This is a genomic window from Flavobacterium zubiriense (assembly GCF_041729725.1).
In the GTDB taxonomy this organism is placed as follows: Bacteria; Bacteroidota; Bacteroidia; order Flavobacteriales; family Flavobacteriaceae; genus Flavobacterium; species Flavobacterium zubiriense.
This window is the reverse complement of the sequence record NZ_JBCFQL010000016.1, coordinates 1-57,671: the sequence shown is the minus strand read 5'-3', so window position 1 is coordinate 57,671 and position 57,671 is coordinate 1. Positions and strand designations below refer to the sequence as shown.

59 protein-coding genes and 1 pseudogene (1 of these 60 running past the window's edge) are annotated in these 57,671 nt (G+C 34.2%); 40 read left to right on the top strand and 20 right to left on the bottom strand.

The features are described from left to right. A protein-coding gene (locus AAGV28_RS14120; protein WP_373407398.1) for a S8 family peptidase crosses the window boundary here: on the top strand, positions 1-1,187 show its 3' portion. 436 nt of this gene lie to the left of the window's left edge; the window shows 1,187 of its 1,623 coding nt (coding positions 437-1,623); its start codon lies off the left edge, out of view; the stop codon is at positions 1,185-1,187. Positions 1,188-1,247: 60 nt separating this feature from the next. Continuing rightward, positions 1,248-3,134, top strand: coding sequence for a M1 family metallopeptidase (locus AAGV28_RS14115; protein WP_373407397.1), 1,887 nt, complete (start codon positions 1,248-1,250; stop codon positions 3,132-3,134). A 518-nt stretch (positions 3,135-3,652) separates the two neighbouring features. Here AAGV28_RS14115 and AAGV28_RS14110 read toward each other — a convergent pair. From AAGV28_RS14110 to AAGV28_RS14095, 4 genes are all read right to left on the bottom strand, one after another. Then, positions 3,653-4,147, bottom strand: coding sequence for a hypothetical protein (locus AAGV28_RS14110; RefSeq protein ID WP_373407396.1), 495 nt, complete (start codon positions 4,145-4,147; stop codon positions 3,653-3,655). A gap of 2 nt (positions 4,148-4,149) precedes the next feature. After that, a complete protein-coding gene (locus tag AAGV28_RS14105) occupies positions 4,150-4,896 on the bottom strand; it encodes a hypothetical protein (protein ID WP_373407395.1) in 747 nt (248 codons plus the stop codon). 349 nt (positions 4,897-5,245) lie between these two features. Then, the gene (locus AAGV28_RS14100; RefSeq protein ID WP_373407394.1) at positions 5,246-5,713 is read right to left on the bottom strand and encodes a hypothetical protein; all 468 of its coding nucleotides are present in this window, start codon (positions 5,711-5,713) and stop codon (positions 5,246-5,248) included. Between the two features lie 3 nt (positions 5,714-5,716). Continuing rightward, complete coding sequence (locus tag AAGV28_RS14095; protein WP_373407393.1) at positions 5,717-6,940, bottom strand: RHS repeat domain-containing protein; 1,224 nt, start codon at positions 6,938-6,940, stop codon at positions 5,717-5,719. A gap of 208 nt (positions 6,941-7,148) precedes the next feature. Here AAGV28_RS14095 and AAGV28_RS14090 point away from each other — a divergent pair, with 208 nt between their 5' ends. Further along, positions 7,149-7,799: a hypothetical protein gene (locus AAGV28_RS14090; protein ID WP_373407392.1), complete on the top strand. Its 651-nt coding sequence runs from the start codon at positions 7,149-7,151 to the stop codon at positions 7,797-7,799. Further along, on the top strand, positions 7,792-11,166 hold the full coding sequence (mfd, locus tag AAGV28_RS14085; protein ID WP_373407391.1) for a transcription-repair coupling factor: 3,375 nt from the start codon (positions 7,792-7,794) through the stop codon (positions 11,164-11,166). The genes AAGV28_RS14090 and mfd overlap by 8 nt, the downstream gene beginning before the upstream one ends. Positions 11,167-11,276: 110 nt before the next feature. Here the strand turns inward: mfd and AAGV28_RS14080 are convergent, their stop codons facing one another. Continuing rightward, positions 11,277-11,678 carry a lipocalin-like domain-containing protein gene (locus AAGV28_RS14080; protein ID WP_373407390.1) on the bottom strand — a complete coding sequence of 134 codons (402 nt, stop codon included), beginning with the start codon at positions 11,676-11,678 and terminating at the stop codon, positions 11,277-11,279. 405 nt (positions 11,679-12,083) lie between these two features. On the opposite strand from AAGV28_RS14080, the gene AAGV28_RS14075 reads away from it, so the two are divergent. Further along, positions 12,084-12,308, top strand: a complete 225-nt coding sequence (locus tag AAGV28_RS14075; protein WP_373407389.1) for a hypothetical protein — start codon at positions 12,084-12,086, stop codon at positions 12,306-12,308. Between the two features lie 68 nt (positions 12,309-12,376). On the opposite strand, the gene AAGV28_RS14070 is transcribed toward AAGV28_RS14075, so the two are convergent. The 4 genes from AAGV28_RS14070 to AAGV28_RS14055 form a co-directional block, all read right to left on the bottom strand. Next, positions 12,377-13,903 carry a DUF4394 domain-containing protein gene (locus AAGV28_RS14070; RefSeq protein WP_373407388.1) on the bottom strand — a complete coding sequence of 509 codons (1,527 nt, stop codon included), beginning with the start codon at positions 13,901-13,903 and terminating at the stop codon, positions 12,377-12,379. Positions 13,904-14,007: 104 nt separating this feature from the next. Beyond that, positions 14,008-14,664, bottom strand: coding sequence for an aspartate kinase (locus tag AAGV28_RS14065; protein WP_373391330.1), 657 nt, complete (start codon positions 14,662-14,664; stop codon positions 14,008-14,010). Positions 14,665-14,781: 117 nt separating this feature from the next. After that, a complete protein-coding gene (locus tag AAGV28_RS14060) occupies positions 14,782-15,141 on the bottom strand; it encodes a YraN family protein (protein WP_373407387.1) in 360 nt (119 codons plus the stop codon). Between the two features lie 96 nt (positions 15,142-15,237). Then, positions 15,238-16,137: a S66 peptidase family protein gene (locus AAGV28_RS14055; RefSeq protein ID WP_373407433.1), complete on the bottom strand. Its 900-nt coding sequence runs from the start codon at positions 16,135-16,137 to the stop codon at positions 15,238-15,240. A gap of 235 nt (positions 16,138-16,372) precedes the next feature. Between AAGV28_RS14055 and AAGV28_RS14050 the strand changes: the two genes are divergently transcribed. The 3 genes from AAGV28_RS14050 to amaB all read left to right on the top strand — a co-directional run bounded on the left by AAGV28_RS14050 (position 16,373) and on the right by amaB (position 19,879). Continuing rightward, complete coding sequence (locus tag AAGV28_RS14050; RefSeq protein WP_373407386.1) at positions 16,373-17,473, top strand: endonuclease/exonuclease/phosphatase family protein; 1,101 nt, start codon at positions 16,373-16,375, stop codon at positions 17,471-17,473. 203 nt (positions 17,474-17,676) lie between these two features. Then, positions 17,677-18,216 carry a 3-hydroxyanthranilate 3,4-dioxygenase gene (locus AAGV28_RS14045; RefSeq protein WP_373407385.1) on the top strand — a complete coding sequence of 180 codons (540 nt, stop codon included), beginning with the start codon at positions 17,677-17,679 and terminating at the stop codon, positions 18,214-18,216. A gap of 109 nt (positions 18,217-18,325) precedes the next feature. Then, entirely contained in the window at positions 18,326-19,879 is a 1,554-nt protein-coding gene (gene amaB, locus AAGV28_RS14040) for an L-piperidine-6-carboxylate dehydrogenase (protein ID WP_373407384.1), read from the top strand. Positions 19,880-19,945: 66 nt separating this feature from the next. On the opposite strand, the gene AAGV28_RS14035 is transcribed toward amaB, so the two are convergent. The 3 genes from AAGV28_RS14035 to AAGV28_RS14025 all read right to left on the bottom strand — a co-directional run bounded on the left by AAGV28_RS14035 (position 19,946) and on the right by AAGV28_RS14025 (position 22,457). Then, positions 19,946-20,443, bottom strand: coding sequence for a DUF6646 family protein (locus tag AAGV28_RS14035; protein ID WP_373407383.1), 498 nt, complete (start codon positions 20,441-20,443; stop codon positions 19,946-19,948). Positions 20,444-20,467: 24 nt separating this feature from the next. Next, positions 20,468-21,193, bottom strand: a complete 726-nt coding sequence (locus tag AAGV28_RS14030) for a metallophosphoesterase family protein (RefSeq protein ID WP_373407382.1) — start codon at positions 21,191-21,193, stop codon at positions 20,468-20,470. 124 nt (positions 21,194-21,317) lie between these two features. Then, positions 21,318-22,457, bottom strand: a complete 1,140-nt coding sequence (locus AAGV28_RS14025; protein ID WP_373407381.1) for an ATP-binding protein — start codon at positions 22,455-22,457, stop codon at positions 21,318-21,320. Positions 22,458-22,736: 279 nt separating this feature from the next. Here AAGV28_RS14025 and AAGV28_RS14020 point away from each other — a divergent pair, with 279 nt between their 5' ends. The 9 genes from AAGV28_RS14020 to AAGV28_RS13980 all read left to right on the top strand — a co-directional run bounded on the left by AAGV28_RS14020 (position 22,737) and on the right by AAGV28_RS13980 (position 32,540). Next, positions 22,737-23,741, top strand: a complete 1,005-nt coding sequence (locus tag AAGV28_RS14020) for an AAA family ATPase (protein WP_373391316.1) — start codon at positions 22,737-22,739, stop codon at positions 23,739-23,741. A 99-nt stretch (positions 23,742-23,840) separates the two neighbouring features. Further along, positions 23,841-24,704, top strand: a complete 864-nt coding sequence (locus tag AAGV28_RS14015; protein ID WP_373407380.1) for a DUF58 domain-containing protein — start codon at positions 23,841-23,843, stop codon at positions 24,702-24,704. An 87-nt stretch (positions 24,705-24,791) separates the two neighbouring features. Next, positions 24,792-25,151: a four helix bundle protein gene (locus AAGV28_RS14010; RefSeq protein WP_373407379.1), complete on the top strand. Its 360-nt coding sequence runs from the start codon at positions 24,792-24,794 to the stop codon at positions 25,149-25,151. A 93-nt stretch (positions 25,152-25,244) separates the two neighbouring features. After that, positions 25,245-26,870, top strand: a complete 1,626-nt coding sequence (locus tag AAGV28_RS14005) for a hypothetical protein (protein WP_373407378.1) — start codon at positions 25,245-25,247, stop codon at positions 26,868-26,870. Beyond that, positions 26,870-27,871, top strand: a complete 1,002-nt coding sequence (locus tag AAGV28_RS14000) for a vWA domain-containing protein (protein ID WP_373407377.1) — start codon at positions 26,870-26,872, stop codon at positions 27,869-27,871. Before AAGV28_RS14005 ends, AAGV28_RS14000 begins: the two co-directional genes overlap by 1 nt. Before the next feature lie 165 nt (positions 27,872-28,036). Beyond that, on the top strand, positions 28,037-29,071 hold the full coding sequence (locus tag AAGV28_RS13995; RefSeq protein WP_373407376.1) for a VWA domain-containing protein: 1,035 nt from the start codon (positions 28,037-28,039) through the stop codon (positions 29,069-29,071). A 52-nt stretch (positions 29,072-29,123) separates the two neighbouring features. Continuing rightward, positions 29,124-29,885 (top strand): tetratricopeptide repeat protein, encoded by a 762-nt coding sequence (locus tag AAGV28_RS13990; protein WP_373407375.1) that lies wholly within the window; start codon positions 29,124-29,126, stop codon positions 29,883-29,885. Positions 29,886-30,010: 125 nt separating this feature from the next. Then, a complete protein-coding gene (locus AAGV28_RS13985) occupies positions 30,011-31,762 on the top strand; it encodes a BatD family protein (RefSeq protein ID WP_373407374.1) in 1,752 nt (583 codons plus the stop codon). Between the two features lie 34 nt (positions 31,763-31,796). Further along, positions 31,797-32,540 carry a tetratricopeptide repeat protein gene (locus AAGV28_RS13980; protein ID WP_373407373.1) on the top strand — a complete coding sequence of 248 codons (744 nt, stop codon included), beginning with the start codon at positions 31,797-31,799 and terminating at the stop codon, positions 32,538-32,540. A gap of 48 nt (positions 32,541-32,588) precedes the next feature. Here AAGV28_RS13980 and AAGV28_RS13975 read toward each other — a convergent pair. From AAGV28_RS13975 to gdhA, 3 genes and pseudogenes are all read right to left on the bottom strand, one after another. Beyond that, positions 32,589-33,554: pseudogene (locus tag AAGV28_RS13975) on the bottom strand (IS3 family transposase); the annotation flags it as partial. Then, the gene (locus AAGV28_RS13970) at positions 33,464-33,763 is read right to left on the bottom strand and encodes a transposase (RefSeq protein ID WP_373407372.1); all 300 of its coding nucleotides are present in this window, start codon (positions 33,761-33,763) and stop codon (positions 33,464-33,466) included. The gene AAGV28_RS13970 and the pseudogene AAGV28_RS13975, both read right to left, overlap by 91 nt. Before the next feature lie 81 nt (positions 33,764-33,844). Further along, complete coding sequence (gene gdhA, locus AAGV28_RS13965) at positions 33,845-35,188, bottom strand: NADP-specific glutamate dehydrogenase (RefSeq protein ID WP_373407371.1); 1,344 nt, start codon at positions 35,186-35,188, stop codon at positions 33,845-33,847. Positions 35,189-35,436: 248 nt separating this feature from the next. Between gdhA and AAGV28_RS13960 the strand changes: the two genes are divergently transcribed. Together AAGV28_RS13960 and AAGV28_RS13955 are read left to right on the top strand one after the other, a co-directional pair. Next, complete coding sequence (locus tag AAGV28_RS13960; protein ID WP_373407370.1) at positions 35,437-36,249, top strand: THC0290_0291 family protein; 813 nt, start codon at positions 35,437-35,439, stop codon at positions 36,247-36,249. 133 nt (positions 36,250-36,382) lie between these two features. After that, the gene (locus AAGV28_RS13955) at positions 36,383-37,123 is read left to right on the top strand and encodes a DUF3298 and DUF4163 domain-containing protein (protein ID WP_373407369.1); all 741 of its coding nucleotides are present in this window, start codon (positions 36,383-36,385) and stop codon (positions 37,121-37,123) included. Between the two features lie 199 nt (positions 37,124-37,322). On the opposite strand, the gene AAGV28_RS13950 is transcribed toward AAGV28_RS13955, so the two are convergent. Beyond that, positions 37,323-37,778 carry a DinB family protein gene (locus AAGV28_RS13950; protein WP_373407368.1) on the bottom strand — a complete coding sequence of 152 codons (456 nt, stop codon included), beginning with the start codon at positions 37,776-37,778 and terminating at the stop codon, positions 37,323-37,325. Between the two features lie 83 nt (positions 37,779-37,861). On the opposite strand from AAGV28_RS13950, the gene AAGV28_RS13945 reads away from it, so the two are divergent. The 4 genes from AAGV28_RS13945 (at position 37,862) to nadD (ending at position 40,474) form a co-directional block, all read left to right on the top strand. After that, on the top strand, positions 37,862-38,218 hold the full coding sequence (locus tag AAGV28_RS13945) for an arsenate reductase family protein (protein WP_373407367.1): 357 nt from the start codon (positions 37,862-37,864) through the stop codon (positions 38,216-38,218). Between the two features lie 94 nt (positions 38,219-38,312). Next, positions 38,313-39,173 carry a YicC/YloC family endoribonuclease gene (locus AAGV28_RS13940; RefSeq protein WP_373407366.1) on the top strand — a complete coding sequence of 287 codons (861 nt, stop codon included), beginning with the start codon at positions 38,313-38,315 and terminating at the stop codon, positions 39,171-39,173. Positions 39,174-39,252: 79 nt separating this feature from the next. After that, on the top strand, positions 39,253-39,822 hold the full coding sequence (gmk, locus tag AAGV28_RS13935) for a guanylate kinase (protein ID WP_373407432.1): 570 nt from the start codon (positions 39,253-39,255) through the stop codon (positions 39,820-39,822). Positions 39,823-39,892: 70 nt separating this feature from the next. Continuing rightward, positions 39,893-40,474: a nicotinate (nicotinamide) nucleotide adenylyltransferase gene (gene nadD / locus AAGV28_RS13930; RefSeq protein ID WP_373407365.1), complete on the top strand. Its 582-nt coding sequence runs from the start codon at positions 39,893-39,895 to the stop codon at positions 40,472-40,474. A gap of 90 nt (positions 40,475-40,564) precedes the next feature. Here nadD and AAGV28_RS13925 read toward each other — a convergent pair whose 3' ends face one another. Continuing rightward, on the bottom strand, positions 40,565-41,461 hold the full coding sequence (locus AAGV28_RS13925; protein WP_373407364.1) for a LysR family transcriptional regulator: 897 nt from the start codon (positions 41,459-41,461) through the stop codon (positions 40,565-40,567). Positions 41,462-41,551: 90 nt separating this feature from the next. On the opposite strand from AAGV28_RS13925, the gene AAGV28_RS13920 reads away from it, so the two are divergent. From AAGV28_RS13920 to AAGV28_RS13910, 3 genes are all read left to right on the top strand, one after another. Beyond that, positions 41,552-42,307, top strand: coding sequence for a type 1 glutamine amidotransferase domain-containing protein (locus AAGV28_RS13920; RefSeq protein WP_373407363.1), 756 nt, complete (start codon positions 41,552-41,554; stop codon positions 42,305-42,307). 85 nt (positions 42,308-42,392) lie between these two features. After that, the gene (locus AAGV28_RS13915) at positions 42,393-43,550 is read left to right on the top strand and encodes an iron-containing alcohol dehydrogenase (protein WP_373407362.1); all 1,158 of its coding nucleotides are present in this window, start codon (positions 42,393-42,395) and stop codon (positions 43,548-43,550) included. A 275-nt stretch (positions 43,551-43,825) separates the two neighbouring features. Beyond that, complete coding sequence (locus tag AAGV28_RS13910) at positions 43,826-44,821, top strand: NAD(P)H-dependent glycerol-3-phosphate dehydrogenase (protein ID WP_373407361.1); 996 nt, start codon at positions 43,826-43,828, stop codon at positions 44,819-44,821. Between the two features lie 87 nt (positions 44,822-44,908). Here AAGV28_RS13910 and AAGV28_RS13905 read toward each other — a convergent pair whose 3' ends face one another. From AAGV28_RS13905 to AAGV28_RS13895, 3 genes are all read right to left on the bottom strand, one after another. Next, the gene (locus AAGV28_RS13905; protein WP_373407360.1) at positions 44,909-45,316 is read right to left on the bottom strand and encodes a hypothetical protein; all 408 of its coding nucleotides are present in this window, start codon (positions 45,314-45,316) and stop codon (positions 44,909-44,911) included. Positions 45,317-45,390: 74 nt separating this feature from the next. Beyond that, on the bottom strand, positions 45,391-46,410 hold the full coding sequence (gene pheS, locus AAGV28_RS13900) for a phenylalanine--tRNA ligase subunit alpha (protein ID WP_373407359.1): 1,020 nt from the start codon (positions 46,408-46,410) through the stop codon (positions 45,391-45,393). An 89-nt stretch (positions 46,411-46,499) separates the two neighbouring features. Continuing rightward, entirely contained in the window at positions 46,500-46,856 is a 357-nt protein-coding gene (locus AAGV28_RS13895; RefSeq protein WP_373407358.1) for a hypothetical protein, read from the bottom strand. Positions 46,857-46,994: 138 nt separating this feature from the next. On the opposite strand from AAGV28_RS13895, the gene AAGV28_RS13890 reads away from it, so the two are divergent. The 14 genes from AAGV28_RS13890 (at position 46,995) to AAGV28_RS13825 (ending at position 57,649) form a co-directional block, all read left to right on the top strand. Continuing rightward, positions 46,995-47,498 carry a CvpA family protein gene (locus AAGV28_RS13890; protein ID WP_373407357.1) on the top strand — a complete coding sequence of 168 codons (504 nt, stop codon included), beginning with the start codon at positions 46,995-46,997 and terminating at the stop codon, positions 47,496-47,498. Between the two features lie 90 nt (positions 47,499-47,588). After that, entirely contained in the window at positions 47,589-48,314 is a 726-nt protein-coding gene (recO, locus tag AAGV28_RS13885) for a DNA repair protein RecO (RefSeq protein WP_373407356.1), read from the top strand. Between the two features lie 348 nt (positions 48,315-48,662). Further along, on the top strand, positions 48,663-49,154 hold the full coding sequence (locus AAGV28_RS13880; RefSeq protein ID WP_373407355.1) for a hypothetical protein: 492 nt from the start codon (positions 48,663-48,665) through the stop codon (positions 49,152-49,154). A gap of 464 nt (positions 49,155-49,618) precedes the next feature. Continuing rightward, positions 49,619-49,981 (top strand): transcriptional regulator, encoded by a 363-nt coding sequence (locus AAGV28_RS13875; RefSeq protein WP_373407354.1) that lies wholly within the window; start codon positions 49,619-49,621, stop codon positions 49,979-49,981. A 237-nt stretch (positions 49,982-50,218) separates the two neighbouring features. Further along, the gene (locus AAGV28_RS13870; RefSeq protein WP_373407353.1) at positions 50,219-51,145 is read left to right on the top strand and encodes a DNA adenine methylase; all 927 of its coding nucleotides are present in this window, start codon (positions 50,219-50,221) and stop codon (positions 51,143-51,145) included. Next, entirely contained in the window at positions 51,129-51,968 is an 840-nt protein-coding gene (locus AAGV28_RS13865; RefSeq protein ID WP_373407352.1) for a type II restriction endonuclease, read from the top strand. Before AAGV28_RS13870 ends, AAGV28_RS13865 begins: the two co-directional genes overlap by 17 nt. 10 nt (positions 51,969-51,978) lie before the next feature. Next, positions 51,979-52,239, top strand: coding sequence for a hypothetical protein (locus AAGV28_RS13860; protein WP_373407351.1), 261 nt, complete (start codon positions 51,979-51,981; stop codon positions 52,237-52,239). After that, positions 52,240-53,139, top strand: coding sequence for a DNA-methyltransferase (locus tag AAGV28_RS13855; RefSeq protein ID WP_373407350.1), 900 nt, complete (start codon positions 52,240-52,242; stop codon positions 53,137-53,139). It begins immediately after the preceding gene. Positions 53,140-53,619: 480 nt separating this feature from the next. Beyond that, entirely contained in the window at positions 53,620-54,057 is a 438-nt protein-coding gene (locus AAGV28_RS13850) for a phosphoribosyl-AMP cyclohydrolase (RefSeq protein ID WP_373407349.1), read from the top strand. A gap of 88 nt (positions 54,058-54,145) precedes the next feature. After that, positions 54,146-54,889 carry a DUF2490 domain-containing protein gene (locus AAGV28_RS13845; RefSeq protein WP_373407348.1) on the top strand — a complete coding sequence of 248 codons (744 nt, stop codon included), beginning with the start codon at positions 54,146-54,148 and terminating at the stop codon, positions 54,887-54,889. A gap of 13 nt (positions 54,890-54,902) precedes the next feature. Beyond that, on the top strand, positions 54,903-55,613 hold the full coding sequence (locus AAGV28_RS13840) for a TerC family protein (protein ID WP_373407347.1): 711 nt from the start codon (positions 54,903-54,905) through the stop codon (positions 55,611-55,613). Then, positions 55,610-56,407, top strand: a complete 798-nt coding sequence (locus AAGV28_RS13835) for a Fic family protein (RefSeq protein WP_373407346.1) — start codon at positions 55,610-55,612, stop codon at positions 56,405-56,407. The genes AAGV28_RS13840 and AAGV28_RS13835 overlap by 4 nt, the downstream gene beginning before the upstream one ends. A 2-nt stretch (positions 56,408-56,409) precedes the next feature. Next, the gene (locus tag AAGV28_RS13830; RefSeq protein WP_099715220.1) at positions 56,410-56,928 is read left to right on the top strand and encodes a mechanosensitive ion channel domain-containing protein; all 519 of its coding nucleotides are present in this window, start codon (positions 56,410-56,412) and stop codon (positions 56,926-56,928) included. After that, on the top strand, positions 56,912-57,649 hold the full coding sequence (locus AAGV28_RS13825) for a DUF2490 domain-containing protein (protein WP_373407345.1): 738 nt from the start codon (positions 56,912-56,914) through the stop codon (positions 57,647-57,649). The genes AAGV28_RS13830 and AAGV28_RS13825 overlap by 17 nt, the downstream gene beginning before the upstream one ends. Positions 57,650-57,671: the final 22 nt, after the last annotated feature.

Sequence of the window (57,671 nt, the reverse complement as noted above, 5' to 3'; positions counted from 1 at the left end):
GAATCATTAAAGACAAAACTTTAGTGGATGGAGCTACATATCAAGAAGCAAAAAAACTCTACGATAAAAAAATAGCCGATGCACAGACCGAAAAGAATTATTATGCCACTCTGATTACTCAATTGACGAATGCAGATGAGAGTCTTCAGAAACAATTAGGTAAAGAAATTTATACAGCCAATGATTTAGAAGCGATTGAATCTAAAGACACTTTGATTCAAAAAAGCAAAAATGTTATGCAAAGAATGCTTTCTTATGGTATGCCTATTGCTGATTTGAAAAAAGAAATTCAAACTCAAATAGAAACGAAAGACGAACTCTTAAAACAAGAAAATTTAGCTGTAGATTACAGAAAAGTACTTGGAGATAATCCAAATGATATAACGGATGTTGTTTATGGTAATAACAACGTTATAGGGCCAGATAAAAAAGAAGCGCTTCATGGAACTCACGTAGCTGGAATTGTTGCTCAAGTAAGAAACAATACTATTGGTGGAGACGGAATTGCAAATAATGTAGAAATCCTTACGGTTCGCGCCGTTCCAGATGGAGATGAATATGACAAAGATATTGCTTTAGCCATTCGTTATGCCGTTGATAATGGAGCAAAAGTGATCAATGGAAGTTTTGGAAAAGCTTTTTCGCCACATAAAAATTGGGTTTTTGACGCTATTAAATACGCTGCTAAAAAAGATGTTTTGATTATTCATGCCGCAGGAAATGACGCGAAGAATATTGATTTTTATGATAATTTTCCTAATGATTCTGAAGACAGAAAAACAGAGATTTCAGATAATTTAATCACTGTTGGAGCTTTGAATTTTGAATACGGAGAAAATATTGTGGCACGTTTTTCTAATATTGGAAAAATCAATGTAGATGTTTTTGCTCCAGGTGTAAAAATCTATGCTTCGACTCCTGAAAACACCTATAAATTTTTGCAAGGAACATCGATGGCTGCGCCAAATGTAGCTGGAGTTGCGGCATTAATTCGCTCTTATTACCCAAAATTATCTGCCTCGCAAGTCAAACATATCTTGATGGAATCTGGGGTAGTAATTGATAAAGATGTAGTTGTGGGTGGTAAATTGAATGATGTACGCCCTTTTAATGAATTGTCCAAAACAGGAAAAATGGTAAACGCATACAATGCTATTTTAATGGCTAATAAAATGGCTAAAAAATAATTTAGAAAGGCATTAATCTAATGGAAGGACAAATGTTCTTCCATTTTTTATTATATAGCAATGAAAAAAATCTTCTTACTGACGTTAATTTTATCCAATGTCTTTCCTGTAATCGCTCAGGATGCTTCTTATTGGCAACAAGAAGTTGATTATAAAATGGAAGTATTCATGGATGTGAAAAACTTTCAATACAAAGGAACACAAGAATTGATTTATACCAATAATTCTTCGGATACTTTGAAGAAAGTGTATTATCATTTGTACAACAATGCTTTTCAACCGGGAAGTGAAATGTCCGTTAGAGCACAAAATGTTAGTGATGCCGATGCTAGAATGGTGAAAAAAACGAAAGTTAATGGCGTAGAGCTAAGAGAAAACCGTATTGAGAATTTGAAACCTGACGAAATAGGATATTTAAAAATTAGCAATTTTAAACAAGACGGTGTTGCCGCTACAACTAAAACCATTGGGACTATTTTAGAAGTTATTTTGGCAAAGCCAATTCTGCCCCATTCTAAAACTACTTTTACATTGAATTTTGACGGACAAGTTCCGGTTCAAATTCGTCGTTCGGGAAGAAATAATTCAGAAGGAGTGGCATTGTCTATGGCGCAATGGTATCCAAAAATAGCCGAATTTGATTTCGAAGGTTGGCATGCTGATCCCTATATCGCCAGAGAATTTCACGGAGTTTGGGGCAATTTTGATGTAAAAATCACCATTGATAAAGAGTACGTTCTAGGAGGTTCCGGCTATTTACAAAATCCTAATACTATAGGTCATGGTTATCAGGAAAAAGGAGTTGAGGTAAAATACCCAAAGAAAACTAAAAATCTAACTTGGCATTTTGTTGCACCCATGGTTCACGATTTTACCTGGGCTGCCGATCCTGATTATGTACATGATGTAGTCAAAGGGCCGAATGATATAGACTTGCATTTTCTATACAAGAACAATCCAAAAATAATAGAGAACTGGAAAAATTTACAACCTTTAATGGTTAAAGCAATGGATTTGTTTAATCAGAAAATTGGCAATTATCCGTACAAACAATATTCTTTTATTCAGGGTGGCGATGGCGGAATGGAATATGCCATGTGTACTTTGATTTTAGGAAACGGAACGCTTCAGGGAATTTTTGGCACTGCCACGCATGAATTGGGACATTCCTGGTTTCAGCATATTTTAGCTTCTAATGAGTCAAAACACGCCTGGATGGACGAAGGTTTCACGACCTATGTAGAGAATGTAGTGACCAATGAAATGGCGGTTAAAAAAGTAGAAAATCCGTTTAAACAAAACTATGTGGCTTATCTCAATTTAGTGAATTCTGGCAAAGAGCAGCCGCAAACCACGCATGCTGACCGTTATGATGAAAACAGACCGTATAGTATTTCATCCTACATTAAAGGCAGTATTTTCTTGTCGCAGTTGGGCTATTTAATTGGGGAGGATAATTTAGCTAAGACGATTAAAAGGTATTATCAGGAATTTAAATTCAAGCATCCTACGCCAAATGACATCAAACGAACTGCCGAACGTGTTTCGGGAGCTGAATTGGATTGGTATTTGACCGATTGGACTGAAACCACTAATACCATCGATTATGGAATTACCGCGGTTAAAGAAAATGGCCAAAATACGATAGTCAGTTTAGAAAGAATCGGTAGAATGCCGATGCCTATTGATTTACAAGTGGAATATCTAGATGGAACAGTAGAAAGTTTCTATATTCCGTTACGAATGCTATTTTTTGAAAAAGAAAATCCATCCCGAAGCGTCGGGACTGAAATTAAAAGAACGGTTTTAACTGATTGGGCTTGGGCAAATCCGAAATATGAATTCAGTATCGGGAAACCTAAAAGCACAATTAAAAAAGTAACCATTGACCCAAGTGGCTTAATGGCTGATGTGAAATTGGATAATAATGTTTTTGAGGTGAAGTAAGTTTTTGCGTTAGTGGTTGAAGTGAAAATCCTTTTGTTTTTTTCTTTAAAAAACAAAAGATTGAAACGAAAAACCCCGATCGCGCAGTTTTACCACACAATCGTTAGCGCAGGCATTTGCCTGTGCCCGAAAAGATTGTCAAAACAAGTTTAATACTATTACTTCTAGTTCATTATCCAAACTTGCATAATTTCTGGCAGAACTAAAATGATAATCTTCTGATAAATTAAACAAAAAAGTTATAGCTTTTTAGGCTACAACTTTTTTGCTGTTTTTGCTCCTCTTTGTGGGCACAGGTAAATGCCTGCGCTAACGTTTGCCTACATGCGACAAGTTCGAGCGATCGGGGTGTAGTGTAAAATAGTAATAAAATAAAAATTTTATTATTCATTAAGTCTATTAAATAAAAGTAAAATTGATTTAATAACTAACAGGTATCATTGAAACGTTTTTAAGTAATTATAGTCAATATCACTTAATTTAAATTTGATCAACACTTTACAAGATGAGCCATTTTTTTAAAAACTTAAAATCCAAATAGCAATAATAATAACCGTAATACACAATGCGCTAAAATTATATTTTCTTTTTTCCCCTTTATTCCATTTTTCAAACTTATCGAAATACTTTATGTATTTATCTTTTTTAAAAACAAACGCATAGCATACCACTGTCGATAAAACCCCAAAAACTACAAAATGACTCGTTTTCAAATATTCCGCTGTGAAAGACTTATAAATTAAACTGAAAACGCCAAAGAAAAAGAAAAATAATAATACAAATAAAAAACCACCTGCAACAGTTATACTCAAACCATTCTTTTTGTTTCCGAAAGCAGTGTCTATTTCTTTTTGAATATTTTTTACACCCTTTTTTTCAAGCCTTTTTTTTACAACAGGAATTTCGGCTAATAAACGAAAAGGATTTACTTTATTGGTCAGTAAATGCAATTTGTAATGTGCTTTATAATAACAAAAATGAACTATGTTTAAATAAAATTCTATTATTTTCATAACTATCTGTTGTGATAAAAATTAACCGATCTTCCACCTATGAATCCTCCAAAGTAACCTCCACCAAAACCACCTATAAATCCTCCTGCAATTGCTCCTACTGCCGCACCAGGTGGACCTCCTATCATTCCCCCAATTATACCGAAACTATATGCTCCAGCTTCTGCACCAGCCCATCCACCAATTATACCTCCTGTGGCACTTACAGCTGCACGTTGTGCATTATAACCAAAACGTTTTCCATCTAATTGATAGGCATTGTATGTGTCTATACCGCTAAGTAAAACACCCGCTCCTAATGCTGCTCCTCCAGCCCATTTGTAATTACTTGCTGCTACATAAGCTCCTGCACGGCTACCTGTATATTGATTTCCTCCCCAAGAGTTATTATAATACTTACCATTCTTACCGAGCCATTGATTACCTGGTGTTGCAGTAGTTTCTAAAGCTCCAAATATACCACCCCCTATATCTAAGATAGTACTTGTATTACCTTCTTTATCTTTCCCTCCACCACTAGTATCACTTTTAGGTTTAATCACAGGCTCATTTTGATTAACACCGTTTTTCTTATCATTATCATAACCCCAATCAGTGTCAATCTTATAACCAAACATTATCGATGAGTTCTTTGAAGCGGTTCCCCAATCTCCTGTTACTTTGTATTGATCGTAAGTTGATTTAAAATAACTCAACCCATTAAGCAATAAAGCACCCCCTATTATCTGCGTTCCAGGAATAAACAACATAATTGTTCCTGCAACTACTTGTAATCCTGCAACTAAATCTTTCCATCCAAGTTTTATCTTTTCCCCGATCGCGCAGTTTTACCATACTACAATCGTTAGCGCAGGTATTTACCTGTGCCCGAAAAGATTGTCAAAACAAGTTTAATACTATTACTTCTAGTTCATTATCCAAACTTGCATAATTTCTGGCAGAACTAAAATAATAATCTTCTGATAAATTAAACAAAAAAGTTGTAGCTGTTTTAAGGCTACAACTCTTTTACTGTATAAGCTCATTTTTATAGGCGCAGATAAAATAAGCTGCAACTAACGTTTGTCGACATGATATAAATCTGAGTAATCTACTTTTCTAATCCTCTTTGAACTCAATCTGCCAGTTCATTCTATTTAAATCATCGATGGTTAAATAATACTTTTTATCATAGATATTATTCTTAAATATTTCCTTCCAACCGTATTTATCCACACTATGTTTATAAATAAAAAATAATCTTATTTTCTTGTCACTACTGGATTCAAAGTATAAATCCCAATTATTAGGTTTATCATTACTAGGTGTTTTAACATTTGGGGCTATGTCTAAAAACACAAATGCTTTAATCCTTCCTTCTTTTGTATATATATAATTTTCTTTATATTCAAAATCATCATAGTTTCCTAAAAAATTCACACTATCATTTGATGAAATAACGGTATAAATCGTCTTATTAGAATTATTATATATAATTAAATTTCTCTTATCCAATCTATCCATACAACTTACTAATATAAAGAAAGCCAAAAAAGCAAGAAATATACTTAATCTATTGTTAGTCATAATTTAATTTTTGAGATATTGTCTAAATATAGAATTTCTTATTGTTAAACTAAGGTAATTTGAATTCACTTCGTTTTCTTTGTCGAAACCTTTCGGAAATCCAAAATAATAGTAAGCATATGTACTTGCTTGTATCTCTGCCCAATGTTTTGCATGCTCAGTTTGATTATTGAATATGGCATTAAAGAAACTTGAAGGAGCAGCATATACATTATACCATATAGGATTATACTTTTCTTGGAGAAAATGTCCGTATTCGTGCATTAAAAATCGCCCTGACCATGAATTTAATCCTTCATTTTTATAGCCTTCCCATATAGAGCGAGGCACATTAATTGACCCTGCAAAATATGACCCTCCTCCAAAAAACTCAGGTATAATTTTAACAGGTACTCCATAAAAATTATGGACATTATTACTGACTGGACCATATGTGTTTTGTACCAAATTATCTAAAAAATTACCTCCTTTACCTTTCCCACCACCATTACTATCACTTTTAGGTTTTACAACTGGTACAGTACCAATATTTTGATTAAATGTTTGTCCATATGGATTTGTAAATTCAGTTCCAAAGTAATCTCCAGCTTTACTAATTCCAAATACCCCCACACTTGGAATAGCTATACCTGTTTTTAAAGTAACGGTAAACAATCCAAAAGCTTGGCCACCAGCTAAACCTGCACCTACCACTTCGCCACCTATGGCTCCTATGAGTGCACCTGTTCCTATACCTGCCCATGTTTTTCCACTAGACCAATCCCATTTGGTTGGATTCCAGTTTTTATTAGCTTTAGAGCCTCCAATGTATCCTCCTATTACCGCACCAACAATTATCGCTGCAATAAAGAATTCTCCGTCTTTATCCGTATATTTAAAGGGATTGTTGACACAATATGCATATCTGTTAAAACTCTGAGTGTTATCAGGTTCTTGCACATGATTATCAGGCTGTAAAAAACGATGCAACTTAGCATCATACAAACGTCCATTCATGTGTATGAGTCCCACGCTTTGCAAATGCTCGTGACCTGTGTAGCCTCTATCCAGTATAGTAAGACCACTCAATGTATTACCTGCTCCATCTTGTGCCAATACATTTCCCCAAGCATCAAACAATCGTTTTTCCAGTACTTGTCCAGAAGCATCGCTAATGGCAACAATACTGCCTTGGTAATCCCGTTGTAAATATAAATAATTTTGAGTTGTACCATCACTTTTTAACACTATAGGCGCAGTGTAGCCATCACCACCTATGTAAGTGATAAACTCTGTTACTCCAGATTTCAGCTTTTTTGCATTGCATAGCAGCGCTACGGAATAAAAAAACAGATGAAATATGGGTCAAAAAGACCATTTTGTAGCCAATTGGAAAAAGTTTAAATCACTTCAATATCAATTTACTTTGTAACTTTGCGGTTTAATGAAAATACCGATGAAATATAAACTATCCTACTTTCTTTGTTTGCTTGTCTTAATGATTTCTTGTAAGGGAGAAGACAATCAAAAAAGAATTGCCGAAAATGCCAAAGATGCTCAAAAGAAGAAAATCATTTTTGAGAACATAAAAAAAGGCTGGGATTTTTACGATGAACCTATTAATGAAGCTACCGAAGAAGGCGTAAAAACCTGGAACGAATTGCGTTTGTTTATTCAGGAATTAGCACAAAAACCTAAGAAAACAATAAGTGCTTACCAGCAAAAATCGACAGCCATTTCTAAGAAAGCTATGGCTTTGAACAATAATCTTCCGGAATTATTCAATAAACCACAAATAAAAAGCCGTATATCGGTTTTGATAACCAAGGTTCGTTTGCTCGATATGTTTATTCATTTAGACGATATTCCAGATAAAAAAGTGGTGCAATTAGTGGGCGAAATCAACAAAGAATTAGCCACTTTGCAACGTCAAATGGATATTATTACCGAGAAAAGTAAAATTCCAGTGGAGGAAGGTGAAGACGAAATGAGAAGAATGTTATTGGATTCAGCACGTGCCATCCCTAATTCAATGATGCCCAATCCATCCGTTATTCCAGCAAGTACAAGAGCAATAATTAACCCAAACACCCCAAGAGTTGAGTAAATCTGCCTTATATACCCTCTACGAAACTTCGCCTAAAACACAACAAATTGTTGCTTCGTTACAGGAAAAGAATACAGCAAAACTGCATTTTAGCGGTTTGCTGGGTTCGGCAGTTTCTTTTGTTATTCGTTCGGCGTTTAAAAAATCAGAACTTCCTTTTTTAGTTGTTTTAAATAATAAAGAAGAAGCAGCGTATTATTTGAATGATTTGGAACAAATGATAGGTGAGCAGGATGTGTTGTTTTATCCGGGTTCGTTTCGTCGTCCGTATCAGATTGAGGAGGTTGATAATGCCAATGTTTTGCTTCGTGCCGAAGTATTAAACCGCATTAATTCCCGTAAAAAACCGGCTGTAATTGTTAGTTATCCCGAAGCCTTGTTTGAAAAAGTAGTGACACGTCGCGATTTAGATAAAAACACCTTAAAAGTAAGCGTTGGCGATAAAATTTCGATTGATTTTATCAATGAAGTTTTATTCGAATATGAATTTAAAAGAGTCGATTTTATTACCGAGCCTGGAGAGTTTTCGGTTCGTGGAGGAATTGTCGATGTATTTTCTTTTTCGAATGATAATCCGTACCGAATTGAATTTTTTGGTGATGAGGTCGAAAGTATCCGAACTTTTGATGTGGCAACGCAATTGTCATTGGCACAACAAAAGAAAATCACGATTATTCCCAATGTAGAAAACAAGATTTTTCAGGAAAATAGAGAAAGTTTCCTGGATTATATTTCGGAACAAACGGTTATTTTTATTCAGGATACTGAAGATTTGTTATCGCAATTAGACCGACAATTTGCGAGAGCCGAAGAAGCTTTCGAGAAATTATCTAAGGATATCAAACACGCTACTCCGGAGCAATTATTCCTGGATCAAAAAGCATTTGTAAAACGGGCGCTGGATTTTTCGGTTGTAGAATTTGCTTCAAAAGCCATTTTTAGAACCACTAAGAAATTCGAATTTCACATTCAGCCGCAGCCATCGTTCAACAAGCAGTTTGATTTGTTGTTGAATAATTTGAGCGAGAATCATTTTAACGGTTATAAAAATTATTTATTCTGTTCAAATGATGCGCAGGCAAAACGTTTTCATGATATTTTCGAAACGCTTGACGAGGCAAATTCTGAGAATATTCGCAAGCAATACAACACCATAGTTTTGCCGATGTATCAGGGTTTTATTGACGAAGAAAACCAAATTTCATGCTATACCGATCATCAAATTTTTGAGCGTTATCATAAATTCAGCATCAAAAACGGCTATTCGAAAAAACAAAATATTACGCTTAAAGAATTAACCACACTTTCGGTGGGCGATTATGTGACGCATATTGACCACGGAATTGGAAAATTTGGCGGATTGCAAAAAATCCAGGTCGAAGGGAAAACGCAGGAAACGATTAAGCTCGTTTATGCCGATAATGATATTGTGTATGTGAGTATTCATTCGCTACACAAAATTTCGAAATACAACGGAAAAGACGGAACACCCCCAAAAATATACAAATTAGGCTCGAATGCCTGGAAAGTTTTAAAACAAAAAACCAAGGCCAGAGTCAAACATATTGCCTTCAATTTGATTCAATTGTATGCCAAAAGGCGATTGGATAAAGGCTTCCAATTTGCACCCGATAGTTATTTGCAAAACGAATTAGAAAGTTCATTTATCTATGAAGACACGCCAGACCAAACCAAATCAACTCAGGAAGTAAAAGCCGATATGGAAAGCGATCGCCCAATGGATCGTTTGGTGTGCGGAGATGTAGGTTTTGGAAAAACCGAAGTCGCTATTCGTGCGGCTTTTAAAGCGGTGGACAATAGCAAGCAAGTAGCGGTTTTGGTTCCCACAACCATTTTAGCGTACCAACATTTTAGAACTTTTTCGGAACGATTAAAGGATATGCCGGTTACAATTGGCTATTTGAATCGTTTTAGAACCGCCAAACAAAAGGCTGAAACCTTAAAGCAATTAGCCGAAGGGAAATTAGATATTGTGATTGGAACGCATCAATTGGTGAACAAAAATGTGGTTTTTAAAGATTTAGGTTTGCTGATTGTGGATGAAGAGCAAAAGTTTGGAGTAAACGTAAAAGACAAACTCAAAACTATTGCTGCCAATGTGGATACCTTGACTTTGACGGCAACGCCAATTCCGAGAACCTTGCAGTTTTCGTTAATGGCAGCGCGTGATTTATCGGTAATTACAACGCCTCCGCCCAACAGATATCCTATTGAAACCAATGTAGTCGGTTTTAGTGAAGAAATTATTCGTGATGCCATTTCGTATGAAATTCAGCGAAACGGACAGGTTTATTTTATCAATAACCGAATCGAAAATATTAAGGAAGTGGCTGGAATGATTCAGCGTTTGGTTCCAAATGCCAGAGTTGGAATTGGTCACGGACAAATGGATGGCAAGAAACTCGAAGAACTGATGTTGGCTTTCATGAACGGAGAATTTGATGTTCTGGTAGCTACAACCATTATCGAAAGTGGATTGGATGTGCCGAATGCGAACACGATTTTCATTAATAATGCCAATAATTTTGGACTTTCTGATTTGCATCAAATGCGTGGTCGTGTAGGTCGAAGCAATAAAAAAGCGTTTTGTTATTTTATTTGTCCGCCTTATTCGGCAATGACCGAAGAAGCCAGAAAACGTATTCAGGCTTTGGAACAATTTAGCGAACTCGGTAGCGGATTTAATATTGCGATGAAAGATTTGGAGATTCGTGGTGCCGGAGATTTATTGGGTGGAGAGCAATCTGGTTTTATCAATGAAATAGGTTTCGATACGTATCAAAAAATCATGAATGAAGCCATCGATGAATTGAAAGAAAACGAATTCAAAGATTTGTATCCAGTAGAAAACGATATTGAAACCAAGGAATACGTAAAAGATTTACAAATTGACACTGATTTTGAATTGTTATTCTCAGATGAATACATTAACAATATTTCGGAACGTTTGAATTTGTATAACGAACTGAGCGCTATTAAAAACGAAGAAGAATTGGTTGTTTTTCAAAATAAACTGATTGACCGTTTTGGTCCTTTGCCTCCGCGAGCGAATGCTTTAATGAACAGTATCCGCATAAAATGGGTAGCCACCCGAGTGGGAATCGAAAAATTAGTCATGAAACAAGGAAAGATGATTGGCTATTTTGTTTCCGATCAACAATCTGATTTTTACCAGTCGAATCGTTTTCATAAAGTATTACAGTTTGTTCAAAAGCATTCCTCAATTTGTAAAATGAAAGAAAAACAAACTGCTAACGGTTTACGTTTGTTGCTGACTTTTGATAACGTAAAATCGACAAGGAGAGCATTGGAGTTGATGGAGCTATTGGGTGGGAAAGAGGTTTAAGAATTTGAATTAAGAAACATTTTATTATAAAGGGTACTGTCTGAAAAAAATAATCTTCCAGTCTTGAAAAAAGCTGGAAGATTATCGTTTTTTTGAAAAATTGTTTTAGATTATTCGGCTTTTACATAATAGTCTACAAAAACTTTGTCATCTTCTTCGTACGTCAATTCTAAATCGTCACCTACGAACTTATAGGAGATAACTTCAACATCATCAGTCTCTTCGTTATCAATAGTGATTTTCCCGTTTTTGATAGTGTAAGTATATGTTGTTTCTCCGTCAAAAGAAATACATTCATCGCCATCTGTCTCAAAATATTCAGATACTAATGTACCGTCTGATTTTATATCAACATAGGTTTCTTTTCCACAATCATCAACTTCAACATCATCTGTAGAAAATAAATAGTATTTTCCAATTATTTTTTGTCTGTCTACATTGTCATTGTTATCATCATCACTACAAGAGAATAATAATACACATACACTAAAAAGTAAGTAAATTTTTTTCATGATTATTTTGTTTTAAAATTTAAGATAAATTTAACGAATGAAAATGTATTAAACAATCACTAAAAGTGGGTATATTTAATTATTTTTCATGTGTAAAAACTTATTAAAAATAGCTTTTTTTAAAGTATGGGTTTAATGAATCTGTAAACTAGTTTTTAACTGTTTTTTCTAAAGTAATTTGTAATGCAAAAGAATAACAAACCGCTAACGGCTTACGTTTGTTATTGACTTTTGAAAACCTAAGATCAACCTTCAGAGCTTTAGAATTGATGGAAATATTTCGGGAAGTAATCGTAATTAGTTTTTAGTATATTATTTTGAAAATGAAACACTTAGTTAAATTTGACGATTTATTTTTTTACCACTATCAAAAAAGATAACTTTGTTAAACTAAAATTTTAAGTTATGAATTTAGCCACCAGAAAATATAATTTCATTCAAGAGTTGACAACTATTGACGAAAGTTTATTGGAAAAACTTGAAATGGTTTTAAAAGCCAGCAAAAAGGATTGGTTTGATGATTTGAGCGCTGAAGAGAAAGCGGAAATTAAAATCGGTTTAAAACAAGCAGAAAAAGATGAATTTATTAGTCACGACATCGTAATGAATCGATTTGCTAAATATCATTAAAAAACCCAGTCAAGATTTTCGAAATCCTGACTGGGTTTTTAGTTAAAACAAAATGAAATTTTATATTTTTAGAATCCTAAACCAACCGCCATTGCAGTTGCTGTGATATTAAAATCTTTAATTTTTGTAGCTGCACCGGTTGTCAAATTCACAGAATATACGGCCGTTGTTCCTGCTACTTTAAATAATCCGTAAGCTTTGTTAGAACTACCTCCAATGTCAAAGTCATTATCTGATTCAACATCAATTCCTAAGGCACCAACTGAAACTAAAACTCCATTGTTTGGAGGTGTTTGATTGTAAAGCATATTCGTAGTATGATCGATAACAAATAAATTAGTGCTTGCAGTAGTAGCGAAATTATTGGTGTAAGCAGCTCCACTTACAGCAGGTGTTCCAGGGTTCAAGCTAACATCTGTTGCTGCTACAGTGCCTAGATCTGGGTGTAATCTTAAATTTTGACCTGTGTTGGTTACCAGTCTTATTCTGTCCACCATCGGATTAAAGTCAAATCCAATAAAAGTTCCTGACACTGCTGGTGTTAATGGGCTACCAACCGCAGAAACTTGTCCATTGGCAGTGTTTACGGTTAATAATCTGCTTTGGTTAGTGATAGCAAATAGTGCACCATTTGCAGGTCTGAAATCCAAACCAACTACCATTTCGTCGTTCAAAAGACCAACAAAATTTACTGGATTCATTGTTGGGTTTGTTGGATCGAATCGGTATAATTTGTTGTCTGAAGATGCTGCGAAGGCTACAGGATTAGTTTTAAAAGCAATACCAATCACTGCTAATCCAAAAGTACCAACATTATCAGCTTTTCCGGTAGTTAAATTAATTTTATATAATGTAGAAGCATTATTGTCGAAAGTAACCGCTAGTGCGCAACCGTTATCAGGGGTAATGTCAAAATTTCCAACTCCAGAAAAATCAACACCTAAAGATCCAACTTCTTCTAAAGTTCCGTTGTTTGGTGGATTTTGAAGATATAATTTATCCTGTGCAAAATCAATATCGTAAAGTTGTGTTGAAGAAGTCCCTGCAACACTATTAGTATAAGCGACTGCTCCAATATTCGGATTTGTGCCACCATTTATTGAACCATCAGTGGCCACAACTGTTCCTATCTCAGGATGCAAACGTAAATTTTGTCCCGTTGGAGTAACTAATCGAATTCTATCTACGGTTGGATTGAAGTCTATGCTGGCAATTGTTCCGTTTAGTGCTGGTGTAAAAGGAGCACTTCCTAGGGCGGTAGCCAAACCAGATTCTTCATTTATAAAATAAAGACGGCTAGAAGTCCCTAATCCATACAACTGTCCTGTTGCTGGTCTGTAATCAATACTTATAATTTTTTCTCCATTTGGCAAGCCACTAATGGGAGTTGTTGCAGTAGGTGTAGTTAAATTTTTAGCATTGTATTTTACAATACTATTATTATTTGTTATTGCTGTAAAATTAACATCAGGTGCAGTTGGCCCCATTTCCATATCTGATGAATTATTGTCATCATTACAAGAAAATGCAGTAAAAGCTATTGTCCCTAATAGCAACAATGAAGCAAGTCGATTAATTAAATTTGTTTTATTCATAATACAAAAATTTTAAGTTTTTGTTATTTACGAATAAAACAGATTTATGGTTTTGAAAAAGGTCGAAAACCTGGTTTATTTTGTGATTTTGATAACTGCTGTCTTTAGTTTTTCAAATCTTTAATCACTTTGAAAGCCACATCTACCTGGTCTTCGCCTACTAAAATAGTAAATTCATTTGAAGTTGAAATTACTTCGTTGATGATAATTCCTTCCCAGGCTAGACGCTGAAAAATGAAGTAGTAAATGCCTGGAACTACAATGTTTTCTTTTGGTAATTTCACCGTTATAGAAGCCAGATTGTCTAATTTCTGGATTAATTTTTCGCTAGAAAAATGCTTGTCTACTAATTTATTTACCGTATTACTTACCACAATGTTGATTTCATTTACGCCTCTTGAAGAAGTGTAAAAAACATCGGGAAAGGCATTGATGTCTGAAATTAATTCGGCTTGTTTGTTTAAAACCGTTTCAGAAACCGCAAAAGTATAATCAGTCAAAGCAGATCGAACTGTGATTTCACCTATATTTTTAATGACTTTATTGATCTTATGATTCAGTCTAAAGTCTAATTCTTCTGTCAATCGTTTTAACGACATTACAACAGCGCCTTGTTTTACTTCTTTTCCAAATTCACTCTCTAATTCCGACATGATGTTTCGGGATAAAGAGGTTAAATTGATAATTCCAAGAGACAAAGCATTCAATAAAAATGGTTTTGTTTTGATGTAATTCTCGACAATTGATGAAACAGTTTTCATAATAAAATAGGTATATTTACTTAGTTTTTTGTAGATTTACTTAGTTAAATCGTTAAAAATTTCAGCAAATATAATAAAAAAAACAATTTGTTACAAAAATAACATCAAAAAGTATAGTTAAAAGTGATAAAAAGCGTCTGTAATATGTTCAATTACAAAAGATTTATGGTCTTTTTGGATGGCAATAATATCAAATCGGACATTAATATCCAGATTTTTTTCAACTACGTAGTTGTCGATGGCTTTCGTAAGTAGTTTGATTTTTTTCGAATTGACAAAGTCCTGAGGAAGACCAAATTCAATTGAAGAACGGGTTTTTACCTCTACAATAGCCAGTGTATCTGCTATTTGAGCAATAATGTCCACTTCGGCTTTCTGAAAAGTCCAATTGGTCTCTAAAATCGTATAGCCATTGTTTTGTAAAAATTCAACAGCTAATTCTTCGCCAAGTTTTCCTAATTCGTTGTGCTCTGCCATTAGAAATAGTGTTCAGTAGTGAGTTTTAGTGTTCGGTGATTATACAGCAATTCTATTGAAATTGCTATTGATTTTTTTCATTACCATTGCAATCGATTAGTCCTCAAATAGTAATATGCTTTTTACTGGAGTAACTTCCATAGACACAGTACTTCCTAAAATTAAAGCTCTATTGTCTTGAATGTGTCCTGCTGGAAAATTATAAATAACAGGAATATTGTATTTTTTAGTTACATCTTCTATAATCTGAACCGCATTTTTCCCCCAGGGAATGTCGTTGTCTTTCATTTTTGTCATCGAACCTACCACAATTCCTTTGATGCTTTCCAGGCAACCATTGCGTTTTAAGTTCATCATCATACGGTCAATATGATATAAATATTCGTCTAAATCTTCAAGGAATAAAATTTTATCTTGACAATCAATTGCAGAGGGAGAGCCAAACAAACTATATAAAATTGACAGGTTTCCGCCGACTAATTCGCCTTTGGCTTTGCCAATTCTATTCATTGGATCCGAAGGAATTTCGTAACTCAAATTTTCGTTAAACAACGCTTTTTTTAATGTTACTTTGGCTTCAAGTGTTGCTCTTGGAGCAGTAACCGGCATAATCCCGTGAATGGTTTTATAACCTAAAGTATTCAAATGATTGTGCAAAACAGTAATATCGCTAAAACCCACAATCCATTTTGGGTTTTGTTTGAATTTAGTAAAATCCAATGTATCAATGATTCTCACCGTTCCATAACCGCCTTTTACACACCAAATGGCTTTGATGTTTGGATTATCGAGCTGTGTTTGAAAATCGGCAGCTCTTTGTTCGTCAGTGCCGGCCAGTTGATGGTTGTCAAGTCCAATGCTTTTGCCAATAACCACTTCAAGTCCCCAACTATGTAGTAAATCTATAGCGGGTTTTAGATTGTTATCAGTATATTTTCTGGCGGTAGCTACAATGGCAACTGTGTCTCCTTTTTGTAAAGCGGCTGGTGTAATCATGTGTTGGGCTTGACTGTTGAAAGATTGAAAAATTAAAATCAGGAAAGAAAATGCGCTAAAGAGTTGTTTTAAAAATTGCAATCGAGAAATAAGCATAATTAAGGTTTCCTGTGTAAATAAAAAAAATAAATGCTTTTGCGAAGCATTCAAACAAAGATAGCTAAATTCAAAATAATTTGTTGATAGTTATCTAAAATGGATTAAATTTACTAAAGTGCTTTAAATTGAGATGGTTATGCGTATTTTAAGATTGATTCTATCTATTGTTTGTTTGTTTTTAGTTCAAATTGGATTTTCACAGCAAAAAAGTTACCGAATCCATACAGTAGCTTTTTATAATTTCGAAAATCTTTTTGACACCATAAACGACCCAAGTACTAATGATGATGAGTGGACTCCACAAGGTGCACAACGCTGGACTGCTGAAAAATACCAGCAAAAACTGCAGAATCTAACTCGTGTTTTAACCGAAATAGGTAAACCAGCAAACACTAATTCGCCCACGTTTATTGCAGGTTCCGAAATTGAGAATCGGGGTGTACTGGAAGATTTAGTGCGACAGCCTCAAATGGCATTGCAGGATTATGGAATCATTCATTTTGATTCGCCAGATAAAAGAGGTATTGATGTGGCTCTGTTGTTTCAGAATAAATATTTTTCACCTACTTCTTATACAAATATTCCGCTTTACATCTACAAAAAAGAAGTTCAGCATCAGGAATTGATTTCCGCTTCAGAAGATGACGATGAAGTGGTTCAAAATAGCTATGACAATCGGGTTTTTACACGTGACCAACTCTTAATTACTGGTTTTCTGGAAGGTGAAGAGATTCATATTATAGTCAATCACTGGCCGTCACGTTCTGGTAGTGAGAAAAAATCCAGTCCGTTTAGGGAAGCAGCTGGAATGCTGAATCGGAAAATAATTGACTCTTTACAAAAAATAAATCCTAATGCTAAGGTAATTACAATGGGCGATTTGAACGATGGCCCTTTTAATAACAGTATTAAAAAAATCCTTGGTGCCAAAGGGCAAAAAAAAGAAGTTCCTGAATTAGGCATCTATAATCCATTTGAAGAAATGGCCAAAAAAGGTTTGGGAACAATTGCTTACAGAGATTCATGGGATATTTTCGACCAAATTATGGTCACAGAATCACTAATAAAAAGCGATTTTTCTACTTATCAATATTGGAAAGCAGGTATTTTTAATAAAAGCTATTTGATTCAAAATTCCGGACAATACAAAGGTTATCCCAAACGGCATTCGGCAACCGAAGTGGGTTTTAGCGATCACTTTCCTGTATATATTTATCTGATTAAAGAAGCTAAATAGATATAAACAAACGGTTTGAAATTTTAACCGCAAAGATTACAAAGGATTATGCAAGGAACGCAAAGCTTTGCGTTCTTTGCGTTTTTAAAGATAAAGAATAATTTTTCATTGCGTTCTTTGCGGTTAGATTAGTTTAGTCTTTTTGTTTATAAAACCAAAATTCTTTTTTTCGTACCTTAGCTTTTCTTAAAAAAAAACTCAAAATGGCAATTTCAAGACCTTTTAATCTTACCAAATGGATTGACGAAAACCGTCAATTGCTAAAACCACCCGTTGGTAACAAAAATTTGTATGTAGATTCTGGCGATTATATTGTAATGATTGTTGCGGGACCAAATGCCCGAAAGGATTTTCATTACAATGAAACCGAAGAATTATTCTATCAGTTAGAAGGTTCGATTCAGGTGATTATTCAGGAAGAGGGCGAGCGTCATGTTTTAGAACTTAATCCTGGCGATATGTACCTTCATCCAGCTACGATTCCGCATTCTCCTGTTCGTTCCGAAGGTTCCATCGGTTTGGTAATTGAGCGAAAAAGAGCCAACCAAGGTTTTGTAGACGGATTGTTATGGTATTGCGATAGCTGCAATCACAAGTTGCACGAAGTGTTTTTTGAACTCAACAATATCGAAAAAGATTTCTTGCCGCATTTTGAGCATTTTTACAATTCTGAAGAACTACGAACTTGCAAAAAATGCGGAACCGTTATGGCAACCGATCCAAGATTTACCGCTAAAAAATAATTTTTTCAGGAGCTATTTCCCGTTATCCGCTCTATCTTTTACTTTTTAAAGAAAAAAGTAAAAGGATGCCGCTTCTACCGGGGCTAAAACACCAAACCCACTCATTATCATGACAACAATCGCAATACAATTTGGAATAAAAGAAGCTTTAACGCAATTAGGAATCCGAGAGGTAAACGAAGGCACTTCAACAGGAAAGTCCTCTTTTTCTTCAGGAGCAATTCTGGAAAGTTATTCGCCAGTAGATGGTCAGTTGATTGCAAAAGTTAAAAAAACTTCAGCAGCCGATTACGAAAAAGTAATGCAGGCCGCTACCGAAGCTTTCCAATCTTTCCGATTAATTCCAGCACCACAGCGAGGAGAAATCGTGCGTCAGTTTGGAGAAAAATTACGTAAAAATAAAGAAGCCTTAGGAAAATTAGTTTCTTACGAAATGGGGAAATCCTTGCAAGAAGGTTACGGCGAGGTTCAGGAAATGATTGACATCTGCGATTTTGCCGTTGGACTTTCCCGACAATTGCACGGTTTGACCATGCATTCTGAAAGACCCAATCATAGAATGTATGAGCAATATCATTCTTTAGGTGTGGTTGGAATTATTTCGGCATTTAATTTCCCAGTTGCCGTTTGGGCTTGGAACACTGCTTTGGCTTTAGTTTGTGGAGATGTTTGTGTTTGGAAACCGTCTGAGAAAACACCACTTTGCGGAATTGCCTGTCAAAATATTTTGGCACAAGTTTTACAGGAAAATAAATTGCCAGAAGGAATTTCCTGCTTAATCAATGGCGATTATAAATTAGGAGAACTATTGACTAAAGATTCCCGAATTCCGTTAATCTCCGCTACAGGTTCTACCCGAATGGGAAAAATTGTAGCGCAAACTGTGGCAGCTCGTTTAGGTAAATCTTTATTGGAATTAGGTGGAAACAATGCCATTATTGTTACTCCGGACGCCGATATTAAAATGACCATTATTGGTGCTGTTTTTGGTGCTGTTGGAACCGCTGGACAACGTTGTACTTCTACGCGGCGTTTGATTATTCACGAAAGTATTTATGATAAAATCAAAGAGTCGCTAGTTGCTGCTTACCAACAATTGCGCATTGGAAATCCATTGGACGAAAAAAATCATGTTGGGCCATTAATTGATATTGATGCTGTCGAAAAATACGGCAAAGCCTTAGAAAAAGGAATTTCCGAAGGAACTAAAATTCTTGTGGATGGAGCGGTACTTTCGGGAGCTGGATATGAAAGTGGTTGTTATGTTCAGCCAGCCATTGTTGAAGCTGATAATAGTTTCGAAATTGTACAACAGGAAACTTTTGCTCCTATTTTATATTTGCTAAAATATTCAGGAACTGTAGAAAATGCTATTGCTATTCAAAATAATGTTGCCCAAGGATTGTCTTCGGCAATTATGACCAACAACTTGCGAGAAGCCGAATTATTTTTATCCGTTACAGGTTCTGATTGCGGCATTGCTAATGTGAATATTGGAACTTCAGGTGCCGAAATTGGAGGTGCTTTTGGCGGTGAAAAAGAAACGGGTGGCGGTAGAGAATCGGGTTCTGATGCTTGGAAAGTCTATATGCGAAGACAAACTAATACCATTAATTACGGTAGTAGTTTACCTTTGGCACAAGGAATAAAGTTTGATTTGTAAAGACAACCTAAAAAAAAAGGCAAATCGATTTCTCAATTTGCCTTTTTTTTTAGGTCTAAAATCTTTTTACAAATTAAACGAAGCTCCAATATTAAATGTAAATTGATTGTTCAAACGATCAAAACCAGTGGCTTCCGGCTTGTATTTAGCAATTGGAAAACCTATTTCGCTTACTATTCCAAAACCTTCCGTAAAGAGATAACGAGCTCCCAAATGTGCGCCAAAGTTTCTTAAACCTAAATTTAGTCCAGGGTAAATATCTACTTTTTCGCTAACATTGAAAACATTTCCTAAATTGGCATTAAATCGAGCCTTAATGTCTACTCTGTCTCCAAAATCAGGCTTGTTTCCTAGGTCATCTTGGCTAACAGATAATAAATAAGAGGTTAAGAATCCAATAGAAATATTTTCTCCCAAACCAAAATCGTTAGAAAAACGAATTCCAGATCCATGTTCTTGGATGTTGGCAGTAACATCAAATTTGGTATCTCCTTTTCCTTTAAAAGCTTGTGCGTTTATGAAACATGTTGTAATCAAGATAATTAATGTGAATGTTTTTTTCATGATACTTTTTTTGCGTAAATGTACTTAATTTCTCCCTTTTTCGTCAAAATATAGGTTGCTTAATGGTTCACTTTGCCAATATTCTTTACTATCAATATCCATTATGGTTAACGGGCCTTTAAAAGCTGCTCCCGTGTCTATATTCCAGATGCAAGCTTTTTTTACAGGAATGGTTTCTCCAATTCGGGAAACTGGAGTATGACCAATGTAAATTTCATTATACAAGGTAAATCTTTTTGGGTACAATAAATCATCAGGAAGCATATTTTTATCCAGAGCCAAGGCTGTTTCCCACAAGGTTCTGTCCCAATAAAATAATTTTGGGAAATATTCGTAATTAACTCCATTCATGTTTGTAAAACCAGCGTGAATAAACAAGCGCTGTTCATCATCCAGATAATAATCTTGTAGGGATTGTAAAAATTCGATGTGAGACTGCTTGGTTTCATTATTCACTTTTTCGTAAGCTATTACTGTTGCTTCGCCACCATGATTGTACCATAAAAGATTATCGGTGCTGTCTTTTAACCAATGCAATAATAATTCGTCGTGATTTCCTCTAATAAAAACACAATCATTTGTGGTGTTTAAAGCAATCAAATAATCGAGTACTTGTGGCGATTGGCTCCAGCCATCTACATAATCGCCTAGAAAAATGAGTTTGTCTTTTTCGGTAACCTGAGCTCTTTCCATAATTTGATGTAAGGCGCGTAAACCACCATGAATATCTCCTATAACTAATGTTCTCATTTTTCTTTTGATGTATGCTTTTAAAATTCTAATATAATAAAAATAGATAAAAGAGAAAGAAAAAAACAACAGCTTTCTGATTTTTTTGTTTTGTAATGTAAAATAGAATAGTAGAGAAATGGGTTTATTGAACGTCGTATTTCATTTTTCGTAAAACACGCATGGCTTCTTTAAAAGATAAATAAACGGACGGAAAGGCTTTTAAGTGGGTTTTAGCATCAATCAATTTTTTCTTGGCATTTTCAAACCCGTTGAGGTAACAAATCATAAAAGTAGAAGGTAAATTTTCAAGATCTTTGAGTTCTCTGGGAGTCAATTGGATTCCTTTTTTGAGTTTGTTTATCAATGCTTCATTGTTATTGTAAATATGATAAAGCATTTTTTTATTGAAAACAGGCGGTTCAAAAAGCATTTTGTTTTCAATTTTATAATAGCCATTTTCAAAAAAATAAATGGTTTGTTGTTCCAATGGATAATAACTCGTTTTATCGTTCAAACCCAGCGGAACATATTCGATGATGGTAAAAGTATCTTCGTCATAAGAAATAGTAACAACGTCCTGAGCCGAGTAAAATAATTTAATATGTTCATTAATTAACTCAATATCCACACGAGATAAGAAGGTTTTTTCCCGAACCGTTTTAGGGATTCCCGCCCAGCAAATAACGAATAATTCTTTGAAAACCTTGTATTTTGGCGCCATGTCCTTGTGCCTGAAATTCATAAAGTCAAAAACACCGTCTAGGGTATATTTGATGTTATTTCGGGAGTTGTTTTCAAGATCAATTACGGTTTCAGTATTCGGGTAATTTTTTTCTATTTTGTCTTCAACAGGTGTGGTGTTGCTACCTCGTCTTACAAAAACACTATGGATAGGAATGGTGTAAATTCCTTTTTTGAAAGAGGAAATTTTATTCTTTGGTTTGATGGTTACTAAACCTATTACTTTGTCTTTGGGTAAGTTAGGGAAAGGAACATTTTCGTACTGGATTTTAGGCGGATTTTCTAAATAAGCGTTAATTAGATTTTGAATGTGACTATCGTCAAAAAAATCAGCTCCTATAATTTCATTGTCCTGGTCTTCGACCCCAACAACAATATAAGAATTATTGGCAGGATTGGAATTAGACAAAGCGCAAATGTGTTTTAAGAACTTAGCTTTACCTTCTTTAGTGTGTAAATTCAACTGACGTTTTTTGTCGTAAAAACTATTTTCATCATTATGAGCGAGTAAATTTTTTATCAATAGTCGTTTGTTGATCATGTTTTTTGTTGCACTTTGTTGTCAATTCTAACCCCTTTAATTTATGCTAATTGGATGCTTTTTTATCACTTTTATTTTTCAAATAAAATGAATTTATCAAGCTTTTAAAAGTATAATTCTTAAAGTTCTTAAAATTATGGAAATTGTATCATAATTAGTCCTTAAAATTGAAGGATTGGCAGAAGTTTTAACCATTTTTTAACATCTTAGCTGTAAAAAAAAATTCAATTTGCACTCTCAAAACTAAGGGGTTAAATTCAAGGTATTAAAAATAATTTTATGGAAGAGAATACGTCGACTTTAGACATTAGAGCAATCAATGAAAAGATAGAAAGAGAGAGTGCTTTTATAGACCTTCTTACTATGGAAATGAACAAGGTGATTGTGGGTCAAAAGCACATGATTGAACGATTATTGATTGGATTACTAGGGCAAGGTCATATTTTACTGGAAGGTGTTCCAGGATTAGCAAAAACATTAGCTATTAATACACTCTCGCAAGCAGTTCACGGATCTTTTAGTCGTATCCAGTTTACACCGGATTTATTACCTGCCGATGTTGTAGGGACTATGATTTACAACATCAAAGCAAATGAATTCTCAATTAAAAAAGGGCCTATTTTCGCTAATTTCGTTCTTGCTGATGAGATTAACCGTGCACCGGCTAAGGTGCAATCGGCATTATTAGAGGCCATGCAGGAAAAGCAAGTTACTATTGGTGATACTACTTTTAAATTAGAAAAACCGTTTTTGGTTTTAGCTACGCAAAATCCAATTGAGCAAGAAGGAACCTATCAATTGCCAGAAGCGCAAGTCGATCGTTTTATGTTGAAAACGGTGATTGATTATCCTAAAATGGATGAAGAACGATTGGTAATTCGTCAAAACTTAACTGGAAGTTACGAGAAAGTGAATCAAGTAGTTTCTGTGGAACAAATTTTACGTGCGCAACAAGCCGTTCGTGAAGTGTACATGGATGAGAAAATTGAGAAATACATCTTAGATATTGTTTTTGCTACTCGTTACCCAGAGAAATACAAATTAGCTGACTTAAAACCATTAATCAGTTTTGGTTCTTCGCCACGTGGAAGTATCAATTTAGCTAATGCAGCTAAATGTTATGCGTTTATTAAACGTCGTGGTTATGTAATCCCTGAAGATGTTCGTGCCGTAGTTCATGATGTATTGCGTCATAGAGTGGGAGTAACTTATGAAGCAGAAGCTGAGAATATTACTTCGGTTGACATCATCAATAAAATTATAAACGAAGTAGAGGTACCTTAATCCTCCCCAACCCCTCCAAAGGAGGGGCTATTGGAGTGTTAAAATTTCTAAGTATATCGACAAACAATTCCTCCCCTTTGGGGAGGTTAGGAGGGGAAAATGGATACAAAAGAGCTTTTAAAAAAAGTACGAAAAATAGAAATCAAAACCCGGAGATTGAGTGATCATATCTTCTCAGGGGAATATCATACTTCTTTCAAAGGGCGTGGAATGACTTTTAGTGAGGTGCGTCAATATCAATATGGAGATGATATTCGAAATATTGATTGGAATGTTACCGCTCGTTATAATGAAGCTCACGTAAAAGTTTTTGAAGAAGAACGAGAGTTAACCATGATGTTAATGGTTGATATTTCGGGTTCGGAGAGTTTTGGTTCTAAAAATCAATTTAAAAAAGACATCGTAACAGAAATTGCTGCAACGATGGCTTTTTCGGCTACACAAAACAACGATAAAATTGGATTGATTTTATTTTCAGACCAAATCGAATTGTATATTCCACCTAAAAAAGGAAGATCACACGTTTTGCGTATCATTAGAGAATTGATCGAATTTGAACCAAAAAGTCATAAAACAGATATTGCTCAGGCATTGAAATTTTTGTCGAGTACTCAAAAAAAGAAAGCTATCGTTTTTATTATTTCCGATTTTATGTCGGTTGATTATGAGCAAACTTTGAAAATTGCTGCTAAAAAACACGATGTAACTGGGATTCGTGTGTATGATATTCGAGAACAAAAAATGCCAAATCTAGGAATGGTTCCGATGCTGGATGCTGAAACTGGAGAAATGCAATTAGTAGACACGGGTTCTAAAGTAGTTCGAATGAATTATGAGAAATATTACAATGATCAATTGAATTATTTTAAAGAAACCTTCAGTAAATCACGTTCTGGTGTAGTAAATACCAGAGTTGACGAAAGTTATGTAACCAAATTATTGGGCTATTTTAAATCGAGATAAAGATTTTTGATTGAAGATTAACGATTTTTGATCTAGGATTTGGTTGGAATAAAGAATTAGAGTTTTTGAATTAAATTTTTATTAGAAATGAATAAACAAGAACTGGAGAATAGATTGATAGATTTTGCAGCAACTATAATAATTGTTGCTAGTAATTTTGAAAAAAATTATGCAGGAAATCATTTAGCAGCTCAAATTATTCGTTCAGGAACATCTCCAGCTTTAAATTATGGAGAAGCCCAAAGTGCCGAAAGTAGCAAAGATTTCGTTCATAAAATGGAGATTTGTTTAAAAGAATTAAGAGAAAGTTTTGTCTGTTTAAAAATTATTGAAAAAGCAAATTTAACAACAGATCTGAAGAATTTATCGAATGCAAAAATAGAAGCCAATGAACTAATTTCTATTTTCGTATCAAGTATTAAAACGGCTAAAACAAATATGAAATGATTTTGAAAAAAGAATGATTTAATGGTTTCGAGAAACATCTGAAATCAAAAATCGTTAATCTTCAATCTCAAATCAAAAGTTCCCAATAAAAGGATGAAAAAAATAATATTATTACTACTACTTTCTACCACCATTTTTGCACAACAAAAAAGAGTAGAAACAAGTATCGATACCACAAAAAATAAAATAGGAGCCGAATTTAAATTAACGATAAAAACATCCGTAGATACTTTGTCTAAGGTTGTTTTTCCTAATTTAAAAAATATTGGTGCGCTGGAAGTAATTCAGTCTTATCCTGTGGATACCGTAAAAAACAACGACCGTTATGAGTTGATTAAAAAATACGGATTAACGCAGTTTGATTCGGGTCGTTACGTAATTCCTAGTATCCAAATTCTGATCAATAAAAAACCATATCAAACCGATTCGATTGCTGTTGAAGTGGCAAATGTTCAAGTAGATACTTTAAAGCAAAAAATGTATGACATTAAGGATATTCAAGCTGCTAATAATGCCTTAGGAGATTGGTGGAAATACCTTTTAGCATTGATTGTCATTCTTGGAATTGGTGCGGGAATTTATTGGTATTTGAAAAACAAGCAAAAGAAAAAAATTGAAGAAGAAGTCTATAAAACGCCAATAGAAAAAGCCACTAGTTTATTGAATAACCTGGAAAAGAAAGAGCTTTGGCAAAAAGGAGAAATAAAAGAATATTACAGTGAATTGACTGACATTGCTCGAAATTATATCGAAGAAGCAATTGAAATTCCAGCAATGGAAAGTACAACATCCGAATTGATTTTGGGATTAAGAGCGGCTTCGGTTAGAAAGAAAATGACGCTTACTCCAGAAACTATCGAAAATCTGGAAAGAGTGTTGAAACAAGCCGATTTAGTAAAATTTGCAAAATCAAAACCGCTTGAATACGAAATTACCGAGGATAGAAATAAAATCCAAAAAGCAATTTTAACATTAGACAATTCGATTCCGGTTGAAGTCGCTGTGGAAGAAGATACTTTATTGAACGAAGCACAGCGACAAAAACAAATTGCACTTCAATTAAAGAAAAAAAGAAACAATCGAATTGCCGTAAGCGTAGCTACTGTACTTTTCTTATTGTTAGCAACCACATTTTATTTCATGGTAACTAAAGGATTTGATTATGTGAAAGACAATCTTATTGGGCATCCATCTAAAGAATTATTAGAAGGCGAATGGGTTAGAAGTGAGTATGGAAATCCTTCGGTAATAATCAAGACTCCTAAAGTTTTAAAACGAACTGATTTAACTAAATCATTGCCTAAAGAAGGATTAGCGTTGGTTAAAGAAATGCAGTCTTTTGTTTATGGTAGTTTGATAGATTCATTCCATTTGATGGTTTCAACTTTGAAATACAAACAGGAAGCGCAAATTGATTTAAAAAAATCTATGGAAGCTTATTTGCAATACATGGAATCTCAAGGCGCACAAAATATGATTGTGAAACAAGAAGATTATGAAACTAGAGAAGGCATCACGGGATTAAAATCATACGGAACTTTCACCAGATTAAATGAGTTAACGAATGAAAAAGACAGAATGTATTATGAAATTTTGTTGTTTAGCCAAGAAGGAGGATTACAACAGGTTTTGATTTTACATCAAGAAGGAGATAAGTATGCAAATGAAATTTCAGAACGAGTGTTAAGCTCAGTAGAACTAAAACAAGGAGGTAGATAATGGCAAAAATAACTTTTTTAAATCCAGAGTTTTTTTGGTTGTTTCTTTTAATTCCATTGGCCATTGTTTGGTTAGTTTTAAAGAAAAACCAGCAATCAGCAACCTTAAAAATAAGTTCGATTAAAGGTTTTAAATCCTCACAATCATTCTGGACAAAATTAAAACCCTATTTAAGTGTACTTCGAATAGTGGCGTTAAGCTCTTTAATTGTGGCTATGGCAAGACCAAGAACGGTAGATATTAGCAACAAAACCAAGACAACAAAAGGAATTGATATTGTTATGGCAGTAGACGTTTCTGGAAGTATGCTGGCTAAGGATTTAAAGCCCAACCGAATGGAAGCTTTAAAAAGAGTAGCTGCTGACTTTGTTGAAGAAAGACCAAATGACCGAATAGGATTAGTAGTCTATGCCTCAGAAGCTTACACAAAAACTCCGGTGACTAGCGATAAAGCCATTGTAGAAGAAGCTATAGGAAGTATAAAATACGATAATGTTTTGCAAGACGGAACAGGAATCGGGATGGGATTAGCCACAGCAGTAAATCGTTTAAAAGACAGTAAAGCCAAGAGTAAAGTCATTATTTTATTGACCGACGGAGTAAATAATGCAGGTTTTATTGAACCAGAAACTGCTGCTGATATTGCCAAACAATACGGAATAAAAGTATATACTATTGGGATTGGGACGAATGGAATGGCGGAATTTCCGTATGCAATTGGTCCAAATGGACAGTTTTTGTTCCAAATGATGAAAGTAGAAATCGACGAGCGATTGATGAAAAGCATTGCTCAAAAAACCGATGGAAAATATTTTAGAGCCACCAGCAACGATAAATTGGCTGAAATTTATGGAGAAATCAATAAACTGGAAACTACTGAAATAGAAGAGTTGAAATTTTATGATTATGACGAGAAATACAGACCTTTTGTTTGGTTGGCTGGATTTTTACTTTTACTCGAAATTGGATTAAGAAATACGGTTTATAAAAGTTTCATTTAAGAAATATTGATTTTAGTTAAAATCAATATTTCTTAAATGAAACAAAAATCAATTTTTTGAAATTCCAAATTCCAATGATTGGAGTATAAATTTGGAATTTAATTTTTTCAGCTTTCGTTGCTACAATTGGAATTTGGTTTTTGATATTTGGAATTTAAATAATTTATGGAATTAGACGAAAAAAAATATTTATACTTACTTTTTATACTACCCATTGTAGTGTTACTTTTCCTGTTGAATATGTATTGGAAAAGAAAAAAACAACAAGAATTTGGTGATTTAGAAATTGTAAAAAGATTGAGTCCGGAAAGTTCGGTTTTTAAACCCGTGTTCAAATTAGTTGTTATTGTTTTAGCCCTGCTCGGGTTGATTTTAGGATTAGTAAATCCAAAAATAGGAACAAAATTAGAAACGGTAAAACGCGAAGGAATCGACATTGTTTTTGCAATGGACGTTTCTAAAAGTATGCTTGCTGAAGATGTTGCACCTAATAGATTAGAAAAAAGTAAACAAGTTGTTTCTCAAATCATCAATCAATTAGGAAGCGATAGAATAGGAATTGTAGCTTACGCAGGAAGTGCATTTCCAGTTTTGCCTATTACGACCGATTATAGTGTGGCAAAAATGTTTTTGCAAAGCATGAATACCGATATTGTTTCTTCCAGAGGAACCTCATTGGATGAAGCGATCAAATTATCATCGACTTATTTTGATGAAAAAAGCAAGACTTCTAAGTTATTGATTCTTATTTCGGATGGAGAAGATCATTCTGAAGGAGCACAAGCTGCCGCCGAAGAAGCAAATAAACTAGGAATGCGTATTATTACGGTAGGAATTGGAACCGAAAAAGGAGGAACAATTCCGTTAAAAAGAAATGGCGTTGTAGAAAGTTACCAAAGAGATCAAAATGACGAAGTGGTAGTTACAAAATTAAACCGAACTGATTTGGATGCCATTGCAAAAGCAACAAAAGGGGGTTATGTGAGCGGAAATAATACCAAAGAAGTGGTAGAATACATCAAGAAAACCTTAGATAATATTCAAAAAACCGAATTTGAATCGACTCAAATGGCCGATTTTCAATCGCAATTTCAATGGTTTTTAGGATTTGCATTTTTGCTTTTATTCCTAGATGTATTCCTTTTAGAGAAAAAAACCAATTGGGTGAAGAAGTTAAACTTATTTAACGACGAAAAATAAATGCTAATTCCTTTGAAGCATCACTTTTGAGGAAGAACATAAAGAAATGAAAATGAAAAATTGTATTAAATACGGATTTACTTTTTTTGCACTGCTATTCCTTAGTTTAGGAGGAATATTGGCGCAGCAAAAAGACAATATTTTGCCTAAAGCAAATGAAGAATACAAGGAAAATAAGTTTGCCGAAGCGGAAGCTAATTATAGAATATCAAATTCAAAATTCCCAAATAGATCGGTTTCGCCATTTAATTTAGGAAATGCTATTTATAAGCAAAATCAAGCTTCGGAGGCAAAATATGCTTACGCCAAAGCTTTAAAAAACGCGAGATCAAGAATTCAAAAACACAAAGCCTATCACAATTTAGGAAACGTGTTCATGAAAGAGAAAGATTATACCCAGGCGGTAGAAGCTTATAAAAATGCGCTAAGAAACAATCCTGCTGATGAGCAAACCAGATATAATTTTGCCTTGGCTAAAAAAATGCTAAAAGAAAATCCGCCACCAAAAGACAAAGACGATAAAAACAAAGACAAGAATAAAGATCAAGACAAAAAGGATCAGGACAAAGACAAGAAAGATCAAGATAAAAAAGACCAGGATAAGAAAGATCAAGACAAAAAGGATCAGGATAAGAAAGACGGCAAAGACAAAAAAGATGAAAATCAGCCGCCAAAGCCACAGCCAGGTGGAATTTCTAAAGATCGTCTAGAAAATCTTTTGGATGCAGTTAACAATGAAGAGAAGAAAATTCAGGACAAAGTAAACGCTAAAAAAGTAAAAGGGAAACCCGTTCAAACAGAAAAAGATTGGTAAATAATTGAAGAATTTCCCAATTAGATAATGTAGAAGAGGATAGATAATTAGGATTTTCAAGTAACAATATAATATACTCCGTTTTGACTCCCTCTCCTTTGGAGAGGGTTGGGGAGAGGAAAAAAATGAAAAGATATTTAATTTTATTGCTATTATGTTTTCAAGGACTTTCGGCTCAAGTACAGTTTGAGGCTAAAGTAAGCAAGAACACACTGGGTTTGAACGAAAGACTTCGTGTGGATTTTGTTATGAATATTGATGGAGATAATTTTGACGAACCTTCTTTTGAGGGTTTTAGGGTTATTGCAGGGCCAAGTCAGCAAGTGAGTCAATCCTGGGTTAACGGAAGAAGCTCGTTTGAAAAAATCTATTCTTATTATTTGATGCCCAATCAAAAAGGGAATTTGGTTATCAAACAAGCTACCATAGAATACAATGGGCAAGTGTATAAAACTTCGCCAATAAGAGTTAATGTTACTGCAGCAGTTGAACAGCCAAAAGACCCAAATGACACTAGTGTTTCTGTAGACAACAATTTGTATCTCGTTGCCGATGTTTCTAAAACAAGTCCGTATGTCAACGAACCCATTACGGTCGTTTACAAATTGTATTTCAGTTATAATATTGGAATTACAAATTGGAGAGAGCTTGGTAAACCTAAATACAATGATTTTTGGAGTCAAATTATTGATGTTAAACAATTGGCTCTTGAAGAAGGGATGTTCAAAGGCGAGAGATTCCGTTATGTTGTTTTAAGAAAGACGGTTTTATATCCTCAAAAATCAGGTAAACTCACTATTGAACCACTTTCATTAGATATTGATGTGCAATTGCCTACCAATCGTAGAAATATGTTTGGACAAATGCAAATCAAAGAAGATAGCAAAAGAGTATCTGCAGGAGCTAGAACTATAACAGTTAAACCATTACCGGAAGCAGGAAAACCAGCTGATTTTTCGGGTGCTGTAGGGAGTTTTGATTTTAAAGTTACACCAAGTAAATCGGCACTTAAAAATGGTGAAAGTTTAGATTTAGTGGTAAGTGTGGCAGGAAAAGGGAATTTAAAATTATTTAGTTTACCAAAACCAGTTGTGCCTAATGCATTAGAAATGTATGATGCGGTTCATAACGAACAAGTAAATACGCCACTTTCTGGAATGGCAGGAAAAATATCCGATAGTTACACGATTATTCCGCAATACAAAGGCGATTATCCTATAAAGCCAATGCAGTTTTCTTATTTTGATTTGAATTCCGGAAGGTATAAAACCATTACTTCTCCAGAAATAATCATTAAAGTGCTTGATGGGCCAACACAAGTTGTAGCTAGTGATTCGAATTCAGGAACAGGTAAAAATCAGGTGGTGGCTAACGAACAATTTAAGTACATCAAGTTACAAACTAAGTTAGAACCTATTACAGCCAATGATTTCTTTGGTTCCAACTTATTCTATAGCTTGTTGCTGATTCCTTTTGGATTGGTGCCTATTATTATTTTGGCTAAAAATAAAAAAGAAGCAATTGATGGCGATGTTGTTGGAAATAGAATCAAGAGAAACAACCGACTGGCGAAGAAATATTTATCGGAAGCAAAAAAACAAATCAACAACAAAGAACCATTTTATGTGGCACTTGAAAAAGCGATGCATAATTTCCTGAAAGCAAAATTGCATATTGAAACTTCCGAAATGAGTAAGGACAATATTAAGGAAATCCTGTTGTCTAAAAATGCTAATCCAGAATCAATCAATGAATTTATTGCACTTACTGAAAACTGTGAGATTGCGAGATACGCACCTTCATCCAGTGCAACTATTCAAAAAGATTACGAAAAAGCAGTAAGTATTATTTCTGATTTAGAAAAACAGCTTTCTTAAAAAAGATTAACCAAAGGATACAATGAGTACTAAAATGAAGAATATATTTTACATATTATTGCTAGTAAGCCAGGTTTTCTTTGCCCAAAGTGGCTTTGAAAAAGGAAATGATTTGTATAAAAATGGCAAATATGAACAAGCTATTGATGCCTACAACTCTGTTTTGAGTGTTAAAAAACAATCCGCAGATTTGTTTTTTAACTTGGGAAATTGTTATTACAAATTGAACAAAGTAGCGCCAGCAATTTACAATTATGAAAAAGCTTTGGTGCTGAAACCTAATGATGATGATATTGCCAATAATTTAAGATTTGCTCAAAAACGTACCGTGGATGAGATAAAAGTAGTGCCAAAAGTAGGTTTTGAAAAGCTGCTTCGTGATTTCACTGGAAATTATCATTATAATACCTGGGCTTGGATTTCAGTTGCTTTTTCGGTGCTGTTTTTAGTATCGTTTTTAGGCTATTATTTTTCAGCATTGGCACTCAACAAAAGACTCTTTTTCTTCGGAATGTTCCTAATGCTCGTATTGTTAGTTATTAGTGTTTCCTCGGCTATTTTCGAAAGAAGTTATTTTAAAAATGAAAAACCAGCTATTGTTTTTGCTGAAATGACGGATGTAAAAAGTGAGCCTCAAAACAAGGGTGCCAGCGTTGTAATCTTGCACGAAGGGACCAAAGTTTTTGTGAAAGAAAAAGTAGATAATTGGAAAAAAATTGAATTGACTGATGGAACCGAAGGCTGGATTGATAGCGATGCGATTCGAGAAGTCAAATAAAGAGTAATCAGTGTTCAGTGGATATGCAAATAAAAACTGCACAATAAGTTAAGCTACATTTTTGTAATTAATTTGATTATTAAATTCTTCTATTGTTTTATAATTTAAAGCTGAATGTCTTCTTTTTCGATTGTACCAAATCTCGATGTATTCAAAAATTTCCATTTTCATTTGTTCTTTAGAGATGAGTTTATTTCCATAAATCAATTCGGTTTTCATAGATTTAAAGAAGCTTTCGGCTACTGCATTATCCCAACAATTCCCTTTACGGCTCATACTACTGGTTATTTTTTTATAGGAATCAAGAACATTTACAAACTTTTTGCTGGCATACTGAACACCTCTATCGGAGTGAAAAATTAAACCTTGTTCAATATTTCTGTTTTTGACTGCCATTTTCCAAGCACCAAGACTTGTTTGTTCAGTGCTCATCCCATCACTTAAACTCCAGCCAATAATTTTTCTGTCGTACAAATCCATAATGGTTGTCAAATAAAGAAAACCTTCTTTGGTTTGAATGTAAGTGATATCCGAAACCCAAGCTTTTGAAGGTTTATTGACAACAAACTCTCTGTTTAGTATATTTTCAACCGTTAGATAATTGTGATTAGAGTTTGTTGTTACTTTAAACTTCCTGCTGAGTTTGCTTTTAAGGCCAAGAGCTTTCATATATTTCGCAACTGTTATCCTTGAAATTTGATACCCCAAATTTTGAAGTTCCATTGCTATTCTGGGACTTCCATAGCGTTGTTTGGACTCAAAATAGATTTTCTTTATCTGTTCTTTTAAAGTAATTATCCTTTTTTGAGCAATTGTTATATTTACTCTTCTCCAGCGATAAAAACTCCCTGTTCTGATTTCTAAAACACGACACATTTTTTCAATCGGAAATATTTTTTCATTCTTTTTAATGAAATAGTATTTCATCGACCGCTCTTGGAAAAAATGCCGATTGCTTTTTTTAATATATCGCGTTCCAACTCTGCATCTTTGAGCTTTTTCTCTAATTCGTGAATTTTTGCTTGCTCTGGAGTTTGTTTTAAATTTCCTTTTCCAGGAAAACTTCCTTCTCCAAAGGTCTCAAATTCTTTGCGCCATTTATATAATTGTTGGGCTGTTATACCTAATTCTCTTGCAAGATCTGAAACATTGGTTCTGTCATAGCCCAGTTGAACTGCCTGTTCTTTAAAACTGGCATCATAAATTTTACGGACTTTTTTCATAAGTTAAAATTAAGATTTATTCTTAACTTATTGTGTCGGCTAAGTTAGCATGTCCACTAGTCACTAGTCACTCAAAAAAAACTACACTACCCCCTGAGCTAGCATCGCATCGGCTACTTTTACAAAACCGGCAATATTAGCTCCTTTTACATAATCAACATAACCCTCTTCATCGGCACCATATTGCACACAAGCTGCGTGAATATTAAGCATAATGGCTTTTAGTTTTTCATCGACTTCTTCGGCAGTCCAACTCAATCGCAAGGAGTTTTGAGACATTTCTAGTCCTGAAGTGGCCACACCACCAGCATTAGAAGCTTTTCCTGGAGCAAACAAGATTTTAGCATCATGAAAAACAACTACTGCCTCATAAGTGGAAGGCATATTTGCTCCTTCGGCAACACAAAAACAGCCGTTAGCTACTAGGGTTTTAGCACTTTCTTCATCCAATTCGTTTTGGGTGGCACAAGGCAAGGCTATATCACATTTTTGGCCCCAAGGCTTCTCATTTTCATAATATTTTGCATTAGGGTATTTTACAATATACTCACTAATTCGGCTTCTGAGTTCGTTTTTCAAAAACATAATATGAGCTAATTTATCCCCATCAATTCCATCAGCATCATAAATATAACCTCCGGAATCTGACATGGCTACAACTTTAGCCCCTATTTGTGTTGCTTTTTGCACGGCATATTGCGCCACGTTGCCTGAACCTGAAACCACAACAATTTTATCTTTTAAATCCTGACCTTTAGTTGCTAGCATACTTTGCGCAAAATACACCGTTCCATATCCCGTAGCTTCAGGTCTTATTAATGAACCTCCAAAAGAAATTCCTTTTCCGGTTAAAACTCCAGTAAATTCGTTTCTGATTTTTTTATATTGTCCAAATAAATACCCTACTTCTCTAGCACCAACACCTATATCTCCAGCAGGAACATCCGTATCAGCACCGATATATTTTTCTAACTCCGTCATGAAAGCTTGACAAAAACGCATGACCTCAATGTCTGATTTTCCTTTTGGATCAAAATCGGATCCTCCTTTTCCACCGCCCATTGGCAAACTGGTCAAACTATTCTTAAAAGTTTGTTCGAAAGCTAAAAATTTTAAAACACTTAAATTTACCGTCGGGTGAAAACGAAGACCACCTTTGTAAGGACCAATAGCCGAATTCATTTGGATACGATACCCTCTATTTACTTGGGTTTGCCCCTTGTCATCAATCCATGCCACACGAAAAATCACAATCCTATCCGCTTCCACCATACGTTCTAAAAGCATTTTATTTTTGTATTTTTCATTTTGTTCAATAAAAGGTATTACAGTTTCGGCAACTTCTAAAACCGCCTGTAAAAACTCTGGTTCGTTAGGGTTTTTTAAAGTAACCCCCTGCATAAAATCGGTAATAATTTGAGACATAATATCTTGTATTTTTAGTGTTAAAAATTTTTGCTTCTACTACAAATATACATTTTCTAAGGAAATCCAATTTAAAATTAACTAAATTAAAGAAAGAATTATCTTGTAAATTATAAAAATAAATTAAGGAAATTTAATTCTTGATATAGCTGCTTTTTTGTGAGAGACACTATCCTGATAAGTCTGTTATTATTTTAATAGATAAATAATGTTTTTTATATCTTTGTCCCTACCTGAATAGTTTTAAAATGCTCAGAAATAATTGGCTAAACGTATTGACTCTTTTTATTTTGCTTGTACTATCAAGTAAAATAAATGCGCAATTTGGTTTTTCACATGAAGTAGGAGTCATAGCTGGCCCAGTAGCTTTTCAGTCGGATTATGGACAGCGTCATGATTTAGGCACAAATCTAAAAAACTCAGGAATTGGAATAGGAATTATTCATTATCTTAATTTCTCTTACAAAGCAGAATGTAACTGTTATACTCCAGAAACCTATTTTAACGATCACTTTAAATTAAGAAGTGAATTATCTTATAATAAAACGGAATTTGAGCACTTTGGCGAATGGGTGAGTCCTGATAGAACTTCTATTCAAGCCGATCAATTACGAGCCATGAAAGGAAATAGCACAGTAACTAATATAGGAATGCAATTAGAATATTTCCCATTGAGTATTCGTGATTTTACAGCAAGAGTAGGAAGTCTTGGCCCATTTATTAGTCTTGGTGGGCAATTTAGTTATTACAATACAGATGCTTATTCCACTATGGGACCTTTAGGCACTCCATTAACTACATTTCCAAAATACCTTACTCCTACAGACGATCGTCAATATGGATTTTCAGCAGAAGGAGGTAGCGTTTGGTCTATTGTAACCAGTGTTGGTACACGATATAAACTCGCTCCTTTAAGTGATTTAATGGTAGATTTACGGTTTCAATATTACTTTTCAGACTGGGTGGATGGTTTAAAACCCAATCCAGCGCTTTATAAAGAAAACAAAGCCAATGATTGGTTGGTTTGGTTTAATGTAGGCTACATATATTACCTACAATAGCCGTTCAAACCCATTTTGATTTTAATCAATAAACCGCTACCTTTCAATCGAATACTTTTTTGTTGTTCAACATAAAAGTTTTTTAGAACTAAATTAGCCTTAGCATTTTCTTGTTCGAATAAAAAAATATAAAATGAAATATCTCTTATTTTCTCTATTACTATTATTAGGTACAAGTTGTTCAAAAGAATTGGACTTTGAAAACGAATCATTTGAAAAAAAATCAAAATTAAACTGTACCGAAAATTGTCCAAAAATCCAATTAGAAATTCCTATTGCTATAAATGCAGAAATTATTTCTGACAGCATCAATAATACCGTTTTTGCAGCTGTAAAATCTATTGTTGATTTTGGAGACAAACCCAATACTTCGAGTAATTATGAGCAATTAGCCCATTCCTTTATTCAGGCGTATGAAAAATTAACAACAGATTTTCCTAAAGACCGTTTTGGTTGGGAAGCTAAAATTGAAGGAGAGGTAAAATACTGCTCGGGAAATATCTTAAATATAGTAATCAATCATTACACTTTTACGGGTGGTGCCCATGGGTATGCTGGAATGCGTTCTTTGATTTTTGACCCAAAAACAGGAATACAAATTCCAAACGAAAAATTATTTAAAAACTGGGAACTTTTTAAGGTTTTTGCTGAAACCAAATTCAGAAACAAATACAAAATCCCTAGAGACCAACCCATCAATAGCACCGGAATGTTCTTTGAAAAAGACGTGTTTCAAGTAGCACAAAATATTTTTTTTACCAATGAAGGGATTGTACTGCATTACAATCCTTATGAAATTGCTGCTTATGTGGATGGTTCCCGATCATTGCTTATTAAATATGAGGAAGCAAACGACTATCTGATAACGAAATAAAAAAGAATAGCCACGAATCACACGAAATAACTCAAATTTGGATGTCATAATTCCACGAATCTGCCAAAGTCAGATAGAAATTTGTGTAATTATTTTAAATTCATTACTATTTGTGCTAATTGGTGTAATTCGTGTCAAAAATAAAACTTGTGTGTTTTGCCCTTCTGAAGCTCTTTTTATTTATACTTTATTTCGAAGGTTATACTAATTTTCGAATAGCCAAAATAACACCTAAATGAATCCCTTCGTGAAAATTATTAAAAGACATCGATTCTAGATTGCTTTTTAACACAAACCCTGTAGATGTTGGGTATTCAGTGAAATTTTGGAACAAATTATTATCAATATCTATCTCCGTTTGAGCAATAGTTTTGTGTAATAACACCAAGATTTCATCTACTTCTTCTTGAGAAGCTTCGTGTTCTGTTTTAGTTCCTTTTTTGTATTTTTCTACTAAATCATCAGAAATCATCATTGGTAAACCTGCTAATTTATATACTAATATTTGTTGTGTAACCACAATATGCGCTACATTCCAAATTAAATTGTTATTAAAACCTGCCGGAACTTTGTTCAGCTGTTCTAAAGTAAATCCCTGAATCAATTTAGAAACCATGTTTCTACTAGTTTTGGTAATCTCTAAAATATCTTTCATTGTATTGAATTTGTAAATTTTCCCGTAAAAATAAACATTTAACGTCTCAAATGATTTTTCTTTGCATAAAGAAACAAATAATTATGGCTAACAAAATATACTATCTCGCTTCTTGCGATACGTGTCGAAAAATAATCAAATCATTACCAAAAGACAATAATTTAGTCTTTCACGATATCAAACAAGACCCAATTACCATTGAAGAACTAGAAGCAATGTATGCCCTTTCGGGAAGTTACGAAGCACTTTTTAGCAAAAAAGCACAATTGTACAAATCGATGGGATTAAAGGACAAAAACTTAACCGAAGATGATTTTAAAAAATACATTCTAGAACATTACACTTTCCTGAGTCGTCCGGTTTTTATTATTGATGGCGAAATTTTTATTGGTAATACACAACAAAATATGCTTAAAGTAATGAAAGCTTTGGAAAAGTAGTAATATAAATTAAAATAACCATTTTAGGTACCGCAGACTGAACACTGACTACTGCAAACTTTTATTTATCTTTGAGCACTTTTTAAGAAACAATATGATACAATCTATGACGGGTTTTGGTAAAGCTACTTTACAATTACCAACCAAAAAAATAACAGTCGAAGTCAAATCTTTAAACAGTAAAGGCCTGGACTTAAATGTACGAATGCCTTCGCTTTACCGCGAAATGGAATTGGGATTGCGTACACAAATTGCCGCTGCACTAGAAAGAGGAAAAATAGATTTTTCTATTTATATCGAAAGTACCGCTGAGCAAACTTCGACCAAAGTAAATGTTCCAATCGTAAAAGCTTACATCAACCAATTAAGAGAAGTGTATGCTGATGCTGATGAAACCGAATTGATGAAAATGGCCGTGCGTATGCCCGACACCATGAAAGTGGAAAGAGAGGAAATTGACGAAAACGAATGGGCTGAGATCAAAAACGTAATCAGCGAGGGTTTAAATAATATTCTTTCTTTTAGAAAAGACGAAGGTCTTTCGCTGGAAAAAGAATTCCAATTGCGTATTGGAAACATCCGCCAATACATGAATGATGCACTGGCTCTTGATCCGGAACGCGTTCAAGCGATCAAAGACCGTTTGCAAACTGCCATTGATGAGTTAAAAGTAAATGTTGACGAAAACCGTTTTGAACAGGAATTAATCTATTATTTAGAAAAATTAGACATCACTGAAGAAAAAGTGCGTTTAACAAATCATTTGGATTATTTCTTGGAAACCATCAACGGAACGGAAGCTAATGGTAGAAAGTTAGGTTTCATAACCCAAGAAATGGGACGTGAAATCAATACCATGGGTTCTAAATCCAATCACGCACAAATGCAAAAATTAGTCGTGATGATGAAAGACGAACTGGAAAAAATCAAAGAACAGGTTTTGAATGTTTTATAAAAGTAATTAGTCCTTAGTGGTTAGTCCTTAGCATAAGAAACTAAAGACTAAGGACTAAGGACTAGGAACTAATCATTAAATTATGAAAGGAAAATTAATCGTATTCTCAGCACCATCAGGTTCTGGAAAAACAACTATAGTTAGGCATTTATTAAAACAAGAAGACTTGAATTTAGAGTTTTCTATTTCGGCTGCAACCCGTGAAGCCAGAGGCGAAGAAGTAAACGGTAAGGATTACTATTTTATTTCTTTGGACGAATTTAAAAGCCACATCAAAAACGAGGATTTCGTAGAATGGGAAGAAGTTTATAGAGACAACTTTTACGGCACTTTAAAAAGCGAAGTAGAACGCATTTGGGCTTTGGGCAAAAACGTGATTTTTGATATTGATGTTGCTGGTGGATTGCGTATCAAGCATAAATTTCCCGAAGAAACTTTAGCCGTTTTTGTAAAACCACCTAGCGTGGACGAACTAAAAAGACGTTTAAAAGAACGCTCTACCGAAAGCGAAGAAAAAATCAATATGCGTATTGCTAAAGCTCACGTAGAATTGGCAACTGCTCCGCAATTTGATGTGATAATTAAGAATTATGATTTAGAAGTAGCTTTGGAAGAGGCGACTCAATTAGTAAAGGATTTTGTAAAATAAAAAGGTTATTCGTTAAGTGTTATTCGTTCGTAACTTATAACTTTTAACGAATAACCCTTAACTTTCAAGTATGAAAATAGGATTGTATTTCGGCACTTTCAACCCCATCCATGTTGGGCATCTCATCATTGCCAATCACATGGCAGAGCATTCCGACTTGGATCAGGTGTGGTTAGTCGTTACGCCTCACAATCCGTTGAAGAAAAAAAGCACATTACTCGACGATTACCATCGCCTGCAAATGGTTTATTTAGCTACCGAAGATTATCCAAAACTAAAACCGTCAGATGTTGAATTTAAGCTTCCACAACCTAATTATACGGTAACAACATTAGTGCATTTAGAAGAAAAATATCCGCATCATGAGTTTTCTTTAATTATGGGCGAAGACAATCTAAAATCTTTGCACAAATGGAAAAACTACGAAACCATTCTGGCACATCACGAAATTTATGTGTATCCACGTATTTCTGCCGAAGAGGAGAATTCGGAATTAAAAAATCATCCTAAAGTTCAGCTAATTGATGCTCCAGTTGTTGAAATTTCTTCGACTTTTATTCGAAATAACATCAAAATAGGCAAAAACATACGCCCTTTAATACCTACTAAAGTTTGGGAATATATCGATCATAATTTGTTTTATAAAAAGTAAAACAAATCAGCAAAGATTATTTTAATATTATAATCAATTGTCTCCTGCTTTAGCTGGAGGTTAATTTAATGGAGTTCTGTTATTTATAAATCAACTCAAAAACTTCTTGAATTCTGCTTCGAATTCCTGAGTAGCCAAATTAAAGCCTGTATTTTTCGCTGACAAAAGATAAACTTCAGTAGCAGGCATTTGATCTGTTTTCCACAACAATTGCAATTTTTTATCTTGAATAAAAGAACGTGCATTGATATCCCAGGTTACAGCCACACCTGAATTTTTAGAAAGCACTTCCAGCATTTCAAACTCCGATGGAATGATATAATTAGGAACCATGGAAGGCCTTTTTTTATTGAAAACATGCAACCAAAACAATTTGATATGTGGAATTCCTGAATCATGGCTGTACCATTTTTGTTCGTTCAGCCAATTTTCAACTGCTCCATAATCATTATTCTGAATGTCCGATTGCAATTTTGTAGCATCAATGTTTTTTGAGCTTACGATGATTTGCCTGATGTTACCCAACTTTTTTTGCACCGTGTCAAAAGTGTCATATTTTTTAGTTACTATAGCAAAATCAATCTTTTTAGTATTTACCAATTCGAAAAGCGCATCATTTTCCTGAAAGCTAAAATCGATATAATCGAATTTATAGATCAAAAGACTTGCCATGCTGCTAAATAAATGTTTTGAGATTCCAATTGTAATTAACCGATTGGCATCAAATGCTTTAGACCGAAAACCATTTTCTACATTTTCTAAACGATCTAAGGCTTCTATGATTAAATTATTGAGTAACTTAGCGTATTCTGTTGGTTCAACCCCTTTCGATTTTCTGTTGAATAATTTATAACCCACATGGGCTTCCAACATAGAAATTTGCTGACTCACCGCGGGCTGGCTGATAAATAACTCTTTGGCAGCCAAAGAAAAATTTCTGTTTTTATATACCGACTTAAAGGTTCGATACCATTCTAAATTGACCATGATATAAATATATTTATCACAAACATAATTCAAATTATTTTTACTAATAACATATCTGCCGTAAATTTGCAATAATAAAAATCAATTATCATGAAAAAAGTATTACTCACGATTATAATTTTAACTGCATGTTCGATAACTGCAACAGCACAAAATAACCCAAAGATGAAAAAAGTATTATTTGTCGTTACTAGTCACGATAAACTAGGAAACACAGGAGAAAAGACAGGATTTTGGACCGAAGAATTGGCCGCACCTTATTATGAATTAGCCGATCAGGGAATTCAAATTGACATTGCCACTCCGCTAGGCGGACAACCACCCATTGACCCAAAAAGCGCTGATCCAGCTTCGGCAACTGAAGACACAAAACGATTTGATGCCGACACTGAGTTATTGGCTAAACTAAAACACACGCTAAAATTAAATCATGTTAAAGAATCGGATTATGATGCGGTATTTTATCCTGGTGGACACGGACCATTATGGGATTTAGCCAAAGACCGAAATTCGATTACACTAATTGAATCTTTTTACAACAACAATAAGCCTGTAGCTTTTGTTTGTCACGCTCCAGGCGTATTAAAAGATGTTAAAATTAAAGATGAATATTTAGTAAAAGGAAAAAAAGTAACTGGATTTTCGAACGCTGAAGAAGCTGCCGTAGGATTGACGAATGTAGTTCCTTTTTTATTAGAAGAAGTACTTCAGGCCAATGGCGGAATTTATTCTAAAACTGAAAATTGGCAACCTTATGCCGTTGAAGATGGATTATTAATTACAGGGCAAAATCCAGCTTCATCCAAACTAGTAGCACAAAAATTATTACAACAATTAAATAAATAAGATACTAAGTCTCTAAGTGGCTAAGAAATTAAGATTTAAATAACTTAGCAGCTTAGAATCTTAGTATCTCTAAAACTAAAAAAATATGTTAAACTTCGAATTATACAATCCTACCAAGTTAGTTTTTGGAAAGGGACAAATAGAAAAACTATCCGAATTAGTTCCACAAGGTGCCAAAATACTATTGGCTTATGGAGGTGGAAGCATTTTTAAAAACGGAATTCACCAACAAGTAATGGATAATCTTAAAGGATTTGAAATAGTAGAATTTTCAGGAATTGAACCAAATCCGCATTTTGAAACATTGATGAAAGCGGTAGCCATTGTCAAGGAACAAAACATTGATTTTATTCTTGCAGTGGGTGGAGGTTCAGTAATTGATGGAGTAAAATTCATTTCGGGCGCAGTACATTTCGACGGAAATCCAATTGATATTCTTCAAAAACATATTTTAATAAAAGAAAATGCAGTGCCTTTTGGAACCGTTTTAACTTTGCCAGCAACAGGAAGCGAAATGAATTCTGGTTCGGTGGTAACTATTGCCGCAACTCAAGAAAAACTGGCTTTTGGAGGTTCGGCTTTGTTTCCTCAATTCTCGATTTGTGATCCAACAGTGATTCAATCGTTACCAAAAAGACAATTGCAAAACGGAGTAGTTGACGCTTTTACGCACGTAATGGAACAATACTTAACCTATCCACACGAAGGTTATTTACAAGACCGAATTGCCGAAGGAATTTTGCAAACTTTAATCGAAGTAGGACCCGAAGTAGTTGAAAAACCTGCCGATTATGCTTTAGCTTCTAACTTTATGTGGAGTTGTACCATGGCTTTAAACGGATTAATCCAAAAAGGAGTTCCAAATGACTGGGCAACACACATGATTGGTCACGAATTAACAGCATTGTACGGAATCGATCATGCGAGAACATTGGCTATTATTGGACCTAATTTATACCGTGTTTTATTCGAAACTAAAAAAGAAAAACTGGCGCAATACGGAAAACGTATTTTTAATTTATCTGGAACAGTGGATGAAATTGCTAATGAAGCTATTAACAAAACCGTTGAATTTTTCCACAAGATGGGAATGGACACCAAACTTTCGCAATACACAGATGATTACAGCAAAACTGCCGATTTTATCGTTAACCGTTTTGATGAAAGAGGTTGGAAAGCTTTAGGAGAAAGACAAAATATTACTTTAGAAAAACTAAAAGAAATAGTAGAAATGAGCTACTAAACAAGTATTTTTTTAAACAAAAAAGGCGTCTTAGATAACCATTCTTAGACGCCTTTTAAAATAACACCAAAACTAAATTAACTAATACTAACATTATAAAAAACACAAATTACTTATTTATAGAATCTTACAACGAAAAAAACATATTCTTTATTGTATCATCGAAGAAAAAAATATAAAAAAATAATTCGTGCTCTAAACTAAAACCCAATTCCAAACGATTCCTCTTGTTTCATTACTACATTTTTAAGTACTTTTGGTTAAACTATAAAAAGATGAGTGAAAATATAAAGTTTGCAGTAATTGGTGGTGGAAGCTGGGCTACAGCCATTACAAAAATGCTATGTGTCAATCTTTCTGAAGTTTCATGGTATATGCGTAATGAATCGGCAATTGAGCATATAAAAGCACACAAACACAACCCAAACTATATTAGTTCAGTGGAGTTTGACATCAAAAAACTAAAACTAACTAGCGATATCAACGAAGCTGTAGCTTACGCAGACTACGTTATTTTTGCCATTCCTTCTGCTTTTTTAGACACCGAATTGCAAAAACTTACGGTTTCCATAAAAGATAAAATCATTTTCTCGGCCATTAAAGGAATTGTTCCCGAAACGAGTTTGATTGTTGGGGAACATTTTCATTTTCAATACGACATTCCTTATTACAATATTGGTGTAATTACGGGTCCTTGCCACGCTGAAGAAGTCGCTTTAGAGCGTTTGTCTTATTTGACTATTGCCTGTGGTGATGCCGAAAAAGCAAAAGTAGTGGCCAAAAATCTAGCTGGAAATTACATCAAAACTAAAATTACCGATGATATTATTGGTACTGAATATGCTGCAATGCTTAAAAACATTTACGCCATTGCAGCAGGAATTGCGCATGGTTTAGGTTATGGCGATAACTTCCAATCGGTTTTGATGAGTAATGCGATTCGCGAAATGAAGAAATTCATTCGAAAAGTACACAAGATGAAACGCAACATCAATGATTCGGCTTACCTGGGCGATTTGTTGGTTACAGGATATTCCGTTTTTTCAAGGAATAGAATGTTTGGAAACATGATTGGGAAAGGCTACACCGTAAAAAGTGCCATGATGGAAATGAGCATGGTTGCCGAAGGGTATTATGCCGCTAAAAGCGCTTACAAACTCAACCAAGGTTATGGTGCCAAAACACCCATTATAGACGCCGTTCATGAAATTTTGTACGAAGGTAAAAATGCCAAAGCCGTATTTAAAAAATTGGTGGATAAACTGGATTAATGTCATTGCGAGGAACGAAGCAATCACATAACGAGAGCAATTGCAATGAGCAACTATTGAGATTGCTTCGTTCCTCGCAATGACATTTTACCTCACAATCACACCATCTACAAATAGAATAGGCACTTCTTCGGTATTGTTTTCGTTAATGGAATTGGCTTTAAAGATAAATTTCTTATCGTATAAGGTATTTCCAATGAAGAAAGTGAGCATGAATTCGTTATTCAAAGCCAGAACACTTTTTTCTACCATTTCTATTTTCACTACTGAAACAGCAGGAACTTCCACAAAAGCGTGACGTAAAACAGAGGTTTTCTTCATTTCGCCATCAATAGTTCCAAAAGCTTTAGAAACCACCATGGCACTTTCGATAGTAAAATCGCTATCGTTTACTAAATAAGCATACCAAACTTTCTCCATAAAATCATCACTCCATTCTTGAACGGCAGCAATAAATACGTTTTCTACTTCGGGGATTGTAATATCAGCTTTCATATTATGAGTGAGTAGTGAATAGTAATTAGTGAATAGCCATACTAATTACTATTCACCAATCACTATTTACTTAATTATATTATCGATTTGAATTGCTCTAAGAAACGTACATCGTTTTCATAAAACATACGGATATCGCCTATTTGGTACAACAACATCGCAATACGCTCTACTCCCATTCCAAAAGCAAATCCGTTGTATTCGTCTGGATTGATACCACAGTTTTTCAAAACATTAGGGTCTACCATTCCGCAACCACCAATTTCTAACCAACCGGTTCCTTTGGTAATTCTATAATCGGTTTCGGTTTTTAGTCCCCAATAAATATCAATTTCGGCACTTGGCTCTGTAAATGGAAAATAAGAAGGACGCAAACGGATTTTTGACTTTCCGAACATCTCTTTCGTGAAATACAAAAGCGTTTGTTTCAAATCGGCAAAAGAAACATCTTTGTCAATATACAATCCTTCCACTTGATGGAAAATACAGTGTGAACGTGATGAAACGGCTTCATTACGGAAAACACGTCCCGGAGAAATAGTTCGGATAGGCGGTTTATTGTTTTCCATATAACGCACCTGAACGGATGAAGTATGGGTACGCAATAAAGTATCAGGATTAGTCTGGATAAAAAATGTATCCTGCATATCACGCGCCGGATGGTATTCTGGCAAGTTCAAAGCAGTAAAATTATGCCAATCGTCTTCAATTTCAGGACCTTCAGAAACGTTGAATCCAATGGTTGAAAAGATATCTATAATTTGGTTTTTTACAATAGAAATCGGATGACGAGAACCAATAATTACTGGCTCAGCAGCACGAGTCAAATCGCCATAAACTCCTTTAGATTCTTCTTTGCTTTCTAAAGTTTCTTGGATTAATTTTACTTTTTCTTCAGCTGAAGTTTTAAGCAGGTTAATTACCTGACCAAATTCCTTTTTTTGTTCGTTAGGCACATTTTTAAATTCAGCAAAAAAATCTTTTAAGATTCCTTTACTTCCTAAAAATTTGATTCTAAAAGCTTCTAATTCGGCTGTGTCTTGTGTTGAAAAAGCTTGTGCTTCACCAATATATTCTTTTATCTTATCTATCATTTTCATCCAATAATTGAGTGTGCAAATTTAAGCAAAAGTTGTGAGTTATAAGTTATGAGTTATGAGTTTTTGGAACAAATCACAAATCATTAATCAATGAGCTGTTTTTCTATAAAATAACTAACAATCGCCTCTTTCATTAAAACCGTTTGTTCCCCAGCTTTCAATGCTGGTAATTCTTCTTTTACTTTGTAATGTGGCCAACCATCTTCATCAAAAAAATCGAATTCATAAAATCCATACGGTTCTAACAAACGACAAATGGCAATGTGCATCAGGTTTAGTTTTTCGTCTTTTTTATATTCACGTTGAAATTTTCCTAATTCCTGAACTCCAATTAGAAAAATAATGGCATCTAAATCTAAATCTTCACCTTGCGAAAATTGATTAGAAAGTATATCGACAAGCTTTTCCCAGCGTTCTTTAAGTTGTGTGTCTCTTGACATATTTGAAAGTTAGAAGTTAGAAGTTAGAAGTTAGAAGTTAGAAATTGATATTCTGATTTTCTACTATCTAAAATTATTTCGGCAAAGATACCAACATAATTCTTTTATCTTTGTTCTTTATCCTTTTCTCTTTTTACTATGAGTTTTTTAGATATTATTTTGGGCGCTTTACTGGCATTTGCACTGTACAAAGGAACTGTAAACGGTCTTTTTATTGAACTAGCTTCCTTTCTTTCGTTAATTTTCGGAGTTTATTTTGCCGTTAAATTCTCGGTTATTACCAAAAATATTCTTGCTGGTTTTGTACATTGGAATCCGAATACCATTCAGGTTATTGCTTTTCTGCTCACTTTTATTCTGGTGGTAATTGGCATTCACTTTTTAGCAAAAATACTCACTGGAATTGTGGATTTTGCTTTTTTAGGCTGGATAAACAAACTAGGCGGAGGATTATTTCGCGTTTTAAAAACGGTATTGCTCGTTGGAATTGTGTTTTCTGTTTTCGAAAAAATAAATTACAATCATTTTTTCGCCAAAAAAGAAACGCTTGACAATTCGATTTTTTATTATCCCATACAAAAAACGGCGGCTTTTATGTATCCGTCTATTACAAAATGGTATGGAAGTTTAAAAAAGCAGTAAGCATTTAGTGTTCAGTTTCCGTCAACAAAACAAATTACTAATCACTAAGTACTAACTACTAAGCACTACTAACTAAGGACTAAAAAAAACATGCAAATAAAAACCAAGGCAATCGTTATTTCAGCTTTAAAATACCAGGAAAAAAGCTTGATAGTCAAATGCTTTACCTTGTCGCATGGATTGAAAACCTATTTTGTTCGGGATGCTTTTTCGAATAAAAAAACCTCCCGAAGCGTCGGGACAAAAATGGCGTATTTCCAGCCCATGACTATTTTGGAAATCGAAGCCAATCATAAGAACAAAGGAGCTTTAGAGCATTTTAAAGAAATTAAAATTGCAGCGCCTTTTCAGTCGATTCATTCGGATATTTACAAGAGTACGATTGTAATGTTTATTTCTGAAATTTTACATCATTCGATTCATGAAGAAGAAAAAAACGAATCGCTTTTTGAGTTTTTAGAAGCCGCCCTGCATTGGTTAGACCAGCACGAGGATATGGCTAATTTTCACCTGATTTTGATGCTCGAAATGACCAAGTATTTTGGTTTTTATCCGGATACTTCGGATATGGATATGCCTTTTTTCGAAATGAACGAAGGCGTTTTTACCCCCTTTCACGCCATAGGTTCTTTGAGCGAACATGAAACTAATTTGTTCAAAAAACTCATTGCTTTAAAATTCGATAACAATCAAAAAGTCTTTCATGTTATCGAAAGACAGCTCCTCATAAAAATCCTTATTGATTATTATGCCTATCACCTCGATGGTTTTAAAAGACCTAAATCATTGGAGGTTTTAAAGGAGGTTTTTTCTTGAAAATTAGGGCGTGACCCTTCGTCTAATATCATTAAGTAAAGGATTCGTCTGTTCGAGTTGGCTTACAATTTGCGATAGAAAATTGTAAGCCAGTATCGAGAACTCTGGTTTAAACAAGTCTTCTCGATACAAATTTTCAGAAAAAGCTATTCGCATTTTCTGAAAATTCACTCGAAGTGACGGCAAAAAAGTTTAACTTAATGACATTAGCCTTCGTATTTCGTTTTCGTAGTCTATCACTGATAATAAAGTTGAAAAAAAGAACTAAAAAAACGACAAACCAAAAGAATAATTGTTTAGATTTGCTTGTATAATCTTATTAATTATCAACCAATTAACCATTATTTTATGTCCAATTTATCCAACAATCGTGTGAATGTGGCCGCCACTGCGGCACAAGTAACGGCTGTAAAAGCCGCTTTCCAAACCATTATGACCAACCTGCCTTTTCTAACAGGGCTTACTGCCGATGAGCGCAAATCGCTCAACGCCATTGATGTCAACAACAAGGTCTTTGCCGAAGATGCGCTGGCAGCCGCTGTAAACAATCCTACGCTGGTACCCGCCTACATTTCGGTGCCCAATATGCAACTGGATATGACGCTGTTTAACCAACTAGACGAACTATCAGGACTGGCGAACCAATTGTGCGAGCGCATTGAGGATACTAAAATGCTGGCGGGTAGCGAGGCCTACAATGTGGCACTCTCACTCTACAAATCCTTTGGCGCTGCTGCCGATGCTGGCGCACCCGGTGCCGACAGTATTGTGGACAAACTCAAAACCCGTTTTGCTAATAGTGGTGGTAATGCGGTAAATGTACCTCCTGTAGCACCCTAAACGCTACATTGTATAGATACAGCGCAAAAAAAGTCGCTTCTTATTACAGAAGCGATTTTTTTGTAGCCTTTTTGAAAAGCATCCCATTTGAATAAGAGGTGCTTTGTACTAATGCTATTAGTACGAAATACTAAAAGCATTAGTACGAAGTGCTAAAAGTATTGGTGCAAAATACTAAAAGTGTTAGTATGAAGTGCTAATAGTATTAGTACGAAATGCAAAAATCATTAGTACGAAGTGCTAATAGTATTAGTACGAAATACTAAAAGTGTTAGTATGAAGTGCTAATAGTATTAGTACGAAATGCAAAAAGCATTAGTACGAAATACTAAAAGCATTAGTACGAAGTGCTAAAAGCATTAGTACGAAGTGCTAATAGTATTAGTACTTCGTACCCATTTTAGAGTAATAAACAGCCGTTTGCATCCTATAAAAAGACATTCACAACAAATAAAAAGAAGAAGATGATATCCAACAGCAATAAATACAAAAATGGAAAGGGAGAGCAGTATCCCCCGATAGGTAATTTTATCCATTATTACATTTTGCAGCACAAAATAAAGAAAGCCGATGTGTCCCGACAGCTTGGCATTTTGCCTACAGGACTCAATAAATATTTCAAGAAAGAATCCCTACAGTTTGCAATTTTGTGGAAACTGAGTCTAGCACTCCAACACAATTTTGTTGCTCACCTAGGCGAGTACTTGCCTATAGCCTATGAAACCAAACCAGAAAAAGCCCTAAAACAAGAACTTGCAGCCAAAAACGAATACATCCAAAAACTAGAAATCCAACTCGAAACCCTAAGAGAAATGATAAAGAAGTAAGTTACTATGTAAGAATTATTTATATATTAGCGGAAAAAATAATACGCAATAGCTATTGCGTATATCATACCTAATACAGACAGATAGGCGCAATAGAGTTGCGTATATTTATGAGTTAGCCGACACCCCAAAACGACCGTGCTAAAAATCAACATTTGGACAAAAATCAACTTCCAAACAGAATTTTAAGACGAAAAAATATTGTAAATTTGAAGCGTATAACTGAATTAAATTAGGATGATAGATATTAAAATAGCAAAACCGTTTTTGAAGTGGGCAGGTGGAAAAACCCAGCTTATCAGCGACATTGAACGGACTTTGCCAACAGAAATAACGAAAGAAAAATTTACATACATCGAACCATTTGTTGGTAGTGGTGCAGTTCTTTTTTGGATGCTTAACAATTTCCCAAAGCTTGAAAAAGCTGTAATAAACGACATCAACGAAGATTTAATAAATACTTACAAAACAATCGCTTCAAAGCCTAAAGAATTGATTTCAATTCTTGAAATTCTACAAAATGAATTTCACAATTTGGAGGGAAACGAGGAAAACAAAAAACTCTATTACTACCAAAAAAGAGAATTGTACAATACAAGAAAAGAAGAAAAAAGCGGGCAAGCCGCTTTGTTTATTTTTCTTAATCGTACTTGCTTCAATGGTCTATATAGAGTGAATAGCAAAAATTTATACAATGTTCCAATGGGCGGTTATAAAAAACCGACTATTTGCGACAAAGAAAATATTTTGGCAGTAAGCAACGCATTACAAAAGGTAGAAATTCTGAATGGAGATTTTGAACAAACTTTGGATTATGCAAACAACAATTCGTTGTTTTATTTCGATCCACCGTACAAACCATTAAGCGAAACTTCAAGTTTCAATTCTTATGCAAAAGACGAGTTTAACGACAGTGAACAAATTCGTTTAAGAGATTTTTGCAACAAACTTGACGTTTTAAATCACACTTGGATTTTAAGCAATTCAGACGTGAAAGGGAAAAACGAAAATGATAATTTCTTTGACGACTTATATTCTGACTTCAACATTCAAAGAGTTGACGCAAGAAGAAGCATAAACGCCAATCCAGAAAAAAGAGGAAAATTAACAGAGTTATTAATTACAAATCAAACGAATAGTCAAGAATATGTCAGAGCAATTTAAACATTTCCTATCACAGTTTTCAGAAACAAATGCAACGCTTGACTATTTTACAGACTTCAAAAAAATAAAAAGCAACGTAAACAAAATTTCTATCAAACTCAATCAACTTAATTATTTGATTGGAAAAGAAAATTTGAAAGAAGCTGTAAATGAACTTTATCAAGAAAACCCAAATGTTTTTGAGGTTTTGGATATTTTGATTGCAATCCGAAAAAATAAAAAGGCAAAAACATTCAATAATAATGGAAAAATCGTTTTGCTTGATACTTATTTCACTTCTCCTGAAGGCATTTTAGAATACATAGACGAAACAGGTTTAGCAGAACTTTTCAGAAATAAAGATGTAACAAATTTAGTTGATTACGTTTTTGGGATTGAGGTTGGTTTAGACACAAACGCAAGGAAAAACAGAGGTGGCGATAATATGTCTAAAGCAGTTTCGCTAATTTTTGACAAGGCAGGAGTTTTTTATAAAAAGGAAGTAAATAATACAATCTTTCCAGAAATCATAAGTTTAGGTGCAGATGTGAAACGTTTTGATTTTGTAATAAAAACCAAAGTCAAAACTTATTTAATTGAAACTAACTACTATAATGGCGGTGGTTCAAAATTAAATGAAACTGCAAGATCTTATTCCGATGTTGCACCAAAAATAAATCAATATCCTAATTACGAATTTGTTTGGATAACTGACGGACAAGGATGGTTTTCTGCAAAGAACAAATTAGAAGAAGCATATAACATAATTCCTAGTTTGTACAATTTGATAACACTTGAAGATTTTATAAAGAAAATTCAACAAGAAGAAGTTTTAAATTTTTAAAAATCAAAATATGGCTTGTAACAAGAACCACGATAATACAGATAACATAGTTAAAGATTTACCAATTGGACAAGAAGGTGTTGGAAGGCACAAATGTGCTTCTTGTGCTTACGAAATTGGCTATCAACACGGTTTACAAAAAGCAGAAAACATTAATTTGGCAGATGTTTTAGATGGATTAGAAGAAAGCCAAAAAGGCGATAGAAGACATCGAAGTCCACACGCTGCATATTCTTTAGGTTATTATAACGGTGTTGTAGATAGTTACTAAATGATAAGTCCATTTTTCAAATCTGACGACAAAGACTTTTATCTTCTTCACGGAGATACGATGGATCTTTTGCCTCAATTTGACCACAAGTTTGATATGATCTTTGCAGATCCACCCTATTTTTTATCAAACAATGGATTATCAATTCAAAGCGGAAAAATTGTAAGTGTTAATAAGGGAAAATGGGATAAATCCGAAGGATTTGAATTTATAAATGACTTCAACCGAAAATGGCTTTCATTAGTTCGTGACAAAATGAAAGACGATGCAACAATTTGGATTAGCGGAACAATGCACAACATTTTTTCGGTTGGACAAATTCTGAACGAATTAGGTTTCAAAATCCTTAACGTAATCACTTGGGAAAAGTCAAATCCGCCACCAAATTTTTCGTGTAGATATTTTACGTATTCGACAGAGCAAATTATTTGGGCAAGAAAAAGCGAAAAAATCCCTCATTATTTCAATTATGAATTAATGAAAAAACTTAATGGCGACAAACAAATGAAAGATGTTTGGAAATTGCCAGCAATTGCACCTTGGGAAAAATCTTGTGGAAAACACCCAACACAAAAACCTTTGTCAGTTTTAACAAGACTTATTTTGGCTTCAACAAAGCCAAATGCTTGGATTTTAGATCCATTTGCAGGAAGTTCAACAACAGGAATAGCCGCTAATTTGGCAAACAGACGATATTTAGGAATTGACCAAGAAGAAGAATTTTTGACAATAAGCAAAAACCGAAAAACCGAAATAGAAAACCCTAAAACTTCGGCAACTTACAAACAAAAAATTGGAGGTTTCAACGACAAAAAAGAGCTTGAATTATTCCTTGTCAAAGAACCAAGAGCAGAATATAAAACAGAATTAAACCTTGAAAACAAAGGGGCGATCGGCTAACAAGGGTTTGGCAAAATGGCGGGTTTAGTGCAAAATTCAACATTAGTTCTTCGATTGAAATTTTGTACAAAACTGAACTTTTGTGCTTCGATTTCCGCCACTTCGCCAAGCCCCAAAACGTTAGGTGCAAGCGTAAGACTGCCTCGTACTAAAACTGAAAACCCAGCCACTAAAAATAAGTTATCTTTGCACACGGAAAAGCCGAACACCGTTTTAAGAAGTAGGCAAAAGAAAAAATAAATAAAATGACAATGAAAAAAAAAATGGATTTTCGGTTTACTTGTAACAACGAGTTTAGTAACATCTTGCAACCAAGCAACAGAAAAAGTAAAAGATGAGGCAAACAAGGTAATTGCTCAAACAAACCAGAGCGTACAAAAAACAATTAACGATTTAGGACTTGTTTACGTTGAAGAAGGTGCACAAACGATTATTACGTACGAAGAAGTAAATGCTGCACAACAGGCTTGGTGCGATGCCTTGGTAAAAATCGGCAAACTGAAAGAAGAAGGTGGTGATTACAAAGCATTTGCAAGTGAAGTACTTTCTTCTGCCTACAATTATGACAGCGGTAAAGTGTTTTTCAAACCAACATTAGCCTATGGCGACCAAACTTTTAGAAACGACAAAAAGGGTGCATTAGCTTATTTTATTGGTGGCGACCCCGACTATCCTAACGACAAAGGCTTTGCATTGACACCTTGGGTAAAAGCAAGATATGACAACTCAGGAGAAAAAAATGAAGGGATACAAATTTATGGTTCAGTAGCCATAACAATGGGTAATGTATGGGTAACAGGCAAAGACGGGAAGGAAGTTATGGTAGACAAAACTTGGGTTTTCAAAAAAGGCAAAGACGGAAAACTTAGAATTATTGTACATAAATCTTCGCTTCCATTTGCACCAGCAACAAAATAATTTCCTAATAGGGGTGAGCAAGGCTCACCCCTATTTCTCTTTTCAATTTATGATACTCCGAAAAATAACTTTAATATCTTTTATACTATTGAGTAATATTACATTCGCTCAAAACACAAGAATTACAAACCATAATTCTATTGGTTGGTATAATTATTTTGGAACTTTTAAGTTAAACAATAAATTCGGGTTACATACCGAATATCAATTTCGTAGAAACGATATAATTACTGAATGGCAACAAAGTTTATTACGTGTTGGGTTAAATTATCAACTGAATCCAAAAATACAGCTTCGAGTTGGCTATGCTTGGATAGAAACTTTTCCTTATGGTGAAATCCCAATAAATGGAATGGGTAAAGATTTTACCGAACATCGCCTTTTTCAAATGGCAACAATAACCGACAAAGTAGGTATTCCAGATTTATCACACCGATTTATGCTTGAGCAACGTTGGGTTGGCAGATACTCTACAACCAATTTGAACAAAGAAGATGAGTTTCCGTTGTTAAACCGTTTTAGGTATATGTTTCGTTGTCAAGTTCCGTTAAAAGGAACGGAGGTAAAAGACAAAACGCCTTATGTTGCTATTTATGACGAAATATTTATTGGTTTTGGAAAAAACGTAAATGAAAATATTTTTGACCAAAACAGGTTAGGTATTCTTTTGGGCTATCGCTTTAATTCTTCTGTCCGTATTGAAGCAGGGTACCTAAATCAAATAGTTCAATTAGGCAGAGAAGTGAACAGTAGAAATGTATTTCAATACAATAACGGACTTATTTTAAACGCAAACTTCAATATAGACTTGAGTAAAAAAACAATACAATAATTAATAAAAACCAATGAGCGAATTCATACTACCACTTCTTACCCTTATATCTTTAGAATTAATTTTGGGTATTGACAATATCATTTTTATCTCAATACTTACTGACAAATTACCGCCCGAACAAAGAAACAAACTTCGATATATGGGGCTTGGCTTGGCTGTGGTTTTTAGACTTATATTATTAGCAGGTATCACTTGGATATTAAAATTAGACCAAACACTTTTTACGTTACTTAATATAGACATTTCAGGGAAAGGAGTAATATTAATATTAGGAGGTATATTTTTGATTTGGAAAAGCACTAAAGAAATCTACCACAAAACAGAATTGGCTAATAATCCTGAAAAGGCAAAAACTATAAATGGTAATTTTAGAAAGCTACTGATAGAAATTATAATCTTGGATTTAGTTTTTTCTGTAGATAGCATTATTACCGCAGTAGGTATGGTAAAAGAACTGTGGATAATGTATGTAGCAGTAATAGTTAGTGTGGTTATAATGCTTATTGCGTCAAAACCAATAAGTGAATTTATACAAAAACATCCTTCATTCAAAATTTTAGCACTATCTTTTTTAATTATGATAGGTGTTGCTTTGTTAGGCGAAGGGTTGCATTTTGAAATACCTAAAGGTTATATCTATTTTTCAATGGCATTCTCCTTTGTCGTAAATTTTATACAAGTAAAAACTAATACAATGCCAAATAAAGAATATACAAAATGAAATTACTACCCGTAGAAATCATACAAATAAATCAAAATAAAATAGATGAAATTGAAAAAATCATAAAGTCAATTTATCGCCTAATTATTTATAGCAGACACCACCTAGACGATGACCTTTTAGACATTTATTTAACAGGTTTTCATAATCTAAAAGAACTTGTTGGAATTAAAAATGCTCAAATGGAGGCACAAAACGAAGATGAGGCCAAGGAGTATTTACTGAATTTAAAATTATCGCTAGATTTTGTTGTTGAAGAAATAATTTTACAAAACAATTTTGAAAAGGAAGTTCAGTTATTTCAGCTGTTGCGTTTAGTTTCCCCTGAAACAAATGCCATTCACCCCAACCGATACAGGCAAACTCTTGTTCAAGTTGGAGCACACATTTGTCCCGAGCCAACGATAGTTCCACAATTAGTTTCTGAACTATTTTATAAAATGCAAACAATTTCAAATCCAATTATCAGAGCAATCTACTTTCATCACGAGTTAATAAGAATACACCCTTTTGTAGATGGAAACGGACGTGTAACAAGAATTGCAAAAAACTGGATGTTGATGTATGACTTATTCCCTCCTATATTTATAAATGATGCTTCACAAAAAAAGGAATACATAAACACATTGAGTAATAGTTTCAAAGAACTTATGAAACAACCAGACAAATGGAACAATGACACTTCACAATTTTTTGAACAAGAACTTGACCGATTATTATACAATGCCAAGTTGCTTTTTGAGAGCATTAACCTAACTGGGCAAAATAGAGAAAAACAAATAACAAAACAATAAGAATGGAAACGTATAAAATTCAAATAATTGAAACAATCATAGCTGTAATTAGCTTTTTTGCTGTAAAAATAATTTTAATGTATTTCGTTAAACTAACAATTAAAAACTCATACTTCAAAAATGCTGAACAAAATGATGTTTTAAAAGTAATCAGACTAATATTAATGGTCGTACTTTGTATTATCATAGTGGCTATATGGAGTGTTAAGCAAGAAAACATTTTAATATTTGCAAGTTCGTTACTTACTGTTTTTGGTGTAGCACTTTTTGCTGAAATGTCCATTCTTACGAATATTACAGCTTGCCTAATTCTTTTTTTCCAACACCCAATAAAAGTTGGTGATACCATAGCAATAACTTTTGAAGGGAAAGAAACTGAAGGTGAGCTAATAGATATTACTTACTTTTTTATCTTCATAAAAACGCCAAACAGAGGAGTATTAACAATCCCAAATGCCTTACTATTAAAAAGTTCATTTTTGGTAGTAGAAAAATCTATCAAAAATGAAGTTAATAAATAACAAACGAACGATACTATTTCTATTGAGTTTTATGATTTATCCTACGATAACTTATGCACAGCAATTCGATTTAGGCTCTTGGAATATATTAAATATCAAATACAATCACAATGACAAACTAAGCTTATTTGGCGAAGCACAATTGCGTTCATTAAAATTTTACAACGACTTTCACTATTACGAATATAAAGGCGGTATAAACTACAAAGTTCATAAAAATGTAAATTTGACATTAGGAGCAGGTAGCTACCAAACATATAAAGAAGGAGGCAATTTTGTTCTACCAAAAAATAATGACGAATTTAGACTTTGGCCACAGGTAATACTTTTTCAATCAGTCGGTAAATTTAAAATAGAACAACGATACAGAGCAGAATTGCGATGGACGAGCAATGGCTACCGTAACCGTTTTCGTTATAGATTAGGTGCATCTTATCCATTTGGGAAAGAACGAAATGGGTACAAACCTTTTCAGACAAGCATTAGTAACGAATTGTTTTTTACCAACAATGAACCTTACTTTGAACGAAACAGATTACAATATACGATTAGTTATAAACCATCAAAGGCAACAACTTTGCAAATTGGATATTTACATCAGTTCGACTACAAGATAAATGATGAAACAGGGCGAGACTTTCTTGTAATAGGTTTTTATTATGAACTATTCCGAAAATTCACAACAAAAACAGAGACAGAAAATGAACTCAAGGACAATTGACAATTTGAGAACGCCAGCACCT

Coding starts and splice junctions, on each gene's coding strand:
- AAGV28_RS14105 (WP_373407395.1), bottom strand. CDS start 4,896: ATGTTGTTTATTCCTGGAACGCAGATAATAGGGGGTGCTTTATTGCTT.
- AAGV28_RS13945 (WP_373407367.1), top strand. CDS start 37,862: ATGGCTAACAAAATATACTATCTCGCTTCTTGCGATACGTGTCGAAAA.
- AAGV28_RS13835 (WP_373407346.1), top strand. CDS start 55,610: ATGAAATTACTACCCGTAGAAATCATACAAATAAATCAAAATAAAATA.
- AAGV28_RS13825 (WP_373407345.1), top strand. CDS start 56,912: ATGAAGTTAATAAATAACAAACGAACGATACTATTTCTATTGAGTTTT.
- AAGV28_RS13870 (WP_373407353.1), top strand. CDS start 50,219: ATGATAGATATTAAAATAGCAAAACCGTTTTTGAAGTGGGCAGGTGGA.
- AAGV28_RS13970 (WP_373407372.1), bottom strand. CDS start 33,763: ATGAAAAAAGTCCGTAAAATTTATGATGCCAGTTTTAAAGAACAGGCA.
- AAGV28_RS14055 (WP_373407433.1), bottom strand. CDS start 16,137: ATGATTACACCAGCCGCTTTACAAAAAGGAGACACAGTTGCCATTGTA.
- AAGV28_RS13890 (WP_373407357.1), top strand. CDS start 46,995: ATGAGTTTTTTAGATATTATTTTGGGCGCTTTACTGGCATTTGCACTG.
- AAGV28_RS13860 (WP_373407351.1), top strand. CDS start 51,979: ATGGCTTGTAACAAGAACCACGATAATACAGATAACATAGTTAAAGAT.
- AAGV28_RS14080 (WP_373407390.1), bottom strand. CDS start 11,678: ATGAAAAAAATTTACTTACTTTTTAGTGTATGTGTATTATTATTCTCT.
- AAGV28_RS14115 (WP_373407397.1), top strand. CDS start 1,248: ATGAAAAAAATCTTCTTACTGACGTTAATTTTATCCAATGTCTTTCCT.
- AAGV28_RS14025 (WP_373407381.1), bottom strand. CDS start 22,457: ATGATCAACAAACGACTATTGATAAAAAATTTACTCGCTCATAATGAT.
- AAGV28_RS13960 (WP_373407370.1), top strand. CDS start 35,437: ATGCTCAGAAATAATTGGCTAAACGTATTGACTCTTTTTATTTTGCTT.
- AAGV28_RS13840 (WP_373407347.1), top strand. CDS start 54,903: ATGAGCGAATTCATACTACCACTTCTTACCCTTATATCTTTAGAATTA.
- AAGV28_RS14045 (WP_373407385.1), top strand. CDS start 17,677: ATGGCAATTTCAAGACCTTTTAATCTTACCAAATGGATTGACGAAAAC.
- amaB (WP_373407384.1), top strand. CDS start 18,326: ATGACAACAATCGCAATACAATTTGGAATAAAAGAAGCTTTAACGCAA.
- AAGV28_RS13940 (WP_373407366.1), top strand. CDS start 38,313: ATGATACAATCTATGACGGGTTTTGGTAAAGCTACTTTACAATTACCA.
- AAGV28_RS14065 (WP_373391330.1), bottom strand. CDS start 14,664: ATGAAAACTGTTTCATCAATTGTCGAGAATTACATCAAAACAAAACCA.
- AAGV28_RS13990 (WP_373407375.1), top strand. CDS start 29,124: ATGAAAAATTGTATTAAATACGGATTTACTTTTTTTGCACTGCTATTC.
- AAGV28_RS14010 (WP_373407379.1), top strand. CDS start 24,792: ATGAATAAACAAGAACTGGAGAATAGATTGATAGATTTTGCAGCAACT.
- AAGV28_RS14020 (WP_373391316.1), top strand. CDS start 22,737: ATGGAAGAGAATACGTCGACTTTAGACATTAGAGCAATCAATGAAAAG.
- AAGV28_RS13855 (WP_373407350.1), top strand. CDS start 52,240: ATGATAAGTCCATTTTTCAAATCTGACGACAAAGACTTTTATCTTCTT.
- AAGV28_RS14015 (WP_373407380.1), top strand. CDS start 23,841: ATGGATACAAAAGAGCTTTTAAAAAAAGTACGAAAAATAGAAATCAAA.
- AAGV28_RS13920 (WP_373407363.1), top strand. CDS start 41,552: ATGAAAAAAGTATTACTCACGATTATAATTTTAACTGCATGTTCGATA.
- AAGV28_RS13925 (WP_373407364.1), bottom strand. CDS start 41,461: ATGGTCAATTTAGAATGGTATCGAACCTTTAAGTCGGTATATAAAAAC.
- AAGV28_RS13880 (WP_373407355.1), top strand. CDS start 48,663: ATGTCCAATTTATCCAACAATCGTGTGAATGTGGCCGCCACTGCGGCA.
- AAGV28_RS14000 (WP_373407377.1), top strand. CDS start 26,870: ATGGCAAAAATAACTTTTTTAAATCCAGAGTTTTTTTGGTTGTTTCTT.
- AAGV28_RS14070 (WP_373407388.1), bottom strand. CDS start 13,903: ATGAATAAAACAAATTTAATTAATCGACTTGCTTCATTGTTGCTATTA.
- AAGV28_RS13955 (WP_373407369.1), top strand. CDS start 36,383: ATGAAATATCTCTTATTTTCTCTATTACTATTATTAGGTACAAGTTGT.
- nadD (WP_373407365.1), top strand. CDS start 39,893: ATGAAAATAGGATTGTATTTCGGCACTTTCAACCCCATCCATGTTGGG.
- AAGV28_RS14100 (WP_373407394.1), bottom strand. CDS start 5,713: ATGACTAACAATAGATTAAGTATATTTCTTGCTTTTTTGGCTTTCTTT.
- AAGV28_RS14030 (WP_373407382.1), bottom strand. CDS start 21,193: ATGAGAACATTAGTTATAGGAGATATTCATGGTGGTTTACGCGCCTTA.
- AAGV28_RS14050 (WP_373407386.1), top strand. CDS start 16,373: ATGCGTATTTTAAGATTGATTCTATCTATTGTTTGTTTGTTTTTAGTT.
- AAGV28_RS14035 (WP_373407383.1), bottom strand. CDS start 20,443: ATGAAAAAAACATTCACATTAATTATCTTGATTACAACATGTTTCATA.
- AAGV28_RS14005 (WP_373407378.1), top strand. CDS start 25,245: ATGAAAAAAATAATATTATTACTACTACTTTCTACCACCATTTTTGCA.
- AAGV28_RS14090 (WP_373407392.1), top strand. CDS start 7,149: ATGAAATATAAACTATCCTACTTTCTTTGTTTGCTTGTCTTAATGATT.
- AAGV28_RS13865 (WP_373407352.1), top strand. CDS start 51,129: ATGTCAGAGCAATTTAAACATTTCCTATCACAGTTTTCAGAAACAAAT.
- AAGV28_RS13915 (WP_373407362.1), top strand. CDS start 42,393: ATGTTAAACTTCGAATTATACAATCCTACCAAGTTAGTTTTTGGAAAG.
- AAGV28_RS14110 (WP_373407396.1), bottom strand. CDS start 4,147: ATGAAAATAATAGAATTTTATTTAAACATAGTTCATTTTTGTTATTAT.
- AAGV28_RS13875 (WP_373407354.1), top strand. CDS start 49,619: ATGATATCCAACAGCAATAAATACAAAAATGGAAAGGGAGAGCAGTAT.
- gdhA (WP_373407371.1), bottom strand. CDS start 35,188: ATGTCTCAAATTATTACCGATTTTATGCAGGGGGTTACTTTAAAAAAC.
- AAGV28_RS13980 (WP_373407373.1), top strand. CDS start 31,797: ATGAAGAATATATTTTACATATTATTGCTAGTAAGCCAGGTTTTCTTT.
- AAGV28_RS13895 (WP_373407358.1), bottom strand. CDS start 46,856: ATGTCAAGAGACACACAACTTAAAGAACGCTGGGAAAAGCTTGTCGAT.
- AAGV28_RS14060 (WP_373407387.1), bottom strand. CDS start 15,141: ATGGCAGAGCACAACGAATTAGGAAAACTTGGCGAAGAATTAGCTGTT.
- AAGV28_RS13830 (WP_099715220.1), top strand. CDS start 56,410: ATGGAAACGTATAAAATTCAAATAATTGAAACAATCATAGCTGTAATT.
- AAGV28_RS13995 (WP_373407376.1), top strand. CDS start 28,037: ATGGAATTAGACGAAAAAAAATATTTATACTTACTTTTTATACTACCC.
- pheS (WP_373407359.1), bottom strand. CDS start 46,410: ATGATAGATAAGATAAAAGAATATATTGGTGAAGCACAAGCTTTTTCA.
- AAGV28_RS13985 (WP_373407374.1), top strand. CDS start 30,011: ATGAAAAGATATTTAATTTTATTGCTATTATGTTTTCAAGGACTTTCG.
- AAGV28_RS13905 (WP_373407360.1), bottom strand. CDS start 45,316: ATGAAAGCTGATATTACAATCCCCGAAGTAGAAAACGTATTTATTGCT.
- AAGV28_RS14075 (WP_373407389.1), top strand. CDS start 12,084: ATGAATTTAGCCACCAGAAAATATAATTTCATTCAAGAGTTGACAACT.
- AAGV28_RS13910 (WP_373407361.1), top strand. CDS start 43,826: ATGAGTGAAAATATAAAGTTTGCAGTAATTGGTGGTGGAAGCTGGGCT.
- AAGV28_RS13950 (WP_373407368.1), bottom strand. CDS start 37,778: ATGAAAGATATTTTAGAGATTACCAAAACTAGTAGAAACATGGTTTCT.
- recO (WP_373407356.1), top strand. CDS start 47,589: ATGCAAATAAAAACCAAGGCAATCGTTATTTCAGCTTTAAAATACCAG.